At 73.0% G+C, this 57,671-nt stretch carries 43 protein-coding genes and 1 other RNA gene (2 of these 44 cut by a window edge); 14 read left to right on the forward strand and 30 right to left on the reverse strand.

What is annotated here, in order from left to right:
- A protein-coding gene (locus JW613_RS27955; RefSeq protein WP_209213658.1) for a LysR family transcriptional regulator crosses the window boundary here: on the reverse strand, positions 1–430 show its beginning. Its footprint begins 542 nt before the window's first position; the window shows 430 of its 972 coding nt (coding positions 1–430); it begins with the start codon at positions 428–430; its stop codon lies beyond the left edge, outside the window.
- Between the two features lie 118 nt (positions 431–548).
- Between JW613_RS27955 and JW613_RS27960 the strand changes: the two genes are divergently transcribed.
- Positions 549–1,910, forward strand: a complete 1,362-nt coding sequence (locus JW613_RS27960; RefSeq protein ID WP_209213659.1) for an MFS transporter — start codon at positions 549–551, stop codon at positions 1,908–1,910.
- Between the two features lie 129 nt (positions 1,911–2,039).
- Here JW613_RS27960 and JW613_RS27965 read toward each other — a convergent pair whose 3' ends face one another.
- The 7 genes from JW613_RS27965 to ftsE form a co-directional block, all read right to left on the reverse strand.
- Complete coding sequence (locus tag JW613_RS27965) at positions 2,040–2,981, reverse strand: oxygenase MpaB family protein (RefSeq protein ID WP_209213660.1); 942 nt, start codon at positions 2,979–2,981, stop codon at positions 2,040–2,042.
- 59 nt (positions 2,982–3,040) lie between these two features.
- On the reverse strand, positions 3,041–3,688 hold the full coding sequence (locus JW613_RS27970; RefSeq protein WP_209213661.1) for a GOLPH3/VPS74 family protein: 648 nt from the start codon (positions 3,686–3,688) through the stop codon (positions 3,041–3,043).
- A 185-nt stretch (positions 3,689–3,873) separates the two neighbouring features.
- Positions 3,874–4,245: a transfer-messenger RNA gene (gene ssrA, locus JW613_RS27975) on the reverse strand.
- Between the two features lie 131 nt (positions 4,246–4,376).
- Positions 4,377–4,904: an SsrA-binding protein SmpB gene (smpB, locus tag JW613_RS27980; protein ID WP_099881449.1), complete on the reverse strand. Its 528-nt coding sequence runs from the start codon at positions 4,902–4,904 to the stop codon at positions 4,377–4,379.
- A gap of 18 nt (positions 4,905–4,922) precedes the next feature.
- Positions 4,923–6,275, reverse strand: a complete 1,353-nt coding sequence (locus JW613_RS27985; RefSeq protein WP_209213662.1) for a S41 family peptidase — start codon at positions 6,273–6,275, stop codon at positions 4,923–4,925.
- A gap of 68 nt (positions 6,276–6,343) precedes the next feature.
- The gene (gene ftsX / locus JW613_RS27990; protein ID WP_209213663.1) at positions 6,344–7,249 is read right to left on the reverse strand and encodes a permease-like cell division protein FtsX; all 906 of its coding nucleotides are present in this window, start codon (positions 7,247–7,249) and stop codon (positions 6,344–6,346) included.
- A gap of 58 nt (positions 7,250–7,307) precedes the next feature.
- Complete coding sequence (ftsE, locus tag JW613_RS27995) at positions 7,308–7,997, reverse strand: cell division ATP-binding protein FtsE (protein WP_099881455.1); 690 nt, start codon at positions 7,995–7,997, stop codon at positions 7,308–7,310.
- Positions 7,998–8,320: 323 nt separating this feature from the next.
- On the opposite strand from ftsE, the gene JW613_RS28000 reads away from it, so the two are divergent.
- Positions 8,321–8,515, forward strand: coding sequence for a hypothetical protein (locus tag JW613_RS28000; RefSeq protein WP_099881457.1), 195 nt, complete (start codon positions 8,321–8,323; stop codon positions 8,513–8,515).
- A gap of 147 nt (positions 8,516–8,662) precedes the next feature.
- On the opposite strand, the gene JW613_RS28005 is transcribed toward JW613_RS28000, so the two are convergent.
- From JW613_RS28005 to JW613_RS28030, 6 genes are all read right to left on the reverse strand, one after another.
- The gene (locus JW613_RS28005) at positions 8,663–9,463 is read right to left on the reverse strand and encodes a collagen-like protein (RefSeq protein ID WP_209213664.1); all 801 of its coding nucleotides are present in this window, start codon (positions 9,461–9,463) and stop codon (positions 8,663–8,665) included.
- Positions 9,464–9,725: 262 nt separating this feature from the next.
- A complete protein-coding gene (prfB, locus tag JW613_RS28010) occupies positions 9,726–10,841 on the reverse strand; it encodes a peptide chain release factor 2 (RefSeq protein WP_099881461.1) in 1,116 nt (371 codons plus the stop codon).
- A gap of 35 nt (positions 10,842–10,876) precedes the next feature.
- Positions 10,877–11,650, reverse strand: a complete 774-nt coding sequence (locus JW613_RS28015; protein WP_209213665.1) for a 2OG-Fe dioxygenase family protein — start codon at positions 11,648–11,650, stop codon at positions 10,877–10,879.
- A gap of 63 nt (positions 11,651–11,713) precedes the next feature.
- Positions 11,714–12,871, reverse strand: coding sequence for an iron-containing redox enzyme family protein (locus JW613_RS28020; protein ID WP_209213666.1), 1,158 nt, complete (start codon positions 12,869–12,871; stop codon positions 11,714–11,716).
- Between the two features lie 72 nt (positions 12,872–12,943).
- A complete protein-coding gene (locus JW613_RS28025; protein ID WP_209213667.1) occupies positions 12,944–14,227 on the reverse strand; it encodes a serine/threonine-protein kinase in 1,284 nt (427 codons plus the stop codon).
- A 160-nt stretch (positions 14,228–14,387) separates the two neighbouring features.
- Positions 14,388–16,109 carry a serine/threonine-protein kinase gene (locus JW613_RS28030; RefSeq protein ID WP_209213668.1) on the reverse strand — a complete coding sequence of 574 codons (1,722 nt, stop codon included), beginning with the start codon at positions 16,107–16,109 and terminating at the stop codon, positions 14,388–14,390.
- Positions 16,110–16,485: 376 nt separating this feature from the next.
- Between JW613_RS28030 and JW613_RS28035 the strand changes: the two genes are divergently transcribed.
- The 4 genes from JW613_RS28035 to JW613_RS28050 all read left to right on the forward strand — a co-directional run bounded on the left by JW613_RS28035 (position 16,486) and on the right by JW613_RS28050 (position 25,203).
- On the forward strand, positions 16,486–20,610 hold the full coding sequence (locus JW613_RS28035; RefSeq protein ID WP_307866069.1) for an FHA domain-containing protein: 4,125 nt from the start codon (positions 16,486–16,488) through the stop codon (positions 20,608–20,610).
- Positions 20,611–21,249: 639 nt separating this feature from the next.
- Entirely contained in the window at positions 21,250–22,599 is a 1,350-nt protein-coding gene (locus JW613_RS28040) for an ABC transporter substrate-binding protein (protein ID WP_099881475.1), read from the forward strand.
- A gap of 124 nt (positions 22,600–22,723) precedes the next feature.
- Positions 22,724–24,259, forward strand: a complete 1,536-nt coding sequence (locus JW613_RS28045; RefSeq protein ID WP_245226405.1) for a carbohydrate ABC transporter permease — start codon at positions 22,724–22,726, stop codon at positions 24,257–24,259.
- Positions 24,256–25,203: a carbohydrate ABC transporter permease gene (locus tag JW613_RS28050; RefSeq protein ID WP_099881479.1), complete on the forward strand. Its 948-nt coding sequence runs from the start codon at positions 24,256–24,258 to the stop codon at positions 25,201–25,203. The genes JW613_RS28045 and JW613_RS28050 overlap by 4 nt, the downstream gene beginning before the upstream one ends.
- Here JW613_RS28050 and JW613_RS28055 read toward each other — a convergent pair.
- From JW613_RS28055 to JW613_RS28065, 3 genes are all read right to left on the reverse strand, one after another.
- Positions 25,196–25,678: a GtrA family protein gene (locus JW613_RS28055; RefSeq protein WP_209213669.1), complete on the reverse strand. Its 483-nt coding sequence runs from the start codon at positions 25,676–25,678 to the stop codon at positions 25,196–25,198. The genes JW613_RS28050 and JW613_RS28055 overlap by 8 nt on opposite strands.
- A gap of 182 nt (positions 25,679–25,860) precedes the next feature.
- Complete coding sequence (locus JW613_RS28060; protein WP_209213670.1) at positions 25,861–26,856, reverse strand: decaprenyl-phosphate phosphoribosyltransferase; 996 nt, start codon at positions 26,854–26,856, stop codon at positions 25,861–25,863.
- Positions 26,849–27,412 (reverse strand): phosphatase PAP2 family protein, encoded by a 564-nt coding sequence (locus tag JW613_RS28065; RefSeq protein ID WP_307866070.1) that lies wholly within the window; start codon positions 27,410–27,412, stop codon positions 26,849–26,851. Before JW613_RS28065 ends, JW613_RS28060 begins: the two co-directional genes overlap by 8 nt.
- Before the next feature lie 132 nt (positions 27,413–27,544).
- On the opposite strand from JW613_RS28065, the gene dprE1 reads away from it, so the two are divergent.
- From dprE1 to JW613_RS28085, 4 genes are all read left to right on the forward strand, one after another.
- The gene (dprE1, locus tag JW613_RS28070) at positions 27,545–28,951 is read left to right on the forward strand and encodes a decaprenylphosphoryl-beta-D-ribose oxidase (protein WP_209213672.1); all 1,407 of its coding nucleotides are present in this window, start codon (positions 27,545–27,547) and stop codon (positions 28,949–28,951) included.
- 28 nt (positions 28,952–28,979) lie between these two features.
- Positions 28,980–29,753: a decaprenylphospho-beta-D-erythro-pentofuranosid-2-ulose 2-reductase gene (dprE2, locus tag JW613_RS28075; protein WP_209213673.1), complete on the forward strand. Its 774-nt coding sequence runs from the start codon at positions 28,980–28,982 to the stop codon at positions 29,751–29,753.
- Positions 29,754–29,924: 171 nt separating this feature from the next.
- Entirely contained in the window at positions 29,925–32,318 is a 2,394-nt protein-coding gene (locus JW613_RS28080; protein WP_209213674.1) for a bifunctional glycosyltransferase/CDP-glycerol:glycerophosphate glycerophosphotransferase, read from the forward strand.
- The gene (locus JW613_RS28085) at positions 32,213–34,501 is read left to right on the forward strand and encodes a bifunctional glycosyltransferase/CDP-glycerol:glycerophosphate glycerophosphotransferase (protein WP_209213675.1); all 2,289 of its coding nucleotides are present in this window, start codon (positions 32,213–32,215) and stop codon (positions 34,499–34,501) included. The genes JW613_RS28080 and JW613_RS28085 overlap by 106 nt, the downstream gene beginning before the upstream one ends.
- Before the next feature lie 74 nt (positions 34,502–34,575).
- Here the strand turns inward: JW613_RS28085 and JW613_RS28090 are convergent, their stop codons facing one another.
- The 7 genes from JW613_RS28090 to JW613_RS28120 all read right to left on the reverse strand — a co-directional run bounded on the left by JW613_RS28090 (position 34,576) and on the right by JW613_RS28120 (position 44,801).
- The gene (locus tag JW613_RS28090) at positions 34,576–35,643 is read right to left on the reverse strand and encodes a glycosyltransferase family 2 protein (RefSeq protein ID WP_209213676.1); all 1,068 of its coding nucleotides are present in this window, start codon (positions 35,641–35,643) and stop codon (positions 34,576–34,578) included.
- The gene (locus JW613_RS28095; protein WP_307866074.1) at positions 35,640–36,920 is read right to left on the reverse strand and encodes a nucleotide sugar dehydrogenase; all 1,281 of its coding nucleotides are present in this window, start codon (positions 36,918–36,920) and stop codon (positions 35,640–35,642) included. Before JW613_RS28095 ends, JW613_RS28090 begins: the two co-directional genes overlap by 4 nt.
- Positions 36,805–38,661 (reverse strand): glycosyltransferase, encoded by a 1,857-nt coding sequence (locus JW613_RS28100; protein ID WP_372448010.1) that lies wholly within the window; start codon positions 38,659–38,661, stop codon positions 36,805–36,807. The genes JW613_RS28095 and JW613_RS28100 overlap by 116 nt, the downstream gene beginning before the upstream one ends.
- 60 nt (positions 38,662–38,721) lie before the next feature.
- The gene (locus tag JW613_RS28105; RefSeq protein ID WP_209213678.1) at positions 38,722–41,526 is read right to left on the reverse strand and encodes a glycosyltransferase family 4 protein; all 2,805 of its coding nucleotides are present in this window, start codon (positions 41,524–41,526) and stop codon (positions 38,722–38,724) included.
- Positions 41,523–42,692 (reverse strand): Gfo/Idh/MocA family oxidoreductase, encoded by a 1,170-nt coding sequence (locus JW613_RS28110; RefSeq protein ID WP_245226423.1) that lies wholly within the window; start codon positions 42,690–42,692, stop codon positions 41,523–41,525. Before JW613_RS28110 ends, JW613_RS28105 begins: the two co-directional genes overlap by 4 nt.
- Before the next feature lie 188 nt (positions 42,693–42,880).
- A complete protein-coding gene (locus JW613_RS28115) occupies positions 42,881–44,035 on the reverse strand; it encodes a DegT/DnrJ/EryC1/StrS family aminotransferase (RefSeq protein ID WP_209213679.1) in 1,155 nt (384 codons plus the stop codon).
- 142 nt (positions 44,036–44,177) lie between these two features.
- The gene (locus tag JW613_RS28120) at positions 44,178–44,801 is read right to left on the reverse strand and encodes an acyltransferase (RefSeq protein ID WP_245226424.1); all 624 of its coding nucleotides are present in this window, start codon (positions 44,799–44,801) and stop codon (positions 44,178–44,180) included.
- Positions 44,802–45,215: 414 nt separating this feature from the next.
- Between JW613_RS28120 and JW613_RS28125 the strand changes: the two genes are divergently transcribed.
- A complete protein-coding gene (locus tag JW613_RS28125) occupies positions 45,216–47,084 on the forward strand; it encodes an arabinofuranosyltransferase AftB family protein (protein WP_209213681.1) in 1,869 nt (622 codons plus the stop codon).
- 25 nt (positions 47,085–47,109) lie between these two features.
- On the opposite strand, the gene JW613_RS28130 is transcribed toward JW613_RS28125, so the two are convergent.
- Both JW613_RS28130 and JW613_RS28135 read right to left on the reverse strand, forming a co-directional pair.
- The gene (locus tag JW613_RS28130; protein ID WP_209213682.1) at positions 47,110–47,889 is read right to left on the reverse strand and encodes a GntR family transcriptional regulator; all 780 of its coding nucleotides are present in this window, start codon (positions 47,887–47,889) and stop codon (positions 47,110–47,112) included.
- Entirely contained in the window at positions 47,886–48,428 is a 543-nt protein-coding gene (locus JW613_RS28135) for a GntR family transcriptional regulator (protein ID WP_209213683.1), read from the reverse strand. Before JW613_RS28135 ends, JW613_RS28130 begins: the two co-directional genes overlap by 4 nt.
- Before the next feature lie 121 nt (positions 48,429–48,549).
- Between JW613_RS28135 and JW613_RS28140 the strand changes: the two genes are divergently transcribed.
- A complete protein-coding gene (locus JW613_RS28140) occupies positions 48,550–48,816 on the forward strand; it encodes an ATP-binding protein (RefSeq protein WP_307866071.1) in 267 nt (88 codons plus the stop codon).
- Positions 48,817–50,067 carry an NAD(P)-binding domain-containing protein gene (locus tag JW613_RS28145; protein WP_209213685.1) on the forward strand — a complete coding sequence of 417 codons (1,251 nt, stop codon included), beginning with the start codon at positions 48,817–48,819 and terminating at the stop codon, positions 50,065–50,067.
- Positions 50,068–50,222: 155 nt separating this feature from the next.
- Here JW613_RS28145 and JW613_RS28150 read toward each other — a convergent pair whose 3' ends face one another.
- The 3 genes from JW613_RS28150 to JW613_RS28160 all read right to left on the reverse strand — a co-directional run bounded on the left by JW613_RS28150 (position 50,223) and on the right by JW613_RS28160 (position 54,349).
- Positions 50,223–51,134 (reverse strand): class I SAM-dependent methyltransferase, encoded by a 912-nt coding sequence (locus JW613_RS28150; RefSeq protein ID WP_209213686.1) that lies wholly within the window; start codon positions 51,132–51,134, stop codon positions 50,223–50,225.
- A gap of 138 nt (positions 51,135–51,272) precedes the next feature.
- Positions 51,273–52,949: an acyltransferase family protein gene (locus JW613_RS28155; RefSeq protein WP_245226406.1), complete on the reverse strand. Its 1,677-nt coding sequence runs from the start codon at positions 52,947–52,949 to the stop codon at positions 51,273–51,275.
- A complete protein-coding gene (locus JW613_RS28160; RefSeq protein ID WP_209213687.1) occupies positions 52,949–54,349 on the reverse strand; it encodes an acyltransferase family protein in 1,401 nt (466 codons plus the stop codon). The genes JW613_RS28155 and JW613_RS28160 overlap by 1 nt, the downstream gene beginning before the upstream one ends.
- Positions 54,350–54,536: 187 nt before the next feature.
- Between JW613_RS28160 and JW613_RS28165 the strand changes: the two genes are divergently transcribed.
- A complete protein-coding gene (locus JW613_RS28165) occupies positions 54,537–57,020 on the forward strand; it encodes a glycosyltransferase (protein WP_209213688.1) in 2,484 nt (827 codons plus the stop codon).
- Here JW613_RS28165 and JW613_RS28170 read toward each other — a convergent pair.
- Positions 56,978–57,671, reverse strand: partial view of a hypothetical protein gene (locus JW613_RS28170; RefSeq protein ID WP_372448011.1) — the final stretch only. Its footprint extends 1,343 nt past the window's final position; the window shows 694 of its 2,037 coding nt (coding positions 1,344–2,037); its start codon lies off the right edge, out of view; its stop codon occupies positions 56,978–56,980. The genes JW613_RS28165 and JW613_RS28170 overlap by 43 nt on opposite strands.

Genomic DNA, 57,671 nt, shown 5'->3' on the forward strand with positions numbered 1-57,671 from the left:
TACGGCCGGCGAGGATATCGGCGGCAGCCGCTGTCAGACCGCTGTAGTAGCGGGCGACGAACTCCACACCCGGCGCGGCCTCCCGCGCCGCCTCCAGCACCCGCTGCCCGGTGGAGACGGGTGCCGCCACATCGACGGCCAGCGGTCGCGCCTCACCCGCCTCGCCCCGCCCGAAGGCGGCGGCCAACCCGTCGTGCGCCGCCAACACCCGTAGCGCGTACGGCAGCAGCCGCTCGCCCTCCGGGGTGAGCGCCACCCGCCGGGTGCTGCGGACGAACAGCACGGCACCCAACTCCCGCTCCAGCGAGCGGATGTCGCGGCTGAGCGCCTGCTGCGCCACGTACAGCCGGACGGCGGCGCGGGTGAAGTGCAACTCCTCCGCCACCGCCACGAACGCCCGCAGCAGGCGCGGGGAGAGATCACTGGGCACCCGAAGACGTTAGGCGGGCGCCCCGCGGTCCACAACAGGGAATTCACAACACAGCTGTGTGAAAGGGCCACCAACAGGTGTTGGACCCCGACTCCCACCTGCGACAACGCTGTACGGCATGCCTGCACACCACCGACCTTCCCACGCGGCGCGCCCGTTGTACGCCGTACACGGCAGCACCCTCGTCGTGGCGCGGCCCCCCGCCGACGCGCGGGACCCCGCCGTCGCACGGCACGCGCCACCGCCACCGCCACCACCGCCGTCGCCACCGCGCCGGAGCCGGGCACGCAGCCCGTACCTTCAGCTGTTCGCCCACCCCGGCACGGTCGGCTTCACGCTCGGCAGCCTGCTCGCCCGGCTGCCCATGGGCATGTTCACCGTCAGCGCCGTACTGATGATCGCGGGCGAGCGGGGCTCCTACGCGCTCGCCGGGAGCGTCACCGCGACCGGCCTGGCGGCGACCGCGCTGACCGGGCCGCTGGTGGCACGGCTCGTCGACCGGTACGGGCAGTCCCGTACCGCCCTGCCCGCCACCCTGCTCGCGCTGCTCGGCTCCCTCGCACTCGTGCTGTGCGTACTCACCCGCGCGCCCGACTGGACGCTCTTCGTCGCCTACGCCGCCACCGCGACCACCCCCAACATCGGCGGCATGGCACGCGCCCGCTGGGCCCATCTGCTGCGCGGCGATCCGGCCGCCCGGCACACCGCCAACTCCCTCGAACAGGCCGCGGACGAACTGTGCTTCATGCTCGGTCCGGTTCTCGCTGCCCTCCTGTGCACCTCACTCTTCCCCCAGGCCGGCACACTGGCCGGCTGCGCCCTGCTGCTGACCGGGACGCTGCTGTTCACCGCGCAGCGCTCGACGGAACCCCCGCCGGGCCGAAACCGCGCACAAGCCGGGCCCGCACCGCTGCGGCAACCCGGCATGCCCGCCCTGCTGCTGGTCTTCCTCGCCACCGGCGCGGTGTTCGGAGCGCTGGAAGTGGTCACCCTGGCCCACGCGGACGGGCAGGGGCACCGAGCCGCGGCCGGCGCCGTACTCGCCTGCCAGGCCGCCGGTTCGGCCCTCGCCGGGCTCGCGTTCGGCACCCTGCCGCCCGCCCGCTCGGACCGGCGCCGACTGGCCGGCTGCGTGGCCACCATGACCGCGCTGATGGCCCTGCCGCTGCTCACCTCGCTCACGGCCCCGCTGCCGCTGCTGGCCGGGGCGCTCCTGGTGGCCGGTATGGCGACGGCGCCGACGATGGTCACCGGCATGGCACTCGTCCAACGGCTCACCCCGGCCGGACGCCTCAACGAGGGCATGACGCTGGCCGTGACCGCGCTGCTCGGCGGTATCGCCGCCGGATCGGCGACCGGAGGTTGGGCCACCGAAGCGCTCGGTTCGGCCGGGTGGGCGTACACGGTCCCCCTCGCGGCGGCGGCATCGGCGGCCGTCCTCGCCACCCTCCTGGCGGCACGGCCCGCCGCACCCGGGTGACGCCCGCGCCACCACGGACGGCCCACCGCGCACGGCTCCCTCGACGAACGTCCCCTTCACGGGGTCCTTCGCGGACTTCTTCAGGGAGTGCTACGGGGCTCCTTCACGGAGTGCTTCGCGGAAGGCGCGTCACACCGGGGGCGAGTAGTGCTGCGGCCGGTCCCGCGCCTCGGGCGGCGGCAGATTGCGGGCGGGCGTCTCCACCACCGGCGCGTCCCGGCCCCCGGCCCCACGCGCCCGCTCCCAGCCCGCGCGCGCCCTCGGGTGGTAGCGGCGCGACGGCGGGACCAGCTTCCAGCCCCAGTGGATCAGCCGCCCGATCCTGCGCAGCCGACGCTCGTCGCGGACGGTCCACGTGTAGCCGAGGCGACGCCGTACCGCGGGCGGGAAGAAGCCGACCGTGAACCACACCGAGGCCCGCGCCTGCGGCCCGCGCACCAGCCGCCACACCGCGTCCGGCAGCAGCCGCAGCGCGGGCGGCTTCGCGATCAGCGTCAGATCGAGCACGTCGCGGGTCGGCCGGTTGTCCTCCAGTACGTTCTCGGCCATGTGCGCCCAGTACTCCTGGAACGCCTCCCAGTCGGCCGGTACGGGGCGCATGCTCATCCCGTACAGCCGCCACCACCGCACATGCTCGTCGAACAGCTGCCGCTTCTGCGCCTCCGTCAGCCCAGGCCCGAGCCGGTCGGCGACGAGCAGGGTGAGGACGAAGAAGGTGGCGTGCGCCCAGTAGAACGTGTCCGGATCGAGTGCGTGGTACGGGCGGCCCGCGGCGTCGACGCCCTTGACGGTGCGGTGGTACCCGCGCACCTGCCGCGCCGTCTCGGCCGCGCGGGGCCCATCGTAGACGACACCACCGATGGGGTACAGCGAACGGAACAGCCGCTGCCAGCGCTCCTCGAAGAACCGGGAGTGCTCGGCGACGCCCGCGCCGAGCTGCGGGTGCATGTTCTGCATCGCGCCCGCCCACGGCGCCAGCAGCACGCTGCGCCAGTCCCCGAAATACTGCCAGGTCAGCGACCCGGGCCCGAGGGGCTCCGGCGCCGGATCGGGCCGTGTGTTGCGGACCATGCGGCACTCCTCCGCTCCGGGGTCCTCCCTTCGCAGGGTAGATGCCCCGAGCGACGAAATCAGCCCCCGGCCGACCCGCTGCTGTTGGCGGCGGCCCGCATGTCCAGCGCCTTCTTCAACGCGGGACCGGCCACCCCCGCCCGCGCCGTCAGCTCCTTGAGACGACGACGGTGCTGGTGACGTACCCGCCAGTTCAGCTCCGGACACAGTCGGGCCAGCGCCGCGAAGGAGGCCAGCGCCGCCCGCGCGGGCTCGACCCGCCCCACCGGCTCCGTACCGGTCAGCGTGGCAACGGCCTCCGCCCGCAGCGCCCCCGGCAACCCCCGATCACGCACGGTGACTCTCTTACGGCGCAGCGTCCTGCGCTCCACCGAGACGACCCCCGCCCCGGCGAGCTGCTCCTCCACGGCGAGGCAGGTCTCACGGCGCTCCCGCTGCACCAGGCTGCGCCAGCGCCGCGCACGGGAGTGCTCGGCGATGGAGCGGAGCGCGCCGTCGAGCACGGGGTCCCCGGTGCGGTGGCCTCCGGCCGGCCGGGCCCTGCCCTTGTCGTCCTTGAGGCAGCCCCGCGCCTCCAGCTCCGCCAGGGTGGCAGCTCGGATCGCGTAGCCCAGCTCGTCACCCCACTTGAGCTGGTCCTTTTCCACGTCGCAGGCGAGCAGATAGAGCCGCGCCGGCAAGCTGTTGGTGCCTGTACCCCGTTCCATCCCCCCATGACAGCACGCTGCCGGAAGCAGCGGAAAGGGCAGGTCAGCCCCATAAGGAAAGACCGAAACCCCGGCCGGGGGGGCGGTGCGGGTGGCGGAGCCCCCGCCACGCGGGGCGAAGCCCCGCAAAAACAACGAAGGCGAGGCGGCCCACGCTTTCCGTGGGCACACCTCGCCTTTCGCCTTCGTGGAGATGGCGGGAATCGAACCCGCGTCCAACGAAGTGGAAACAGGGCTTCTCCGAGCGCAGTCCGCTGCGATTTTCTCGGCCCCGGAGATCACGCGGACAAGTCTCCGACGGGCCCAGTCACTGTGTGATGTCCCGGTAGGTCCCGTGACCGGACCTACGCGGTGAGTTCCCTTAGCTGATGCCAGGAACCGGGGCGGGAACTACCCCGGGCTGACACTTCACGCTCGCTGCTCAGGCAGCGAGGGCGAAGGAATCGCGCTTGGTGTTGGCGATTATTTTTTTGCGGCACATGGTTAACGAGATCATTGCCGCGTTCCTCGGCTCGCTTCCCCTGCTTCGACGTTCGCTGTCGAAACCGATCATCCCCGTGTTGAGTTGACAATCTGCACCCGCACCCAAGGAGCGGTGCTGTCATGCTGCGACCATGATACGTGACCGGGTCGCACCCATGCCAACCATTTGCGGCCCCGAGCTGTTCCCCCGGTCCTCCCGAAGGGCTCAGACGCGGGCGCGCTGGCGGCGCCGGACCGCCGAAATGGCGCGCTCCGCCTCACGGCGGTCCTGCTTCTCGCGGAGGGTCTGCCGCTTGTCGTACTCCTTCTTACCCCTGGCCAGGGCGATCTCGACCTTCGCCCGGCCCCGGTAGAAGTAGAGCTGCAGCGGGACCAGGGTGTAACCGGTCTCCTGGAGCTTGCCGGTCAGCTTGTCGATCTCGGCACGATGGAGCAGCAGCTTCCGCTTACGCCGGGCCGCATGGTTGGTCCAGGTGCCCTGCGCGTACTCGGGGATGTGCACGTTGTGCAGCCACACCTCGCCGCCGTCGATCTGGGCGAAGCCGTCGACCAGCGAGGCGCGGCCCTGGCGCAGCGACTTGACCTCGGTTCCCGTCAGCGCGATGCCGCACTCGTAGGTGTCCAGCACGAGGTAGTCGTGCCGCGCCTTCTTGTTCTGCGCGATGAGCTTACGGGCGTCCTTGTCGTCCTTGGCCTTGGACTTGGCCTTGCGTGTCGTCTTCATCTTCGCCATAGCCCGGCCATTCTCCCACTACGACCTGGCTTCCAGGCCACTCAATACTTTCCTGGCCCGCTCCATCGACTCTCCCCTGCTCTTCACCGAGAGGTCGGGAACGATGCCGCGCCCCTCCACGTCGCGACCCGACGGAGTCGTGTAATGACCCACCGTCAGCTCGGCGACGGAGCCGTCCGACTGGGGCCGGGGCATCTGCACCGAGCCCTTGCCGAAGGTGCGGGAGCCGACCACGACGGCGCGCCCCCGGTCCTGCAGCGCCCCGGTCAGCATCTCCGCGGCGCTCATCGTCCCGCCGTCCACGAGAACGACGAGCGGGCGCCGCTCCACGTCCCCGGGGCCGTCCTCGCCGGCATCGTCGGTGTCGGAGTCGGCGTACAGCGCGTGCTCGGTGCCGTTGTCGTCGTAGGTGGCGACCAGACCGCCGTCGAGGAAGGCACCGGCCGCCGTGACCGCCTCCTCGACCAGGCCGCCGGAGTTGCCCCGCAGGTCCAGCAGGACGGGTCCCTCCTCGGGTACCCGCTCGCGGACCGCCCGGCGCACCTGGTCGCCGGAGCCCCGGGTGAAGGAGGCGATCTTGACGCGGGTGACGCCGTCACCGATCCGGTCGACCCGCACCGACTCGGTCGTCAGCCGCTCCCGGCGCAGCGTGCGGTGGAGGTCGGTGCCCTCGCGGGTGAGGTGGAGCCGCACCCGGGAGCCGGGCTCGGCGGGGGCGTCCGGGGAATCGGGGTCGGAGCCGCGCAGCAGCGCCACGACGGCCGTCACCGGCTCGCCGGTGACCTCGTGACCGGCCACGGAGCGCAGCCGGTCCCCGGCGCGGATACCGGCGCGGTCGGCGGGGCTGGCGGGCTGCACCCGGTCCACCTCGACGACGGTGCGGCGCGCGGTCCGGCCGCCGGTGCCGGCCTTGCGGTCGGTGGCGCTCTCCCGGTCCGCTCCGGTGGCCGCGCCGCCGCCCGGGGACGCCCCCTCGGCGCGGGCCTGGCGCACGGAGATGCCGACGCCCACGTACGAGCCGTCCAGGGCCTGCCGCAGCCCCTCGTACTCGCGGGCCGAGTACGCGGCGGACCAGCGGTCGCCGCTGCGGCTGACGACGACATCGGCGTCCGCGCGGTCCCCGTGCTCGCGGGCCTCATCGGAGCCGGCTGCCGCGCCCTTGCCGTCGGCGGGGTGCTGCGGCGGGCCCTGCGGCCCGCCACGGCCGACACCGTGTGCGGCGCCGCCGGGTGCGGCCGAGCCGAACGCGGCCAGCTCCCCACCGAAGGCCCCGGTCGCCGCGCCGGTCGCCAGCACGCCGACGAAGACCAATGTCAGGGTCCCGCGCCGCGACCGGCGCGGGCGTGAGTCGAGGAACCACGAGCCTGGCATGGTCCGGAGTGTAGGCCAGTGCGGGGCGCCGTACGGGGCGTTGGGCCCACGGCACCCCGCGTCCTGTGTCACACCTTCAGGTACTTGCGCAACGTGAAGAAGGCTGCCACGGCCGGCATCAGCACTCCCACCGCCACGATCAACGGCAGCACCTTGATCACCGCGTCCCAGCCGACGAAGTTGATCAGGACGATCCGCTGCTGGAGCCAGTTGTTGATCAGGAAGTACTTGCCCAGCACCAGCAGCACACAGGCGAACCCGGCGCCGATCAGCCCCGCGATGGCGGCCTCCAGGATGAACGGCATCTGGATGTAGAAGCTGGAGGCACCGACCAGCCGCATGATCCCGGTCTCCCGGCGCCTGCTGAACGCCGACACCCGCACGGTGTTGACGATCAGCAGCAGGGCGACGACCAGCATCAGCGCCATCACACACAGGGCCGCGATGTTCATACCGTTGAGGAGGTTGAAGAGGGGCTCCAGCGTCTTGCGCTGGTCCTGTACCTCCTGCACGCCCTGCCTGCCGGAGAAGGCGGTCTGCAGGACCTGGTACTTGGTCGGGTCCTTGAGCTTGACCCGGTAGGACTCCTGCATCTGGTCCGGCGTCAGCGAGTCGGCCAGCGGCGAGTCCTTGAACTGCTCCTTGTAGTGCTTGTAGGCCTCGTCGGCGGACTCGTAGTAGACCTTCTCGACGACGTCGAGCTTGTTGAGGTCGGCCTTGATCGCGCTCTTCTGCTGCTCGGTCACCGCGCCCTTGGCGCAGCTGGCGCCGGCGTCGTTCTTGTTGCACAGATAGAGGGAGACCTGGACCTTGTCGTACCAATACCCCTTCATCGTGCTCACCTGCTCCTGGGCGAGCAGCGATCCGCCCGCGAGCGCGAGCGACAGGGCGACGGAGACGATCACCGCGAAGGTCATCGTGAGATTGCGACGGAGACCGACGCCGATCTCCGACAGGACGAACTGGGCGCGCATGGCGTCCCTTCTTCAGTGCTGATGCTGCCTCAGTGCTGGTGCCGGTGCCTCAGTTGCCTCAGTGCTGGTATCCGTAGACGCCGCGCGACTGGTCGCGCACGAGGCGGCCCATCTCGAGTTCGATGACGCGCTTGCGCATCTGGTCGACGATCTGCTGATCGTGGGTGGCCATCACCACGGTGGTGCCCGTGCGGTTGATGCGATCGAGCAACTTCATGATGCCGACGGAGGTCTGCGGGTCGAGGTTGCCGGTCGGCTCGTCGGCGATCAGCAGCATGGGCCGGTTGGCGAACGCCCGCGCGATGGCCACCCGCTGCTGCTCACCGCCGGACAGCTCGCCGGGCATCCGGTCCTCCTTGCCGCCGAGACCGACGAGGTCGAGGACTTCCGGCACCGTCTTGCGAATCTGGCCGCGGGACTTGCCGATGACCTCCAGCGCGAAGGCGACGTTCTCGCCGACGGTCTTGTTGCCCAGCAGCCGGAAGTCCTGGAAGACGGTTCCGAGCTGCCGCCGCATCTGCGGCACCTTCCAGTTCGACAACCTGGCCAGATCCTTGCCGAGCACATGCACCTGCCCGGAGCTGGCGCGCTCCTCGCGCAGGATCAGTCGCAGGAAGGTGGATTTACCGGAACCGGAGGAGCCCACCAGGAACACAAACTCGCCGCGCTCGATCTCCAGCGAGACATCGCGGAGCGCCGGGCGGTTCTGCTTGGGATAGGACTTGGAGACGCTGTCGAATCGGATCACGGATACACCACGTCGACCTGGGTAGGGACAACGGAAGCCACGGTGCGGCCCCCTGGGGCGCCTCCCAGCGTCAACTGGGGAGCGGTGTGGGCGACCATACGCGAAGCGTGCTGTGCCGCGCACGCGGCACCGGCGCACATCGCCCGGTCCCGCGACCTGCCCGCCCGTGTCCCGACCTGGTCGCTTGTCGGTGCGGCCCGCTCGCCCGTTTCCGCGACCTGCTGGTTTCTGCGGAAGGCCGCCTCACCTGGCAGAGTGGTACAGAGCACCCCTGGGGAACGAATCACTCACGGGTGGCGTTGGCACAAGGAGGAGGAGTTCGCATGACATGCGATCGACTGGTGTGTGCCAACTGCGCGGGTCCCGTCAACGAGGGCCGCTGCGCCGTGTGCCGTGCCCACAGGGAGCGGCTGCACCGGGAAGCCCCGTTGGCGCACCTGTCCCCCACGGCGCTGATCGCCCTGTTGGTGACGCTGATAGCAGTAGCACTGGTGGCACAGCGCGTAGCGACGGCCTAGGTCTTCCCTCCGGGGGCCCTGGTCCGGGCTGTTCCCGGTCTTCACCCGTAGAGGGAGCGCCCCTGAGGGGGCGCTCGGAAACCACAACGCGCCGGGTACGGCGGTCGTGAGACCACCGCGACCCGGCGCGCTGTTGTGACCTGGCGCTTACGCCGCCGTACGCCGCGTGGCGAGGCGCGGCATCAGGCGGAAGCCGATACCGCCGGCGATCATCGTCGCCGCGCCCACCAGCAGGAACGTCGTCTCGGAGGAACCGGTCTCGGCCAGTTCGTCCTGCTGCTTGCCCGGAGCAGCCGGCTTGCTGTCCTGGACCGGCTGGCTACCCGCGCTGTCGGGGTTGGTGCCGCCGCCCTCGCAGTTCACCTTGTCGCCGTCGAGCTCGCAGGTGTCGTCGCCACCGCCGGTACCACCAGTGGTCGCCGGCTCCTCGCCGCCGCCACCGTTACCGCCGTTGCCGCCGTTCCCACCGTTGCCGTTGCCACCGTTGCCGTTGCCGCCGTTGTTGGCCGCACCGCCATCGTTGCCACCGTTGCCGTTACCGCCGTTGTCGGCCGCACCGCCGTCGTTGCCACCGTTGCCGTTGCCACCGTTGTCGGCCGCACCGCCATCGTTGCCACCGTTGCCGTTACCGCCGTTGTCGGCCGCACCGCCATCGTTGCCACCGTTGCCGTCGCCGCCGCCGATGGTGACGGTGCCGCTGATGCCACCGTCGTCACCGCCGCCGACACCGCCGTCGTCACCGCCGCCGTCGTCGCCGCCGGAGCCACCGCCGATGATGCCGCCGATGAATCCGCCGTCGTCCTCGGCGGCTGCCTTGGTGGAGTTGCCGTCGGTGTCGCCCAGCCCCGCGGCCTGCGCGGCGCCCGCGGCAGTCAGCGAGGCGCCGGCGGCGAACACGGCCGCAGCGGCTATCCGCGCGACCCGCAGCCGCGTCTTCGATTTGCTCATGTTCCAACTACCCCCAGTAGCTGTACTCGTGGATGGGGCAGCTGCGCGTGGAGCGCGATCCGCACCGGGCTTCCCGTCGAGGCGAATGTCTACCCCCACCCCGGACTGCCGCCGTTTGCTCACCGGGGCTCTCTCCACCCCGTCCGTGCGCCCCTGACACAGGCATGCCGAGCGAACAGCTTTCCCCAGCTCTCACATGCCCGTCAAGCGAAGACCCGTTGAACAGGCCCCCGCACCACCGGATACGGCGGCTGACCGTACGTCAGTTCTGCGTCTGCTCCTGCTGCTTGCGCCAGCGAATGCCGGCTTCCAGGAAGCTGTCGATGTCGCCGTCGAGCACGCCCTGCGGGTTGCCCACCTCGTACTCGGTGCGCAGGTCCTTGACCATCTGGTACGGGTGCAGCACATACGAACGCATCTGGCTGCCCCAGGAGTTGCCGCCGTCGCCCTTGAGGGCGTCCATCTTGGCCTGCTCCTCCTGGCGGCGGTGGGCCAGCAGTCGCGCCTGCATGACGCGCATGGCGGCGGCACGGTTCTGGATCTGCGACTTCTCGTTCTGACAGGAGACGACGATGCCGGTCGGCAGGTGCGTCATCCGGACCGCGGAGTCGGTGGTGTTCACCGACTGGCCGCCGGGTCCCGAGGAACGGAAGACGTCGATCCGCAGTTCGTTCTCCGGGATGTCGATGTGGTCGACCTGTTCGACGACGGGCAGCACCTCGACCCCGGCGAACGAGGTCTGCCGGCGGCCCTGGTTGTCGAACGGCGAGATGCGCACCATCCGGTGCGTGCCCTGCTCCACGGAGAGCGTGCCGTAGGCGTACGGAGCCTTCACGGTGAAGGTCGCGGACTTGATGCCCGCCTCCTCCGCGTAGGAGATGTCGAACACCTCGGTGGGGTAGCCACGGCGCTCGGCCCAGCGCAGATACATCCGCATCAGCTGCTCGGCGAAGTCGGCGGCGTCCACGCCGCCCGCCTCGGCCCGGACGCTGACGACCGCCTCGCGCGGGTCGTACTCGCCCGACAGCAGCGTGCGGACCTCCAGCTCGTCCACCGTCTTGCGGACCGCCGCCAGCTCGTTCTCGGCCTCGGTGCGCGCGTCCGCGTCGTCCTCGCTCTCGGCCAGCTCGAAGAGCACCCCGACATCGTCGATCCGCCCGCGCAGCTCCTCGACCTTCCGCAGCTGCCCCTGGAGGTAGGAGAGCCGGCTGGTCACCTTCTGCGCATGCTCGACGTCGTCCCACAGATCCGGGGCCGCCGCCTGCTCCTCGAGCGCGGCGATGTCTGACCGCATCTTGCCCAGGTCAAGGACGGCCTCGATCGACTCCATGGTGGAGGAGAGGGACTTCAGCTCTTCGGATACATCGACGACTGCCACGCTCCCCACCCTAACCGCAAGCCGCCACCCCAGCCCTAGCCCACTTGGGCGTCACGCTCCGCGCTGTGGTGTGCGGTCAGCGTGGTCACCAGGACGTCGCGGCGGGCGGGCCTGGTGGTGTCGGACGGGCGGATCGGGGCGACCTCGTGCAGGGTGGCGCGGTCGTCGCCGAGCAGCAGGGTGCCCGGCTCGTGCAGTGTGGTGGTCAGCACGGGCGTGCCGTCGGGCTCGTAGACGGTGCTCTGGCCGCCGACGGCGTTCTCCCGGCCGATCATCAGGGAGGTCACCAGGGTGACCCCGTCGCGGTGCCGGCCCTCGGGGGTGGGCAGCCCGGCGCCGTCGGCCGAGGCCACGACCCGGAACGGGTGGACCTTCACGCTCCAGGTGTCGGCGTCCTGCAGACAGCTCGCGATCCGGCCCATCATCCGCACCAGCGACTTGAACAGCGGATCGGCGACGAAGACGTCGGTCAGCGGTTCGAAGTGGCGGTCCTCTCCGACGTAGAGCGGGTTGGTGTCCTCGGGCTGTGCGAAGGCCAGGTGCGGCATCGGGCGCAGCGACCCGGTGCGGTCCAGCGAGAAGTGCCCGTACCGGCGCAGGCGGTGCGTGCCCTCCCGCGCCGCGTAGCCGTCCGGTGCCAGGTCCTCCCAGTGGACGGCGAAGCGGCGCCAGTCCGCCGCCTGGACGCCGAGGCACCGGGAGACGGCGCCGGGCTCCATCACATGGGCGTGCCGGGAGAGCAGTGCCTGCCGGGCCTCGGCGATCTCGCCCGCGCTCCGCAACGTCGGGGCGCCCGCGATGTCCTCCATGCGGTGATCCTCCCTACCGCTTCGTCCGACTCCCATCCGGTCTCCTGGGCCCTCCCCAGGCTCCTACGCCCCGTCCGGGTCCGCATCCGGTGACTGCCCCCACGCCCTGGGGGCGGCTGCCGGCCGGGGGCCCTGCGGAGATTCGGGGGACGGGACCGGCTGGAGGGGGACGCGCAGCGCGGAAGCGCCGACCCGCCAGCACTCCAGCAGCGCGGCGCCCAGCCGATCCTCCAGGAAGACCGTGGCATCCGCGCCGAAGGCCACGTCGGACTCGAGTGCGGGCTCGTCCTCCAGCAGGCCGCCGATCACCTCGCGGCGCACCACCTGCTCGTGCACGGCGTCGGCCTCCACGTGCTCGTCGTAGAAGCGCTGGGCCGCCGCTCCCGCGCCCAGCCGGCGCAGCGCGGCGGCCAGCCGGCGGGAGCCTGGCGAGGAGGTGACCTCCACACAGCCGAAGTGGCCCACCAGGGCACCGCGCAGCGACCGGTGCAGCCCGAAGAGGGACATCAGGTTGACGGGCGGCAGCGCCGGGCCCGGTGCCGCGTCCAGGTAGTGCCCGTAGGCGGCGTTCAGGTCCAGGTCGCGCATCAGCTCGGCGAAGAGCCGGGCGTGAACGTGTTCGGCCCGCCCGGCGCCGAACTCGTCGTACTCGACGGCGACCATCGCGGCCTTGGCGCGGCCCGCGAGACGCGGGACCACCCAGGCGTGCGGATCGGCCTCCTTCAGGTGGTAGAGGGAGCGCAGCGCAGCGTACTCGCGGAACTGCCACAGCTCACCGCGGTGCTGCAGATGGTGCGCGACGCCGCCCGTGTCGCCCTCGGCCTCCTGCCCGCGGGCGTTCCGGCCGGCGGGTACGGGCTCGACCAGCAGCTCGCCGAAGGCGTCGGCGACCGTGCGTGAGGCGGGCACGTCCCGGCGCAGGGCCGTCAGGAAGCGGTCCTCGAGCACGCCACGCACCCGCAGCAGGTCCGGATCCCATTCGCAGCCCTCCGGCACGCCCGCGAAGCCCCGGTAGTGCAGTTCGTAGAGCACATAGAGGGCCAGCTGCAGGTCCTCGCCGTACGGATCGGCGACCGCCGCCTGGATCCCGGCCTCGCGGGCGAGCGCCGCGGCCTGAGGGCGCCCGCCGGTCAACGCGGTGAGCACGGCTGCCGAGAGGGGGCCGCGCGCGGTGGGCAGGGCGGGGCCGAGGGTGCGGGCGAGATCCGTCGTCGCCGTCATGGGGTGCGCTCCGGTCCGGTCGGCTCTCGGGCGGACACCGGTGCGGATGTCCGCCACCGCCGTTGGTGGCGGTCAGTCGACCGAGTACCCAGACGCGGGCGCGGGCAACGAACCGGTGTCCTCCTCGGATGTGGCCAGCCAGCCGCCGACCGCGAGCGCCGCGGCCACCAGCGCTGCCGCGACGCCTATTTTCAGCCGTCGACGGCGGACGGCGATCCGGTGCCGCGCGGACCCGGCCCGCGCCTCTCCCACGGCGCGCGGCGCCCGCGCCGTGCCGTGCGCTCCTCCGGCGAGCTCGTCCTCGCCCGGCACGCGCATGCTCGTATGGGTGTCCCGGTTCGCGTCCGGACCGACCCGGGAGTGGACCAGCGGCACGGCGCCACCGCCCGGGCCGGGCACCGCGCCGGTGCCGGGGTGGGAGTGCTCGTGCGCCGCGCCCTCGGCGCTCCCCGGCCCGGCACCGTCCCGCGCGGGGTCCTCGTAGTCGGCGTAGCCCTCCTCGCCCTGCTCGTCGATGTCGAGCGGCGGCAGCCCCTCCAGGGCGGGCAGCAGCTCGCGCAGCCGCGCCGCGAGCTCGGCGGCGCGCAGCCGGGAGGCGGGCGCCTTGGCGAGGCACTGGTGGATGAGCTGCCACAGCTCGTCCGGGATGCCGGGCAGCGGTGCGACGGCCTCGGTCACATGCCGGCGCAGCACCGCGCCGGGATGGCCGCCGCCGAACGGCGTGAACCCGGCCAGCAGCTCGTAGACGACGGTGGCCAGGGCGTAGATGTCGACGGCGGCGCGGGGCGGCAGCCCTTCGACGATCTCGGGCGCGAGGTAGTCCGGGGTGCCGATGATCGAGGTGGCGCGGGTGCGGCTGGGCGAGTCGATGAGCTTGGCGACTCCGAAGTCGGTCAGCAGCGCGGGCGGCGCCCCGCCCGGACCCTCCATCGCGAGGGCGTCCAGCAGCACGTTCTCCGGCTTCACATCGCGGTGCACCAGTCCGGCGGCGTGCGCGGCGGCCAGCGCGTCGGCGACGTCGGCGGCGATGGCGACGGCCGCCGCGGGCGCCAGCCGACGGTCCCGCTCCAGGCGGGTGCGCAGGTCGGTACCGCGCACCAGGTCCATGACGAGGGCCAGCTCGTTGCCGTCCACCACCAGGTCGCGGACGCCGACGACGCGCGGGTGGTCGAGGCAGAGCAGGGCGCTGCGCTCCTGCACGAACCGCTCGACCAGGTCCTGGTCGGAGGCGAGGTCCTCACGCAGCAGCTTGATGGCGACGGGACCCTCGGGTCCGTCGCCGAGCCACACCGTTCCGGCACTGCCGCGCCCGAGGATCCGGTGTGCCGTGTAGCGACTGCCGATCTTCCGTGCCATGGCGACAAAACTACGCGGCGGGACTCCGCTTGGGAGCCCCGGATGCCGGTAACTGTCACTTCTGTGGGGGAAATCCCCGCTCACAAGTCGACAAATCACCGTAGTCGCCGGTATCCGGGCGGGTCGTCAGCAGCGCTCCGCCGGTCGGCCCGACGGCCCGTCAGCTGTTGAACTGCCGGAAGAAGTCCCCTATCTGATCGAAGACATCCTTCGTCGACTGCCAGAAGCTCTTGCCCTCGGCCCACCACTGCGGCGCGTCCGTCAGATTCCAGACCAGCACCCCCGCCACCACGACGATGACGACGAGGAACAGACAGCCCTTGAGACAGCCCAGCCCCGGGATGCGCATGGGGTTGGCACTGCGCTGCCGCGGCTCCCGGCGCTGCCTGGGCTCGCGCGGCGGCCTCGGCTCGCGCTGCCTGGGCTCCGGCTGCGGCCTGGGCTCCCGGCCCCGGGGCGGCTGCGGCTCGTAGCGCTGCGGCGGCTGCTGCTGACCGTACTGCGGGCCGTACTGCTGCTGACCGTAGGGCTGCTGGCCGTACGGCTGCTGACCCTGGGGGGCCTGCTGCGGGGGCGGCGGTGGGGCCGCCCGCCGCTGGGGGCGCCGACGCAGCGGGTCCATGCTCGGGTCGAGCGGCTGGACCTGGGTCTGCTCGTTGCGGTCCCGCGCCGCGCGCAGCTGGCTCTCCCACGGATGGGGGCCGTCCTGCTGCGGGGGGCCGCCCTGCCCGTAACCGCCCTGCGGGCCCCCGGTCTGCGGCATGACATTGGTCTCGGCCGACGGGTCGTACTGCCCCTGGCCGCCCTGCGGGCCCCCGGTCTGCGGCAGGACGTTGGTCTCGGCGGACGGGTCGTACTGTCCGCCCGGGGCCGCACCGCTGTGCGGCAGGACCTGAGTCGGGTCGGAGTCGCCGGCGCCCGGACCCGGCGCGGTGGCTCCCTGGGCGCCGGAGTCGGGGACCGGCGCGGGTGCCGGGTCCGGCGCCAGCAGCGCGGCCACCCCGAGCGCCGCACCGGCGGCCTGCGGCGTGGCCTGGGCCCCGATGCCGTCGGCGACGGTACGCAGACCGCGCGCCAGGTTGACGGCGCTGGGCCGCTCGTCGGGGTTCTTGCGCAGACAGTGCTCGATGACCGTCCACAGCGGGTCGGGGACGTTCCTGGGGCGCTCGGGCTCCTGCGCCAGGTGCTGGTGCAGGACGGCAAGCGCACTGTCGCCGCTGAACGGCGGATACCCGCTGACCAGCTCGTACAGCAGGATGCCCGCGCCGTAGATGTCCACGGCCGAGGTCTGCGGGCGGCCCTCCGCCGACTCGGGGGCGACATAGGCCGGGGTGCCGACGAACTCCTGGGTGCGGGTCAGGCCCGGGGAGTCGGCCAGGCGCGCGATGCCGAAGTCGGTGAGCATCGGCCGCATGCCGTTCTCGTCCTCGGTGAGCAGGACGTTCGCGGGCTTCAGGTCCCGGTGCACGACGCCGTCGGCGTGGCTGGCCGCCAGCGCGTCGGCCACCTGTGCGGTGACCAGACTGGCGGCGATGGGCGAGAACGGGCCGTTCTCGCGCAAGTAGCGATGCAGGTCCGGGCCCTCGATGAGATCCATCACGAGCGCCAGCAGATCGCCTTCGACCACAAGGTCGCGCGTTCTGACAATGTTGTGGTGCGTCAGCCGCAGCAGCACGGAGCGCTCCCGCAGGAAGCGCATCACCACGTCGGGGTCGTTCGCCAGTTCCTCCTTGAGGACCTTGATCGCGACGGTCTCGCCGGGCTCCCCGGCCACCGCCGCCTCCGAGCCCGCCGTCTCTCGCTGGCGGGCCCGCCAGACGGTGCCCGTGGCGCCGCGCCCCAGCGGCTCTTCGAGCAGGTACTTGCTGCCTACCGGCCGCACGTCATGCGCTCCCTGGTCTCGTACTGCAATCCCGCCCACAATAGTGCCGCCGCGCAAGGCGGTGCCGGGTCCGCATGCGTGCTCTTGGGCACGCACGTGCTTTTGGGCACCGCGTGTGCACAGGGGCACACGCTCGGGCTCATCCGCACCCGTGCGTACTCATGGGCACTCCTCGTACTCATGAGCACGCCGGGGCCGGGCGGCTCCCCCGGAAGACGCACACCGGGTGGCGATGGTTGCGGTGGCGCCGTTGCCCGGACAAGATCATTCCGCGCGGCAAGATCGTGCGGATGGCCAGGACGGGCCCCGTTGTCAGTCGCGGGTGCGAGTATGCATGCAGTGGTACGGACGATGTGCCGACGCGCGAGCACGGTGGGTGGGCAGCCCGCCTGGCACACGGCGCGAACGGGACCTGGAGGCGCAGATGCAGATCCGGCTGACTGTCGCCCTGGCGCCGCGCGGCGCCCGCAGCGCGGCGGACGCGGGCGCGGGCGAGTCCGGGGGCGCGGGAGAGACAGCGCGCTCCGCCGCCCGGTCGCAGCCGGCGCAGCCCCGCCCGGCGCCCCCGGGCCAGCCGGTCGGACAGGCGAACGTACTGGTCACGGCCCCCGCCGGCACCGTGCTCTCGGCGGTGACGAACGCCCTGGCGACCTCGGCCGCAGCCGCGCTGGCGACAGCACCCGCCTCGTCCGCTTCCGGCGGCTCGGGCGGACCTGACGGCTCCGGAAACGCGGCGACCGGCCAGGAGGAAGCCCCGCAGGAGCCCGTGGTCGTCTACGCCGGGACGCGGCGGCTCGACCCGCACCGCCAGATCATCGGCGAACCCCCGCTGCTGGACGGCGCGCTGATCTCACTGCACGCCCCGGTCGCCCCCGCCGCGCTGCCCGCGCACGGCGCCGCCGTCACGGCCCTGACGGCGTACGGCTCGGCCAGGGCCAGGCTGCACGTCACCGGCGGTCCCGACGCGGGCGGCATCCACCTCCTCCAGGGCGGCAAGGTCCACCTCGGGCGCTCCGCCGACGCCGACGTACCGCTGGACGACCCGGACGTCTCCCGGCTGCACTGCGCCGTGACGGTCACCGACGGCGGCGCGGTCACCGTCACCGACCTCGGCTCCACCAACGGCACCACACTCGACGGCACCCCGGTCGGCCCCCGGCCCGTCCTCTTCCGCCCCGGCTCGACGCTGCGCATCGGCGAGACGACCATACGGCTGGAGGCCACCTTGGGCACGGGCCCGGAGGCCGAACCCGGAGCGGGTCACGGGCCCGCCCTCGCCCCCGCACCCGCGCTGGCCCTGCCCACGGCCCCGGACGGCGAAGGGCGCCTCCGCCTCGTCCGCGAGGGGCCGCACGGGGCCGGCCCGTCCGCCGACAGCCCGGCGGCGGGCGGCGGCCCCCACCAGGGCTCGGCGGCGACCACCCCCGCGGCCGGGGCGGACGCCCCGGCCGGCTCCGCCCCGACCGACCTTCCCCCGGACGGCCTCCCCCCGGGCGCGGAGCAGATGGCGCGGCCCGAGCACTGGGGCACCCCGGACACCCCGGCCGACGACGCCCACTCCTACGCACCGGCACCCGGCGGGCCCTTCCCGGGGACCGACACCACCCACAGCGCCGGTCTCGTGCCCCCGGCGGACAGCGGCGAAGCGGCACAGCGCAAGGGGCGCGGGCTCGGCGCCTGGGCGCGCCGATTGACGACCGGCCGCGCGGAGCAGACCGACAGCCCCGCCCCCGGCCCGCGCGGACCGACGCGCTACGGCTCCGGCACGGCGGAGAGCTATGCCGCACATCCGGCCGAGAGCTTCGGAAACCGGGTCGGCCACCTGCCCGCACCGCGCGGCGGGGAACTCGACGGCGCGCCCGGCGGGCCGCAGCGCTGGCCCGACCCCGCCGCCGTACTGCTCAGTGCCCTCGGACCCGGGCCCCGGCTGTGGGAGCGCGGCCCCGGCCATCCGGACGCGCTGACCGTACGGCTGGGGGTGGCCCACCGCAGCGGCGGGCACAGCGATCCGGTCACCGTCGATCTGCGCCGGGCCGGCTCACTCGGTCTGACGGGCCCGCGCGGGCGGCTGACCGGGCTGGCGCGGGCCGTACTCGCGCAGCTGACGGCGCTGCACGGGCCGAGCGCGCTGGAGGTCGTCCTGCTGTCGGCGGACCGGACCCGCAGCGTCCAGGCGCGGCAGCAGGAGTGGTCGTGGCTCGGCTGGCTGCCCCATCTGCGTCCGGCGCACGGCCAGGACTGCGCACTGCTGACGGCCTACGACCACGAGCAGGCCACCGCACGGACGGCGGAGCTCGTACGCAGGCTGGAGGCGCAGGGCACCGCTCCCCGGCGCGGAGGGCCGCCCGGCCCCGCCGTGGTCGTGGTGGTGGACGGCGACCCCGGCTCCGCCCAGCTGCGCACGAGCGTGGCCCGGCTGGCGCGGGAGGGGGCGGCAGCCGGTATCCATCTGCTCTGCCTCGCCGAGACCCCGCCCGCCAGCCCGTCCTCGCCCATCGCCGCGACCCTGGAGGCGGCCGACGCCGCGTGTGCCGCCTTCCCCGAGTGCGGGACGGTCGCCCTGCTGAGCGGGGATGTGGCCACCGCGGTCAGAGTCCTGCATCCCGCCTCCCGCCCCGCGCACGGCGCGCACCCTCCGCAGGGAGCCGGCCGGAGCCCGAGCGGCGGCGCGGGGCAGCACGTCGTACCGAGCCAGCGCGGCGGGCCCGGCTCGGCGGCTGCCGCCAGTGGCGCCCCCGGGGTGTCGAGCGGGCCCGTGGCGACCGTGGACGCGGTCTCGGCGGCATGGGCGGAGCGGTTCGCTCGGGCGCTGGCGCCGCTGCGTGAACCGGAGGGCACCGGGGCCGACACGTCGGCCGCCCCGACGGTGACACTGCCCGACCAGTGCCGGCTGCTGGACGAGTTGGGGCTGGCGCGTGCGACGCCTGCCGCGCTGCTCGCCCGCTGGTCGGAGCGGGCCGCTGCCACCTTCGGCCGGGTGCCGCTCGTCTTCGGCGCGGGCCCGCACGGGCCGCTGGAAGTCGATCTGACCGATCTGTCGGGGCCGGCGGCGCGGATGGCGCCGGCCGCCGGGGAGGGCGATCCTCAGGCGCCGGGCCGTGCCCTGCCCGGGCACGCCTTCGTCAGCGGCGGTCCCGGCTCCGGCAAGACCGAGCTGCTCCGCTCGCTGGCGGCCTCCCTCGCCGCGGGGGAGCGCCCGGACCGGCTGGCCCTGGTGCTGGTGGACGGCGCGGGTGCCGACGCCGGGGACGGGCTGCGGGTGTGCGCGGAGCTGCCGCATGTCACCGGGCGGCTGACGGCGGGCGATCCGGTGCGGATGCGGCAGTTCGCCCAGGCGCTCAGTGCCGAACTCAAGCGCCGGGCCGAGCTGATCGGCGACGACAGCAGCTATGAGGAGTACGTACGGCTGGCCGCGCGCCCCGGTGGGCGGGTGGTGGCGCCCCGGCAGGCCCCCGAACGCGCCGCGGTGCGGGAGCAGTCGGTGGACGCGCGGCCCGAGCAGGGTGTGCAGGTCCCGGCACCCGCCCCGGCGCCCGACGAGCGGGCGACCGTGGCCCTCCACCCGTCCGGGCGGCGCGGTGGTGGCGGCCCCGGCGAGGACCGCTCGGCGACCGGAGGCGGCGCCGGGGGCGGACGGGGCGGCGAGGGCGGCGGGCTGGACATGCTGCCGTCGCAGGCCGCCCCCCAAGCACCCGGCCGGCACGGCGGCGGCAGCGGTGGTGGTGGCGCCGCCGGTGGTGAGGCGCCGGCCGCCGATCCCGACCGCACCCGACGCACTCTCCGGCTGCGCAGGACCGACGAGCCGGACCGGACCGACGAGTCCCGGCGGGCGGACGACCAGCGGTCCGGCGACCGGCAGGCCGACGACCGGCGGCCGGACGCGTCGCGGCGTACCGGCGCGCAGGACGTACCGGCGCAGGATGCGCCCTCCGGGCTGTCGGCCTCCCCGCTCGGCCCTGGCGGTGTGCCGCCCCGGCTGGTGGTGCTGGTGGACGACTTCGACACGCTGGTGGACCCGGCGTTGGGCAACCCCGGTCGGCCTGCCGCCGGTTCGGTCGTCCGGGCGCTGGAGGCGGTCGCGCGGGCCGGGGCCCGGCTGGGCGTGCATGTGATCGCGGCGACGGGCCGTGCGGACCGTACGGTGCACACGGTGCCGGCCCGGACGGCGGCGCTGCACGTGGAGCTGACCGGCGGTGAGCGCGGCGCGGACGGTACGCCACGCGGCCGCGGCACCCTCACCCTGCGGCAGCGCCTGGGGCCGGAGGGTGCCGTCGTCGGCGGGGCGCCGGTCGCCTTCCAGGCGGGCCGGGTCACCGGCCGCATCCCGCGTACGGCGACGCTGCGTCCCACCGTGGTGCCGTTGGACTGGGCGCGGGCGGGCGACCCGCCCGCGCGGCGCCAGGTGCGGGAGTTGGGCAACGGGCCGACCGACCTGGCGCTGCTCGCCAGTGCGATGGAGCGCGCGGCGCAGCAGGTCACCCCGGCGGCCCCCGCCACCTGACGGCGCCTGACACCGCCTGCCCGTAGCCCCGCGGAGCCCTCCGCGGGGCCGAGCAGGGCTGCGTCCGTCCTCTTCATCGATTGTCCGACGGCTTCATGGGTTGTCCGACGCTTCATAGGTTGTCCGACGGGCGCGCCCGCCCGCGGGCATCCGGTCGGCTCCCGGCGGGCTCTTCCGCAGCCTCTCGTTCAGAAGTTGTAGGAGTCCTGCGCGGAAGGACACGCTCCACAAGGCGCGCGAACCCCCCGGTCGGCGCGCGGCGCGGGTGACGGTTTTGTGAAATGTGCGTGCAACTTCGTGTGCGCCTCGCGCGCTTCCCGAGGGGGCGCGCGGAAGTGGTCAGCGCCGTCCCACACGGCTCGCCCGCCGCCCTTCGAGAGCCCCACAACGAACGCCCCAACTTCCCCTCTTTGCCCATGAGTTCGCAGATGGGGGCAGGCAGGTTCACCGTGTCAGGTCACGGACTGATCAAGATGCCGACGGCGGGCCGAACAGTGTTGCCAGAGGGCATCGTCCGGGCGTACAAACTTCCGCACAAGAAGGTACGACGCGGTGCCGCCCCTGGGCAGGCCGCGTCTGCTCATCTCCCGTTCATGTGATGGACACGGGAGTACACGGGGAAAGGGACGGCACTCAACCATGCGTATCTCGCGTGCTCCACGCACGGCTCTCGCGCTTGCCTCCGCAGCCGCCCTGACGCTCACCGCCGCGGGGTGTGCCGCCGAGGACGAAGGGAGCGAGTGGGCGGCTTCGCACAAGCCGACCGTGGACCTCCCCCAGCTCAAAGGCCAGAAGCTCCAGGTCGCGGCGGTGTGGACGGGTGACGAGCAGAAGAACTTCCGCAAGGTGCTCGACGAGTTCGAGAAACGAACCGGCGCCAAGGTCGAGTTCGTGCCCACCGGCGACAACGTGGCCACCTACATAGGCTCCAAGGTCGAGGGCGGCTCGCCGCCGGATGTGGCGATGCTGCCGCAGGTCGGTGTGTTGCGGGAGTTCGCCAGAAAGGGCTGGCTCAAGCCGCTGGGCAAGGAGGCGCTCGCCCAGTCCAAGAAGAACTTCGCCAAGGGCTGGCGGGACCTGGGCAGCTACGAGGGCAAGCAGTACGGCATCTACTACAAGGCCGCCAACAAGTCCCTCATCTGGTACAACTCCCAGGCTTTCGAGGACGCGGGCGTCAAGGAGGCCAAGGACTGGAAGTCCTTCGTCAAGGACGCGGAAACGCTCTCCGACTCGGGCGTCGACCCGGTGTCGGTCGGCGGCGCCGACGGCTGGACGCTCACCGACTGGTTCGAGAACGTCTATCTGTCCCAGGCCGGTCCCGAGAAGTACGACCAGCTCGCCGAACACAAGATCAAGTGGACGGACCCGTCGGTCACCGAGGCGCTGAAGACCCTGCAGCAACTGTGGGGCAAGAGCCATCTGCTGGCCGGCGGCAACCAGGGCGCGCTGCAGACGGACTTCCCCAAGTCGGTGACCCAGACCTTCGGCAACCTCGCCTCGCCGCAGGCCGCGCTCGTCTTCGAGGCCGACTTCGTCGGCGTCAACATCGAGGGCGACACCAAGGCCCGTATCGGCAAGGACGCGCAGGTCTACCCGTTCCCCAAGGTCGGTGCCAAGCCCCCGGTGGTCACCGCGGGCGACGCGGCGGCCGTGCTGAAGAACAGCAAGGGCGCGCAGGCGCTCGCCACCTTCCTCGCCTCCAAGGACGCGGCGGGGATCTGGGCGGCCGAGGGCGGCTATGTCTCCCCCAACAAGGAACTGGACCTGTCCGCCTACCCGAACCAGCCGCAGCGCGAGATCGCCAAGGCGCTGGTCGAAGCCGGGAACGACTTCCGCTTCGACATGTCCGACCAGGCGCCCGCCGCGTTCGGCGGCACCAAGGGTGAGGGCGAGTGGAAGGCCCTCCAGGACTTCCTGAAGAACCCCGAGGACATCAAGGGCACTCAGCAGGCGCTGGAGAAGGCCGCCGCCAAGGCGTACGAGAAGTGAACCGCGCCACAGCCACATCAGCCGCGACCCGTACGACGCGGAAGTCCCCCGTGACCCGCACGTCCCGTACGGCTCTCGCGACCTCCACGCCTCACTGACGGACCAGACAGGGGAGACCACCGTCATGCCGACCCCGAGCCAGCCAGGAAGCGGCGCGACCGGAGACATACCGGACGACGCCGGCGCGCCCGACGCGCCGGTCACCGGAGCCGCCACCGGCACCAGTTCAAGCACGACAGACGGCGCGACCGCGACCGCGCCGAAGACAGCGAGCAGCACGGCGCAGGCCGCCGCCGACGCGGCGCCCGCCCGTACACCCGCCGAGCAGACGTCCGCCGAGCGCAGCGGCGCCGGGACCGCGGTCGGTAAGGGGGCCTCGGCGCTGCGCCGCCGCCCCTGGATCGCCGCGCTGTTCCTGCTGCCGGCCCTGGTCGTCCTGGGAGCGCTGGTCGTCTACCCGATCGCGTTCTCGGTCTTCCGCAGCTTCATGAACGCCGACGGCTCCAGCTTCGTGGGGCTGGACAACTTCACGGAGCTGTTCACCGACGACAGCACGCTGATCGCCTTCCGCAACAATCTCGTCTGGGTGATCGTCGCACCCGCGGTGTGTACGGCACTCGGCCTGATCTTCGCCGTACTGACCGAGAAGGTGCGCTGGGGAACAGCTTTCAAGCTGCTGGTCTTCATGCCGATGGCCATCTCCATGCTGGCCTCGGGCATCATCTTCCGGCTCGTCTACGAGCAGGACCCGGACCGGGGCGTGGCCAACGCGATGTGGACCACCGTCCACGACACGTTCGCCGAGACCTCGCCCTGGCCGGACGCGCGTCCGCGCACCGACGCGCCGCTGACCATCTCCAAGGGCGCCTACACCACCAAGGACACCGTCGACGCCGGCAGCCCGGCCCACCTTCCGCTGGTGGGCATTCCGCCCAAGGAGGCGGGCGACGCGGCAGTCGCCAAGAAACCCGCCAAGGCCGAGGGCGGCCAGATCACCGGCGCGGTGTGGCTGGACTTCGTCAAGGGCGGGCGCAGCGAGCACGGCGTCATCGACCAGCAGGAAAAAGCGCTGGCCGGCATCAAGGTGGAGGCGGTCAAGGACGGCCGCAAGGTCGCCGAGGCCACCACGGGCGAGGACGGCACCTTCACCCTCCCGGCCGCCGCCGACGGCGCCAAGCTGCGGCTGCCCGCCTCCAACTTCGCGGCGCCCTACAACGGTATCGACTGGCTCGGCCCCACCCTGGTGACGCCGGCCATCATCGGGTCCTACGTGTGGATGTGGGCGGGCTTCGCGATGGTGCTGATCGCGGCGGGCCTGGCCGGTGTGCCGCGTGAGCTGCTGGAGCAGGCACGGGTCGACGGCTGCAACGAGTGGAAGGTCTTCCGCAAGGTCACGGTGCCGCTGCTGGCGCCGGTGCTCGGCGTCGTCACCGTCACCCTGATGATCAACGTCCTCAAGATCTTCGACCTCGTCTACGTCATCGCGCCCGGCGCCACCCAACGGGAGGCCAACGTCCTGGCGCTCCAGCTGTATCTGAAGTCCTTCGGTGGCAGCCCGGACCAGGGCGCGGGCAGCGCGATCGCAGTGGTCCTGCTGCTGCTCGTCGTGCCGGTCATGATCCTCAACATCCGCCGTCTGCGCAGGGAGTCCCGCCGATGACCACGCTGACCGCCCCTGGCGCGTCCTCTCAGCCGACGGCTCCGGCACCGGAAGCCGCCGCTCCCAAGACCTCGGCCGCCGCGCGGGTGGCCGCCTTCACCGGCCACTGGGCAGTGCGCTTCGCACTGGTCGTCATCGGTCTGTTCTGGCTGATGCCGACGGCCGGGCTGCTCAGTTCGTCACTGCGCGACCCGGCGGATGTCTCCATATCCGGCTGGTGGAACATCTTCGACCTGAACGGCAGCTTCCCCTGGATCCTGAACAAGGATCAGCTGACCACCTCGAACTACGACGCGCTGTTCGCCAACGACCAGGTGATGAGCTCGCTGTGGACCACCGTGCTGATCACCGTTCCGGCCACCGTGCTGGTGGTGGTGATCGGCGCGCTGGCCGGGTACGCCTTCGCCTGGATGGACTTCCCCGGCCGCGACTGGTGGTTCCTGGTCGTCGTGGGGCTGCTGGTGGTGCCGGTGCAGGTGGCGCTGGTACCGGTCGCCAAGCTCTTCAACACCCTGGGCATCTTCGAGACGACGGCCGGTGTCGTCCTCTTCCACACGGCCTTCGGCCTGCCGTTCGCCATCTTCCTGCTGCGCAACTTCTTCGCGGAGATCCCCCGCGAACTGCTGGAGGCGGCACGGCTGGACGGCGCCGGTGAGATCCGGCTGTTCACCCGGGTCGTGCTGCCGCTGGGCGGCCCGGCCATCGCCTCGCTGGGCATCTTCCAGTTCCTGTGGGTGTGGAACGACATGCTGGTCGCGCTGATCTTCGCCGACTCGACGAACCCGCCGATCACGGTGGCGCTCCAGCAGCAGATGCGGCAGTTCGGCAACAACATCGATGTGCTGGCGCCGGGCGCCTTCATCTCGATGCTGGTACCGCTGGCGGTCTTCTTCGCCTTCCAGAAGCAGTTCGTCTCCGGTGTGATGGCGGGCTCCGTCAAGTAGCCTCGCCGTCCACCCGCGGCCGCCCCCGCCCCCGTACCCCTTCCGGGACGGGGGCGGTCGCATGTGAGAACACCAGCGTGCGCGTCCCCCAGAAGCGCACGGCGGTGCCCAGCACCATGCCGACGCCGACACCGGAGACGGTGTCGGCGAAGACGGAGGTGAGACCCAGCAGATGCCGGGAGACGCCGAGGCAGCCCAGCTGCACCGCGCCACCCGCCGCGTTGACCAGCACGAAGACGGCGAATCTGCGCCAGCCGCCGGCCACCTTGCGCTCACGCAGCCGGTAGGGACCCAGCGCGTTGCCCGCGTAGGCGACGGCCGCACCGGCGAGGAACGAGAGCGCCTTCGCGTACATCGGTTCCATTGCGGCGGGGCCGCGGAGGTAGAGGAACGTGCCGAGGTCGGCGGCGAAGGCGAACACGCCGACGGCGGCGAACCCCGCGAACTCTGTGCAGAGGGCTTGCGGCCGGCTCATCGCTGGGCCCGCAGATCTTGCGTACCCCGCATGGGGGCTGCGCTTGCCCACCCTGCGCCCCTGGCGCAGACTGCCCAAGCTTCGCGGATTCCTTCAAGGGGCGCGGGGAACTGCGCGACCGGCCACGACGCGCCCGCAGTCCGCGAACAACCGACAGGGGCACCCCCTTCCCGGAGCATGCCCTACAGCCCCGCAACCGACAGGCCGTACAACACTCCCCAGCACACAGCTGTGACGGCCAGCGGGCGGTCCCGCAGCAGAACGTCCTCCGGAGACCCCGCACTGCCGCGGTCCACAAAGACCCCGTACCGCAGGACCGCGCAGATCAGCGGCACCATCGACAGCTGGCGGCACAGGGAGACACCGGCGCCCGCATCGGTTCCCAGAGCCCAAAGGCAGTACGCGAGTACTGCCACCCCCGCCGCGAGCTGCCACACGAAGCGCAGATAGCCGACGGTGTACTCGCGCAGCAGCGCCCTGGTGCCGCCCTCGCCCTCCCCCATCAACAGCGCTTCCGAGTAGCGCTTGCCCGCCACCATGAACAGCGCGCCGAATCCGGCGGTGATCAGGAACCAACGGGAGAGCGGGATCCCCAGCGCCAGCCCGCCGGACATCGCCCGCATCACGAACCCGGCCGTCACCACGGCCAGGTCGACCACCAGAACGCGCTTGAGCCGCAGGCAGTAGGCGATCTGCATGACCACATAGGCCGCCAGCAGGGCCGCGGTCGCCGTGTTGCACAGCAGCGCGGCGGCGCCCGTCGCGGCCACGGCGAGCACGGAGCCCAGGGCGTAGGCGAGCGGCACCGGGACGGTCCCGGCGGCGACCGGGCGACGGCACTTGTCGGGGTGCGCCCGGTCGGCCTCCGCGTCGCGCGCGTCGTTGAGCAGATAGACAGCTGCCGCCGCCGCGGTGAACAGGATGAAGACGAGGGCCAGTTCGAGCACCGTGCGCATGGAGGCCAGCTCGCCCGCGGCGGCGGGTGCCGCGACGACCAGCAGGTTCTTCACCCACTGCCGGGGCCGTGCGGTCAGCAGCAGCCCGCCGGGGAGGGTGCCGGCGAACCCGGCGGGGCGGGTGGGCGCGGCGGCGAGGGGGTGCGGTTCGGCGCCGCCGCCCTCTGCCGGGCCGGCCAGTTCCTGCCCGGGCGAGCCGGTCAGTGTGGAGCGTTCAGCCATGCGGGCGCCCCCTCCCCCGCGGGCGGCGGCTGCCCAGCCGTACGGTCAGCGCGCCCAGCACCGCGCCCGCCAGCACATCGGAGGGGTAGTGGACGCCCGCGACCATCCGGGAGACACACATCAGCGCGGCCAGCGCCGTCAGTGGTGTGCCGTGCCGCCGTCCGCCGAGCGACCCGTGCCGCAGCCCGCCCAGGGCCAGTGCGGCGGCGCTGGCGGAGGCTGCGTGCGAGCTGGGGAAGGAGTGCGCTCCCGCCGTCCGTACCAGCGGGGCGCGGCCGGCCGGTCCGGGGCGCGGGCGGCGCACGACCCGCTTGATCCCCATGCTGGCCAGGTGCGCGGCGCCCACGAGCGCGGTGCCCTTGAGCCAGCGCTCCCGCTGGGTACGGTCGGTGGCGGCGCCGGCGAGTCCGACCAGGAGCCAGACGGCGGCGTGCTCCCCGCTCCAGGACAGGGCGCGGGCCGTGCCGGCCACCCGGGCGTCGTCCGCGCAGTCGCCCAGGGCGCACAACAGCCGCCGTTCCCACTGCCCCCATCGTCGGGCCGTTCTCGCTGCCACGCTGAAGACTCTGCCGCGCCCCGCGCCGCCACAGGCCCAGCCGCGGTCCGACACTCGGCCTTTCACCCTTTCAGCGACACCAGCGGCACGGCTTCCCCTCCCTCGCATTTCCCGGCGCTTACCGTCACGTTCATGCCCGTTCAGCACATCCGGCGCGCCGCGCCCGCGCCGCCCGACCGCACGGCCCGGCTGCTGACCGGCTGGGGCAGAACGGCTCCCACCGGCGCCCGGGTGCTGCGCCCGCGCACCCGGCAGGAGGCGGTGGAGGCCGTCCTGGAGTGCGGGGCCCGCGGCAGCATCGCGCGCGGGCTGGGCCGCGCCTACGGGGACGCGGCGCAGAACGCGGGCGGCACCGTGCTGGACACCACCGGCCTGGACCGGGTGCTGGCCATCGACGCGGCAGGCGGCACGGTGACCTGCGAGGCGGGGGTCAGCCTGCACCGGCTGATGACGGTGCTGCTGCCGCTGGGCTGGTTCGTCCCCGTCACCCCGGGGACCCGCTATGTGACCGTCGGCGGGGCGATCGGCGCGGACATCCACGGCAAGAACCATCACGTCTGCGGCTCCTTCACCCGCCATGTGCGCTCCTTGGAGCTGCTGACCGCCGACGGGCAGGTGCGCGAGGTCACGCCGGGCAGCGAGCTGTTCGAGGCGACAGCGGGCGGTATGGGTCTGACGGGGCTGGTGCTGAGCGCGACGGTGACGCTGCTGCCGGTGGAGACGTCGCTGATGACGGTGGACACCGAGCGGCTGCCCGACCTGGACTCGCTGCTGGCCACGCTGACCGCCACCGACCACCGCTACCGCTACTCGGTGGCCTGGATCGATCTGCTGGCGCGCGGCACCGCGGCCGGGCGCGCCGTGCTCACCCGCGGCGACCACGCACCGCTGGAGGCGCTGGAGGGCCCGGGGCGACTGGCGCGCGCGGCGTGCCGGGACCCGCTGGCCTTCCGGCCCGGGCGGCTGCCGCCCGCACCCCGCGCCGTACCCAACGGGCTGCTGCGCGGCAGCACCGTCTCGGCCTTCAACAAGCTCTGGTACCACAAGGCGCCGCGCCGCCGTAGGGGTGAGCTGCAGCGCCTCGCCTCGTTCTTCCACCCGCTGGACGGGCTGCCGCACTGGAACAGGGTCTACGGCAGCGCGGGCTTCGTGCAGTGGCAGTGCGTGGTCGGGCACGAGCACGACGACGCGCTGCGCCGCATCGTGCGGCTCATCTCGCGCCGCTCGTGCCCCTCCTTCCTCGCCGTGCTCAAACGGTTCGGTACCGGGGACCCGGGCTGGCTCTCCTTCCCCACCGAGGGCTGGACGCTGGCGCTGGACGTCCCGGCCGGGCTGCCCGGCCTGGCGGACTTCCTCGACCTGCTGGACGAGGAGGTCGCCGTCGCCGGGGGACGGCTGTATCTGGCCAAGGACGCACGGATGCGGCCCGAGCTGCTGCCCGCGATGTACCCGCGGCTGGACGACTTCCGCGCGCTGCGTGCCCGGCTGGACCCGCGCGGCCACTTCACCTCGGACCTGGCACGGCGGCTGTCGCTGTGAGCGGGACCCCAATGTGCAAGGAGCACCCATGAAGGACGCCTTCGGTTCCCCGCAGTCGCTGCTCGTGCTGGGCGGCACGTCCGAGATCGCGCTGGCGACCGTGCGCCGCCTGATGGCCCGCCGGGCCCGCACGGTCTGGCTCGCCGGGCGGCCGGGAGCGGGGCTGGACTCGGCGGCGGCCGGGCTGCGGGAGGAGGCCGCCGCGCACGGCGCGGAGGTCGCCGTCCGTACGGTCCCGTTCGACGCGCTCGCTCCCGAGACCCACGAGGAGGTGCTGGAGAAGGTCTTCGCGGAGGGCGACATCGATCTCGTCCTGCTCGCCTTCGGCGTCCTGGGCGACCAGCAGGGCGACGAGCAGGACCCGATGGCGGCGGTGCGCGTCACCCGGACGAACTACACCGGCGCCGTCTCTTCCGGGCTGGTGTGCGCCAAGGCGCTGCGTGCCCAGGGCCACGGCTCGCTGGTGGTGCTCTCCTCGGTCGCGGGCGAGCGGGCCCGCCGCGCCAACTTCATCTACGGGTCCAGCAAGGCGGGCCTGGACGCCTTCGCCCAGGGGCTCGGGGACGCGCTGCACGGCAGCGGGGTGCATGTGCTGGTCGTACGGCCCGGGTTCGTGCACACCCGGATGACGGCGGGGCGGGCGCCGGCTCCGCTGGCCACCACGCCGAGCGCTGTCGCCGAGGCGATCGAGCACGGGGTACGGCGGAGGGCGCCGGTTGTGTGGGTGCCCTCCGCACTTGGACCCGTGATGAGTGTGCTGCGCCATCTGCCGCGCCCCCTCTTCCGGCGGCTGCCCGGTTGAGGGGCTGCCGCTTCCGAGGTTTGCGGGATGCGGGTTGTGTGTGGCTGGTGGGGGCAGTTCCCCGCGCCCCTTCGGGGAGCCGCGCCGGGATGTGGGCCCTCGCAACATATGGGATAAATCAGATTAATCGGCCCGTAAGGCGGAGCCGGCCGTCGACCCCGCGGATTGGCCATGCCTCGTTTCAGCGTGATCGTGCCCGTCCACCAGGTGCAGGCATATCTGCACGAGTGCCTCGACTCCGTGCTCGGGCAGTGCTTCGGCGACTTCGAACTGATCGCGGTCGACGACCACTCCCCGGACTCCAGCGGCGAGATCCTGGACGCCTACGCCGCCGCCGACTCCCGGGTGACCGTCATCCATCTGGCGCAGAACGGCGGACTGGGCCCGGCACGCAACACCGGCACCGCACGCGCCCGCGGCGACTATGTGCTCTACCTCGACAGCGACGACACCATGGCGCCCGGCACCCTGCGGGCGCTGGCCGAGCGGCTGTCGGCGACCAGCGACCCGGACGTGCTGGTGTTCGACTACGCCCCCGCCTACTGGGACGGCTCCCTCGGGCCCGCCGCCCACCCCCCTGTCCTGGGGCCCGACGCGGGGCCGGCCGTGTGCACCCTGGCCGAGCGGCCCGAACTGCTGCGACTGCCCGCCTTCCCCTGGTCCAAGGTCTACCGCCGCGACTTCCTGCTCCGCGAGAACCTGACCTTCCCGCCCGGTACCTACGAGGACACTCCCTGGAACTTCCCCGTCCTGCTCACCGCGCGCACCATCGCGACGCTGGGCAGGGTCTGCGTGCACTACCGGCAGCGGCGCGGCGGCAGCATCCTGACCACCACCGGACGCCGCCACTTCGACGTCTTCGACCAGTACGACCGGCTGTTCGCCTTCCTCGGAACGCGGCCCGAACTGGAGCGCTGGCGGCCCCATCTGCACCAGCGGATGACCGACCACTTCGCCACCATCCACAGCAGCCCCGGCAGACTGCCCCGCACGGCCCGCGCCGAGTTCCTGCGCCGCGCTCGCTCGCACTGCCGCCGCCACCGGCCCGCACCCGGCGCGGTCGGCCCGCCCGACACCACGGCCCGGCGGCTGCGGCGGCTGCTGGTGCGGTGCGGCGCGCACCGCACCTTCCGGCTGCTCTCACACGCCGGCCGGGCACGCCGCCTGCTGGGCGCCCGGCTGCGCACGGCGCGCTCCCGGCTGCGCACGGCGAGACTCCGCTGCCACTACCTCCTCCAGCGACGCCGCCCGCTCGATCCGAGGCTGGCCGTCTTCGACGCGTACGGGGGCCGCGGCTACTCCTGCAACCCGGCGGCGATCGAGGCGAAGGCCCGCGAGTTGGTCCCGGACATCCGCACGGCCTGGATATGCACCCCCGACCACGCGCACACCCTCCCGCCCGGCGTAGGGCACATCCGGCCGGGCTCGGCGGCGTACTGGACGGCGCTCGCCCGCGCCCGGTTCCTCGTCAGCAACGTCGACCTCCCGCACGGCTACCGCAAACGGCCCGGCCAGATCCTTGTGCAGACCCACCGCGGCACTCCGCTCAAGCACATGGGCCTGGACCTGATGGCCTACCCGGCCGCCACGGACGGCACAGGCGACGCAGGCGCTACGGGCGGCACGGATTTCGCGCGGCTGCTGGAGCACACCGACCGCTGGGACTACAGCCTGTCCGCCAACCCGCACTCCACACTGGTGTGGGAGCGCGCCTACCCCTCGCCGTACACCACGCTGGAGTTCGGCCAGCCGCGCAACGACATCTTCCGGACCGCGACCGCCGCCGACGTGGCCCGTATCCGTGCCGAACTGGGCATCCCCGACCGGGTGACGGCCGTGCTGTACGCGCCCACCCACCGCGACTACCAGCGCGGCCGGCAGCCCTGGCCCGATCTGGCCCGGCTGGTGGCCGCGCTGGGCCCCTCCTACGTCGTCCTGTTCCGCTCGCACCCCCTCCACGCCGGCGAGGGCCTGCCGTGCGAGCCGCCCGGAGGGCTGATCGATGTGACGGCCCACCCCTCGGTCGAGGAGCTGTGCCTGGCCTCGGACGTACTGGTCACCGACTACTCGTCCCTGATGTTCGACTACGCCAACCTCGACCGGCCGCTGGTGATCCACGCCCCCGACCAGGAGGCCTACCGGGCGGCGCGCGGCACCTACTTCGACATCACGGCCATGGCTCCGGGTCCCGTCGCGCGCCACGAGGACGAACTGATCGACCTCCTGGCGACCGGCGCCCACGCCACCGAGCACGCCCGCGCCCGGCGCGCCGCCTTCCGTCGTCGGTTCTGCCCCTGGGACGACGGGCACGCGGCCGAACGCGTGGTGCGGCACGTCTTCCTCGGCGCGGGCCCGCCCGCCGTGCGCGGCCGAGTCCTCTCGGCATCGGACGCTCCCGGTCCCGCCTCCCCCGCACAACCGACGCCTCTTGCCCCTCTCGCAGCGAAGGACTGGTGGTCATGCCCCGCTTCAGCGTCGTCGTACCGGTGTTCAAGGTCCAGGGCTACCTGCGCGAGTGTCTCGACTCGGTACTCGGCCAGTCCTTCACCGACCTCGAACTCATAGCCGTCGACGACCACTCGCCCGACCACAGCGGCGCGATACTCGACGAGTACGCGGCGCGCGATCCACGGATGCGGGTGCTGCACCTGCCCGAGAACGGCGGACTGGGGCCGGCCCGCAACATCGGCGTCGAGCACGCGTGCGGCGACTATCTGCTCTTCCTCGACAGCGACGACAGCTACCTGCCGGGCGCGCTCGCAGCGATCGACCGACAGCTGGCCGCCTGTGGCGACCCGGACGTGCTGATCTTCGACCACCAGCGCTCCTACTGGGACGGACACACCGAGGCCAGCTCGTACGGCGAACAACTGGCGGCGGTCGGCACCCAGACCTTCACCGTGGCGGAGAACCCCGAACTGCTCACGCTCTTCCACGTCGCCTGGAACAAGGCCTACCGGCGCACGTTCTATCTGCGCGAGGGTTTCCGCTTCGAGCCCGGACTGTACGAGGACGCTCCGCTGTCGAACGAGGCGCTGGTGTGCGCCGGGTCCATCGGCTGCCTGCCGCGCGTCTGCGTCGACTACCGGCAGCGGCACCAGGGCGCCATCACCCGCTCCCCGGGACGCCGGCACTTCGACATCTTCCCGCAGTACGCCTCCCTGTTCGCCTTCCTGGAGCGCCGGCCGGAATTGGCGGCACACCGCCCGCTGCTGTTCGAACGGGCCGTCTCGCACCTGATCTTCTGCATACGGCACCGCGAACGGGTACGGCCCGCCGACCGGCGCGCCTTCTTCCGGGAGGCCGCCCGCCTCTACCGCACCCACGTGCCGCGCGGTTTCACACCGCCGCGCCACCGGGCCCGCGACTGCCGGCTGCTCGCCCACAACGCCTACGCCCTGTTCGCCGCACGGGAGTCGCTGCGCCGCACGGCCGGGCTCGCCCGGCGCTGCGCCCGCGCGGCCCGCCCCCCGCTCGCCCGCGCCCACCACGGCCTCTACTACGCCCTCCAGCGGCTGCTGCCCCTCTATCCGGACGTGGCCGTCTACTCCGCGTACTGGAACCGCGGGCCGGCCTGCAATCCGCAGGCGATCGAGGCCAAGGCCCGCGAGTTGGCGCCGCACCTGCGCAGCGTGTGGGTCGTCCGCCAGGACGCCGTCCCCTCCCTGCCGCCCGGCACCGACCATGTGGTGCCCGGCTCGCGGCGCTACTGGCGGATGCTGGCGCGCGCCCGGTACTTCGTCAACAACGTCAACTTCCCCGACCACCTGGTGAAGCGGCCGGGCCAGGTGCATGTGATGACCCACCACGGCACCCCGCTCAAGACGATGGGCCTGGACCAGCAGCCGTACCCGGCCGCGGCCCAGATGGACTTCGGCAGGCTGCTGCGCCGGGCGGGCCGCTGGGATGTGAGCGTCACCTCCAACCCGCACTCGGCCGAGGTGTGGGACCGCGTCTTCCCCTGCGGCTACGAGGATCTGCCGGCGGGCTATCCGCGCAACGACCGCTACGCCTCCGCCACCGCCGAGGAGGTCGCCGCCGTCCGCGCCCGGCTGGGCATCCCGCGCGGCCGGATCGCCCTGCTGTACGCGCCCACGGCCCGCGACTACCGCAAGGGGTTCGTCCCCCACCTGGACCTGGAGCGGCTGAGCGCGGGGCTGGGCGAAGAGTACGTGTTGCTGGTGCGTACGCACTACTACTACGGGCGGGACAGCGTGCTGCGCGACCTGCACACCCGCGGACTGGTGCGGGACGTCTCCCGGCACCCGTCGGTCGAGGACCTGTGCCTGGCGGCGGACGCGCTGGTCACGGACTACTCGTCGCTGATGTTCGACTACGCCAACCTCGACCGGCCGCTGGTGATCCACGCCCCCGACTGGGAGAGCTACCGCGACACCCGCGGCGTCTACTTCGATCTGCTCTCCGGCCGCCCCGGCGAGACCCCCGGCCCCGTCACCCGCACCGAGGACGAGCTGACAGCGGTCTTCCGCAGCGGCACCTGGTGCGGCCCGGAGGCCCGCGCCCTGCGGCGCGCCTTCCGCGCCCGCTTCTGCCCCTGGGACGACGGCCGCGCCGCCGAACGCGTCGTACGCCGCGTGCTGCTGGGGGAGCCCTCTTCGAGCCTGCCGCCGTTGCTTCCGCCGGACGAGCGGCGCCGGGCGCCCACCCCGCAGGAGGCGGAGGCCGACGTGGCGGCGACCCCGCAGGCCGCCCACGACCTGGGCGTCGCCCCGGAGCCCTTCAGCTGACCCTTTCAGTCGGCCCCTTCAGCTGATCGCGTCCGCACGGCGCGCGGTCAGCTGAAGGGGCCGGCCGCGGGCCGTCAGTCCAGCATCGCCGCCATCAGGCGCCGTACGGCGGGGAAGCGCCCGACCGTCGGCGGGCGGGGAGTGCGCGCCGGGTCGGCGGCGATCTCCGCGCACAGCGCGGCCACATCCCCGCGCCAGGCCAGCTCCAGGGTCCGGCGGCGGCGGGGGTCGATCCGCTCCAGCACCCCGTCGCCGTAGGCGCCGATCAGCCGGGCCGCGCCCGTGCAGACCGCCTCCCGCTCCTGGGGCGGGAGCGCGGCGAAGTCCGCGCCGAACAGCTGGAAGAGTTCGACGTGGAAGTGGCGTTTGTGGAAGGCGTCACGCAGCGGCCCGGGGGCCAGGAAGCGGCAGGTGGCCTCGAAAAGCCGCTCCGTGCAGCTGAGCCGGGTCGCGGGGCCGGCGCGGAAGGTGATGTTGCTGGAGTCGGTGCGGCGGACGGCGAAGTAGTACGGCTCGTCGGCCAGTACGGAGATCCGGGCGGCGCGTACACACGCCTCCAGCACGAACGGCTGGTCGCTGAAGGCGGGCATGGACTCGTCGTAGCGGATGCCGTGCTCCTCGATCAGGGAGCGGCGGAACAGCTTGGTGTTGGACAGCGCCCACGGCAGCCCGTCGCCGACCAGCCGGATGACCGGTGCCGTGCGGCTGAAGACACCAGTGGGGACGGTGCGTTCGCCGATCGGCACCATCTTGCACAGCAGCACGTCCGAGCGGCAGTTGTCGGCCATGGTGACCATGCGCTCCAGCGCCACGGGCGCCAGATGGTCGTCGGCGCCGAGGAAGAAGACGTAGCGCCCGGCGGCCAGCCCCAGGCCCCGGTTGCAGGGAGCTGCCGGGCCGCCCGAGTTGGGCTGCCGCACGGTGGTGAACAGGCCGGGGTGCTGGGCGGCGAAGCGTTCGATCTCCTCGGTACTGCCGTCGGTGGAACCGTCGTCGACGACGATCACCTGGGTCCGCCGCCGCCCGAGCGTCTGCTCGACGAGGGAGGACAGGCAGCGGGTGAGGTACGGCATCGTGTTGTGGACGGGGACGACGACGCTGACGTCCGGGCGGTCCGGGCGGGGCCCGGGCCCGGTGGTCATGCGCGCACCACCCCTCGCCCGGCGCCGTCCCCGATGACCACCCGGCGTACACCCGCCCACAGCGCCGGGTCGGTGACGCGGCGGCCGTCGACCAGCACCCGGACGCCCGGCAGCTGGTCGGCGGACAGCTCGCGGTAGGCGGGGTGGTCGGTCTGGACGACGGCGGCGGTCACCCGCTGGCCGGTGTGCGGGCGCAGCCCCATGTCGGCCAGCTCGTGCGGCTCGTACAGCGGGTCGGAGACGTAGGGGCGCGCTCCCCGCGCGCGCAGCGCCGACACCGTGGGGAAGACGCCGGAGAACGCGGTCTCCTTCACCCCGCCCCGGTAGGCGGCGCCCAGTACCAGCACCTCGGCCCCGCTCAGATCGCCGTAGGCGTCGGCGAGCAGGTCGACGGCGTGCTCGGGCATGGCCTCGTTGGTCTCGCGCCCGGCGCGTACGACGGCCGCCGCCGGGTCGTTCCACAGGTACATGCGCGGGTAGACGGGGATGCAGTGGCCGCCCACGGCGATGCCGGGGCGGTGGATGTGGCTGTAGGGCTGGGTGTTGCAGGCGTCGATGACGGCCTCGATGTCCACACCGGACCGGTCGGCGAACCGGGCGAACTGGTTGGCCAGCGCGATGTTGACGTCCCGGTAGGTCGTCTCGGCCAGCTTCGCCAGCTCGGCGGCCTCCGCCGAGCCCAGGTCCCACACCCCGTTGGGCCGGGGCAGCTCCTCGCGGACGTCGAAGTCCAGCACGGACTCGTAGAAGCGCACACCGTCCTTGGCCGAGTGCGGGCCGATGCCGCCGACCAGCTTGGGGTAGCGGCGCAGATCGGCGAAGACCCGCCCGGTGAAGACCCGTTCGGGCGAGAAGACCAGCGAGAAGTCCCGCTCCGGCAGCAGCCCCGAGCCCTCGCCGAGCATCGGCGCGAAGCGGTCGCGGGTGGTGCCGACCGGCAGCGTCGTCTCGTAGCTGACCAGGGCGCCGGGGCGCAGCCCGGCGGCGACGGCCCGGGTCGCGGCGTCCATCGCACGGAAGTCGGGCGTGCCCCGCTCGTCGACGAACAGCGGTACGACCACGACCACGGCCTCCGCGTCGGCGACGGCCTCCGTGGTGTCCGTCGTCGCCGACAGCCGCCCGGCCTCGACCGCTTCGGCCAGCCGTTCGTCCAGGCCCGCCTCACCGGGGAACGGCACCACCTTGTCGTTGACGCTCGCCACCACCCGCGCGTCGGTGTCCGCGCCCGTCACGCGGTGTCCCTTGGCCGCGAACTGGACGGCCAGCGGCAGTCCGATCTTCCCGAGCGCCACCACACAGATCCGCATTCCGGTCTCCTTCTGGCTGTTCCTGATGGTCCCGCCGCTCCTGGGCCGCCGACTGGAGCAGCTGGGTGTAGATCCGGTCGAGGGTGCGGGCCTGCGCCTCCCAGGTCCACCGCTCCAGCAGCCCGGGGCGCTCGTAGGCCGCGCGGTAGCGCTCCGGGTCGTCGAGCACCGCCCGCACGGCGCGTACGTAGTCGGCGGTGTCCTCGGCGCGGAAGACCTCGCCCTGCCCGGTCTCCAAGGTGGTGGCCGCCATCGTCTTGACGTCACTGACCACCAGCGGCAGCCGGGCGTGCGCGTACTCGAAGAACTTGGTGATCAGCGCGATCTCGTGGTTCGTCCAGTGGTGCAGCGGAATCGCGCCCACGTCCGCCTCGGTGAGGAAGGGAACCACCTGCCAGTAGGGCACGTACGGCAGCACATGCAGCCGGTCGGCCACCCCGAGCGCCGCCGCCCGCGCCCGCAGCTCACGCGGATACCCGGCGGCGGGCTTGGGGACGACCAGCGCCGTGTGCACCCCGGGCAGCGCGGGCAGCGCCTCCACCATCGTGTCCAGACCGCGCTGCGGCGCGGCGGCACCGCTGTAGACGACCAGCGGTGTGTCGGTGCCGATGCCGCACAGGGCGCGCAGACTCGGCACGGCGCTGTCGGCGGCGCCCTCCTGCGCCTCGTAACGCGCCTCGCACGAGCTGCGGCGGGTGGTGTGCTGCTCCGGGGCGTTGAGGACGACGGCGGGCTCCTCGGCCAGCCGGTGGGAGCTGCGCAGCAGCGCCGCGAGGGTGCCCGACACCGTGACGGCGGCGTCCGCGCAGGGCACGTACTCGCGCTCGTGCGCCAGATGGGCCGGCAGCCACCGCACATCGTTCTGCCAGGGCCGGACGCCGGGCAGATACTCGTGCGCGTCCCACACCAGCTTCACCGGCCGCCCCTCGGCCGCCGCACGGACCTTGGCGCGCGCTCCCACGCCCAGCATCCGGAAGTCGTGGGCGTGGATGATGTCCGGCCGCAACTCGTCCACCACCCGGCCGTAGGCCAGCTCGAAGTCGTAGAGGCTCGGCCACAGCCTGCGCCAGCAGCGCTCCTTGAGGGTGCGCTGCCACCAGGCCACTGCCGCGCGGTCCAGCAGTGTGCCGGTGCCGCGCAGCGCGGTCCTGCGGTCGAGCTGCCGGGTACGGAAGCCGACCCAGCGCTGGACGAGCCGGGCCGCGGCGCGCGGCAGCGCGAGCCGGGCGGCTGCGTACGGCCGGACGAGCCGGGCGGCGGCACGGGGGAGCGCCACGGGGGACGGGCGACGGCTGCGGGCGAGGGCTCCGGTGGCGGCGGCTCCCGCGGTCAGCGCGGCGCGCCGGGTGCGCAGTTCGTCGCGCCACGCCTTGACCCGCTGCACCCGGTAGGGCGCGGTGCCCGGCCGGTAGGCCAGCGGCCGGGTCAGCAGCGGGCGGCGCGCCGTGCGGGGCGGGTGCGCCAGCGGGGTGGGTACCGGCAGCAGCCGTACCTGGGCCGGGCCGATGCGCCAGGAGGCGGGCCGCCCGTCGGGGGACCGGCCCAGCAGCGTCACCTCCCACCCGGCCTCGGCGGCCGAGCGGGCGGTCTTCTGCACCCGGGAGTCACCGACCACCCCGTTGCACACCAGCATCACGATCCGGCCCCGCCGCCCGGCGGGCCGCTCCGGTGCCGGGGTGTCGCTCGTCCCGGGGCCGCTGTCGGACTCCACGGCTTCCCCTCTCTGTTGTCGGCTGCCGCTCTCTGTCGTCGGCTGCCGGCCGCTGCGGCCTCAGCGCAGGAAGCCGTCCAGTACATCGGCCGTGTAGGTGCCGTCGTGGTAGGTGCGCACGTACTCGGCGGACTCCTGCGCCGTCCGCATCGCCAGCTCCCGGTCGTCGAGCAGGGATTCGACCGCGCCACGCAGCGTGGCCGGGGTGGCGTTGACGATGGGCGGCCGGATACCGACCGACCGGTGCAGCCGCTCGTCCAGGAAGGCGATGACCGGCCTGCCCGCGGCCATCCCCTCGCAGGCGAACGTGCCGTAGGTGCCCACCGCGAACTGGTCGACGACGATGTCCGCCTCCTTGACCAGCTCCTGCACCTCGACCCAGGGCACCCCGGTCGCCATCCGGAACTCGATCAGGCCCCGCCGGTCCATCTCCTCCAGCACCGGCACCACCTGCTCGGTGCCCTTGGTCCAGCGTTTGGAGGGCGCGTGCACCACCACGGGGCGGGCCCGCTCCATGGCGGGGCGCTCGCTCGTCCAGCCGTCGACGTCGACCACCAGCGGGGCCCAGCGCGCGCCGGGCAGCTCCTCCAGCAGATCGGGGGTGGTCACGAACTGCGGCAGCCCGCTCTGCGCCGCCATCCGCCGGTTGCGGGCGCTCTTCTTCGCCAGCGCCCGCAGGATCGCCTCGTCCGCCGCGTGGAAGAGCGAGTTCTCGTAGCGGCTCATATGCCGTTGCGGGTCGCGGACGTCGCTGCCGTGCGCCAGCAGCGCCACCTTGATTCCGGCCGCGGACAGGGAGGGCAGGTCGTCCTGGATGTGGCCGCCGTTGAGTCTGCCCAGCGCCGGGGTGAAGGAGTCGGCCAGGTAGTGGGTGTAGGAGCCCAGCACGCGGCGCGCCCGGTCGAGCTGGAAGCCCAGGTCACCGGTGCGCTCGCCGACCGCGTAGATGTCGGCGGGGTAGATGACGCTCTGGTCGTGGGTGTGCATCACCACCTCGGCCGACAGGTCCTGGCGCCGCTCGCACAGCGCCCGCGCGAACCCGGCCAGCTGGCCGGCCGAGTTGGCGCAGCCCATGCCGAGCCGCACCGGAGTGCTGTCCAGCGACCGCCAACCGGCGGGGACACCACCGGGGGTGGCCGGCTCCGGCGGCGGCGCCGCCCGCCCCGGGGCGCCCAGACCGGGCTGCTCGGAGGCCGACCACGGCACGCTGCGGGGCGCGAGCCTGGCGGCGGCCGCCTGGCCCGCGAGCCGCTCGTAGAGGTCCAGCAGCCCGGCGGACTGCTGCTCCCAGGACAGTTCCCGCAGCAGCGGCTCGGTGATCCGCGCGGCCAGGGTGCTGCGCTGGGCGAGGCCGCGCTGCACGGCGGCGACGAAGGAGGGCACGTCCTCGGTGACGTACACCTCGCCGACGCCGGTGCGTTCGACGAAGTTGCGCAGCGTCCGCACCCCGCTGGTGATCAGCGGCAGTCCGGCGTGCAGATACTCGGCCGCCTTGGTGGGCAGCGAGATCTCGCAGTTGGGCACGTGCCGGAAGCAGATCACACCGAGGTCGGCCGAGGAGAGGTAGTCGGGCACCTGCTCCTGCGGCACATACGGCACCACATGCACCCGCTGCCGGACGCCGAGTTCGTCGGCGCGGGCCAGCAGCCCCTGGAGGGTCGCGTTCTGTTTGCCCGCGACCAGCGCCAGATGCGCGTGCGGCAGCTGGGCCAGGCCCTCCACAGCGGTGTCCAGGCCGCGCTCGGGGCCGATCCACCCGGCGTAGACGAGCAGCGGCACATCCGGGCCCAGCCCGCAGGCGTCCCGCACCGAGACGCGCTCCCCGGCGTAGGCGCTGACGGTCTCGCGTACCGGCGCGTTGGCGACGACCAGCGGCTCGGCGGGCAGCGCGTAGGCCTCCCGCAGAATGCCCGCCAGCTCCCCGGAGACGGTGACCACGGCGTCCGCCCTGCGGATGAACTCCTCCTCCACTCCGGGGAAGGCGCCGGCCCGCACCGCGTCCGGCCACTCCACACCGCGGACGTACTCGTGCGCGTCGTACAGCCAGCGGGTGGGCACCCCGCGGGCGCGCAGCCGGGCGGCGCTGCGCGCGCCCACGGCGATCATCAGATGGTCGTTGGCGTGGATGACGTCCGGCTCGATCTCCTCGATGACCGGGCCGAACGCCAGGTCGATGTCGAGGAGTTCGGGCCAGTCGACACGCCAGTCACCGGTCGGCTTCGGCGGCCCGGCGGCCCGGCGGCGCTCCCACTGGTAGGCGCGCCCGCGGCCCTTGTGCGCGTACCGGCGGACCCGCACCCACCCCTTGAGGGCCTCCCGGGCCAGTTGCCGGGCGAGCGCGGACGGCAGCGCCTCCGGCGTACGCAGCCCCTGCGGCGCGGGCCGTCCGCCCGAGGGCGCGCCGAGCCAGCCCACGCGCGCCGTCTGCTCGCGCACCCACGCGGCGTGCGCGGCGCGCGCCCGTACCCAGGCGGAGTCGTCGGGCAGTCCGAACTGGGTGAGGCGGCTGCGCAGCTGGGGGCGGCGGCGCTCGGCCGCCACCACGGCCCGCATGTGCGCCGAGACCGGCACCTTGATGACGCGGACGGGACCGAGCACCGACTCCTCGCGCCGCTTGGAGGGGCTGCGGCCGATCAGCGTCACGTCCCAGCCCGCCCTGGCCGCGGCGATCGCGGTCTTCTGCACCCGGGAGTCGCCCGTGATGGTGTTGCCGACGACGACCGCCAGCCGCGGCCGCCCCCGGGGGCGCTCGTCCCCGGTACGCGCCGCGCTCTCGCCCATCCGCCCCTCGGCCGCGTCGGGCGCTTCCGGGGCGTTGCTGCCGCGCGCCGTCCGGCGCCGGATGATGCGGTGCGTTGGCTTCATGCTGTGTGCTCCGCGGCGGTGGGGGCGGTGCGCTCGGTGCGGGTGGGGGCCACCTCGACGGGCTCGCGGGGGACCTCGACGGCCTCGGCGGCTGCCACACGGTCGACAGGCTCCATGTGCTCAGCGGGCGCCAGTGGCTCGACGGGCGCCATGCGCTCGACCGGTTCCAGGGGTTCGACCAGTGGGGCCGCATCCCGTGCGCCGTCCGCCGGCGGGGCCGCCTCGTTCGCCGACTCCAGCACGGCGGCCGACACCTGCACCGTCCGCAGCCCCTCGCGGGCCGTGACGATGCCGCTGCCCTGCCCCGTACCGTTGCGTACCGCGTCGCGGAACCGCTCGTGCTCGACGAGCAACGGCTCCCGCTTGGCGAAGGCGTACCGCACGGTGTCCCCCTCGGCCACGCCGCGGAAGGCCCGCAGCGCCTCCCACTCGGTGGCCACGGCGCCGTTGGCGTGGAAGGTCAGATCGGCGGTGAGGGTGTCGGCGACGAAGCAGCCCCGCTCCCCGGTGACGGCGGTGAAGCGCTCCTTGAGCGGGCTGAGCCAGTTCACCAGGTGGCTGACCATCGTGCCGTCGGTCAGGGAGCCGACGACCGCGACCATGTCCTCGTGCTCCCGGCCGCTCTTGGAGAGGGTGCGTGCCGCCAGCGAGGCGTAGGCCTGCCCAGTGACCCAGCTCGTCAGGTCGATGTCGTGGGTGGCCAGATCCTTGACCACTCCCACGTCGGCGATGCGGTGCGGGAAGGGGCCCTGCCGGCGGGTGACGACCTGGAAGACCTCCCCCAGCTCCCCGGCCTCCAGCCGCGCCCGCAGCTGCTGGAGTGCCGGATTGAACCGCTCCACATGACCGACCCCGGCCACCAGCCCGCGCTCCTCGAAGGCGTCCACCAGCCGCCGCGCCGCCTGCGGCGTGTGCGCCAGCGGCTTCTCGATGAGCGCGCACACGTCGTGCGCGGCGAGCTGGAGACCGACCGCCTCGTGCAGCGCCGTCGGGCAGGCGACCACCGCGTAGTCGACGCCCAGCGCCAGCAGGTCGGCCACCTCGGACAGCACCGGTACGCCGCACACGGCCGGCACGCTGCCGTGCGGGTCGCCCGCCGGGTCGACGGCGCCGACGAACTCCACGCCCTCCAGCGAAGAGAGGATCCGCGCGTGGTTTCGGCCCATCGCGCCCAGCCCGATCAGCCCGGCACGCAGCCGCGCGCCGTCGGGCCGGTGCCCGACGGGCTGCTCGGCCGGTACGGGCGCCGCGGTGCCGGTCCCGGGGCCGTACGCCACCGGGGGCACGGTGGTCTTGGGGGCGTTGGCCGTGGGCGCCACGGGGGCCTTCGCCGCCGCCGTCGCTCTTATCGCCGTCATCGGATCACTCCCGCCATGCTCGCCGCGCTGTTGGCGGCCGCAACGATCTGGTCCAGGTCGCCCGGGGTGAGCGAGGGGTGTACGGGAAGGGAGAGCACCTCGGCGGCGGCCTGGTCGGTGACCGGGAGATCGGCGCCCAGGTGCGCGTACGGTTTCAACCGGTGGATGGGTGTCGGGTAGTAGACGGCGCACCCCACACCGGCGGCCTGCAACTCGCGCTGCACCGCGTCCCGTACGGCGGCGCCGCCGGGCACCCGGACCGTGTACTGGTGGTAGACGTGCCGGGCGCCGTCGGCCACCAGCGGGGTGACCAGTCCCCCGGTCAGCCCCGCGTCGAGCGCCTTGGCGTTGGTGCGGCGCTGTTCGGTCCACTCCGGCAGCCGCTCCAGCTGCACCCGTCCGATGGCCGCCGCCACATCGGTCATCCGCATGTTGGCGCCGACGATCTCGTTCTCGTACCGCTGCTCCATGCCCTGGTTGCGCAGCAGCCGCAGGGTGCGGGCCCGCTCCGCGTCGGGGACGACGACCAGCCCGCCCTCCAGGGTGTGCATGTTCTTGGTGGGGTAGAAGCTGAAGCACGCCGCGTCGCCGAAGGCACCCACCGGGCGGCCGTGCAGCGCGGCCGCGTGCGCCTGGCAGGCGTCCTCGACGACCGCCAGCCCGTGCCGCTGCGCGAGCTGGGTCAGCCGGCCCATCGGCGCCGGATGGCCGTACAGATGCACCGGCATCAGCGCGGCCGTCCGCGGACCGACGGCCTCGGCGGCGGCGTCCGGGTCGAGGCAGAAGGTGTCCGGGTCGATCTCCGCGAAGACGGGATCGGCCCCGGCCAGCCGCACCGCGTTGGCCGTCGCGGCGAACGAGAAGGAGGGGACCACCACCTCGTCGCCCGGCCCGATGCCGAGCGCGAGCAGCGCCAGGTGCAGCGCGGAGGTGCCCGAGTTCACGGCGACGCACGGGCGGCCCTCGACCAGCGCCGCGAACTCCTCCTCGAACGCCGCCACTTCCGGGCCCTGCACCACGCGGCCGTCGCGCAGCACCCGCACGGCGGCGGCCACCTCGTCGTCCCCGATCACGGGTTTGGCGGCCGGTACGGTCGGCCTGGCGAGCGTGGGCTCGGCAGCCGGAATGATGTCTTTTCGCAGCCCTTGCATGGCGGATGTGCCCTCCGGTACCCCCGGCAGATTCATCCCTATGTGGACCCTGATTCGACCGCTCTCTTGCATGATTTGCGTACGCATCACCCGGATCGCCTACACAAGCACCCCTGCCGAGGGCTGCGACCTCCACACCGCGTCACCTCATGGGCGTTTCCTCGCGGAGCGTGACGGTGGCCGCTGACGCCTCGTCCCCGCGCGCGGCCTCCTCCACATACCGCGCACCCGTCCGCGGGCACTCCCACTCCCCCGGCCGCCCCGGCAGCGGACGCAGCCGCAGCCCCGCCCGGCCCACCCAGCCGATACGGCGGGCCGGCACCCCCGCGACGAGGGCGAAGTCGGGCACGTCGGCCGTCACCACGGCGCCCGCGGCCACCATCGCCCAGCTGCCGATCCGTACCGGGGCCACACACACCGACCGGGCGCCCAGCGAGGCCCCCTCGGCGACGGTGACGCCCACCGCCTCCCAGTCGCTCGCCTGCTTGAGCGCACCGTGCGGGTCCACCGCCCGCGGGGCCCGGTCGTTGGTGAGCACCACGGCGGGCCCCACGAAGACGCCGTCGCCCAGCACGGCGGGCTCGTAGACGAGGGCGTGGTTCTGCAGTTTGCACCGCGCCCCGATGCGGACGCCCGCACCGACGTAGGCGCCGCGGCCGACCACGCACTCCGCGCCGAGCTGAGCGTTCTCGCGCACCTGTGCGAGCTCCCACACGGTGCTGCCGTCTCCGACGACGGCCTGCTCGGAGACCTGCGCACCGGGCATGGCCCGAAACCCGCCGAGGCGGGTGTGGTGCGGGGGACGGAAGGAAGAGGCGGAAGCCGGGGAGGGAGTGGCCGGAGTGGGGGTGGCGTCGGCGGTGGACATGAGGGCTCGCTTTCTGTCCCGGTGCGGGACGGGCAGGCGGTCACGGGATCCGGGGCGGGCGGACGTACGGGTCCGGGCCGGGCGGCTGTTCGGGGTCCGGAACCGGCGGACGTACGGGTCCGGGACGGGAGAATCGTTCGGGGTCCGAGGCCGAGGATGGCGACGCCCCCGGCGTGTGACGCGACCGGCGCGCCGCGCGCGGCGTGGACTCCGCCCGCTGCCCCGCAGCCCACGTCCGCCAGCCGGGTGAGCGGCACCCGGGCGGCGCGCCGCACCCGAGGGGCCCGGCGGAGCCGGAGGGAAGGTGGCGGTATGTCCAGCTCCGATGAGATCCCCGTCCCCCAACCGGCCGAGGGGCCGCGGGCATTCGGCCTGCCCGGCACGCTGGCCCAGCGCTGGAACGCGCTCGCCGTCGCCGCCTGCGGCGCGGCAGTCCTCGTTCTGGGGTACCGGCACCGCTGGACCAACGACGACGCGCTGATCTACACCCGCACCGTGCGCCAGATCCTCGCCGGCAACGGCCCCGTCTACAACGTCGGCGAGCGGGTCGAGACCTCCACCGGGACCCTGTGGCAATGGCTGCTCGCGGCCGGCAGCACCGTACCCGGAGTGGACGACCCGCTCCGGCTCGCCGTGGCCCTCGGACTGCTGCTCACCGTGGCGGGGTTCCTGCTCGCCCTGGACGGCACCCGCCGTATGATCCGCCTCCGCCACCCCGCCGGCGCCCTGCTGCCCGCGGGCGTACTGGTACTGCTCCCGCTGTGCGCGACCTGGGACTACGCGACCTCCGGACTGGAGACCGGGCTCACCTTCGCCTATCTCGGCGGCTGCTGGTGGCTGCTGGTCCGGGCGCGGGCCGGACTCGACCGGACCGCAACCGCCCGAGCCGCAACCGACCAGGCAACAGGCGACCGGACCACAACCGACCAGGCCGCACCCGACCGGACCGCGCCCGGTGGCCGGGCGCTGCCCGCCATCGCGTTCGCACTCGGTCTGGGCCCGCTCGTGCGGCCGGACCTCACCCTGGTCAGCGCGGTCTTCCTGGCCGCGCTGTGGCTGATGTGGCGCCCCACGCCGCGCACCACCCTCGGCTGGGCCGGCGCGGCCCTGGCGCTGCCCCTCGCGTACGAGCTCTTCCGCGCCGGGTACTACGGCGTACTCGTCCCGCTCCCGGCCATCGCCAAGGAGGCCTCCGGCACCCAGTGGGAGTACGGCTGGGGCTATCTGGTCAACACCCTCCATCCGTACGCCCTGTGGGTACCGCTCGGCCTCCTCGCCGCCTTCGGCCTGCGAGAGCTGGCCCGCCGAGCCCGCGGATGGTCGGCGCAACCGGTACGCACCGCGGACGCCGCCCTGGTCGCGGCCCCCGTGGTGACCGGAGCGCTGTCGGTGCTCTTCGTCGTGAAGGTCGGCGGTGACTTCATGCACGGCCGGATGATCCTGCCCGGACTCTTCCTGATGCTGCTGCCGGCCTTTCTGCTGCCGTACGGACGCGCGGCGGCGGCGCTGGCCTCAGCAGTGGGCGTCTGGGGCCTCGTCTGCCTCCTCGCGTTCCGCCCACCGCTGGAGAGCCCCGACGACGGTCGGATCATCTTCGACTCGCACAGCATCTACCAGCAGGCCCTCGGCGCGCGGCACCCCGTCAGCCAGCACGACCACGTCGCGGCGCCCCGCACCTTCACGAAGGTGGCCCAGCGCGCCGTCCGCGAGGGCGAGCACACCTTGGTGCTGCGGCTGCCCCACGACGCCGGATACCCACTGGTGCGGATGGCGCCGCACGTACGGGCACCGGTGGGCGGCGCGGAGGCACGGCTGGGCCTGGCCGGAGCCGTCCTCCCGCTGGACGGGGTCGTCGTCGACCTGCTCGGCCTCGGCAACCCGCTCGGCGCCCACACCGAACCGACCGCCCACGCCAAGGCCGGACACGAGAAGCCGCTCGACCGCGCATGGGTCGTCGCCGATCTGACGGCACCGGGCACGCCGGTTCCGTCAGGCGTCGACCCGCGCCGGGTGGCGGCCGCCCGCCACGCCCTCACCTGCGGCCCCCTCCCCGACCTCCTCGCCTCCACCCGCGCCCCGCTGACCGCCGACCGCTTCTGGTCCAACCTCACCGGCTCCTGGTCCCGCACCCACCTGCGCATCCCCGCCGACCCCCTGGCCGCCGAACGCCACCTGTGCTGAGACCCGACTCCCCCTGGGCGACCTGTCACTCCGGCGGGAACTCGTACTGCAGTTCGTAGAGATGGCCGGCTTTGGCCATGACGGTCGCCTCGATGGGACGCTCATGATCGCTGTACACGACGCGCAGCGTGCGCAGTACGGGCAGATCACTGGGAAGCCGGAGAGCCCGGTACTGCTCCTGCGTGGGGACTCGCGCGGAGACCCGGTCCACGCTCAGCCGGGCCGGAAATCCGAGCTCGGCGAGGACGGTGGGTGTGCCGCCCTTGATCTTGCGGCGCTCCATCAGCGCCGTCCCGCGGGCGATCTCCAGCGGGTAGTAGGACTTGACCAGTTCGACCGGCTCGTCGTCGATGGTGAGCACTTGGCGGCGGAGCAGGGCAGTACCTTCCTCGGGGAGTTCGAGGGCCGCGACCACATCCGCCGACGGAACGACTTCGGCCACTTCCAGCAACTTGCTGCGCGCTCGCTTGCCGAGCTTCGCCGCCTCGGTGAGCCAGCGGTAGGGCTCTCCGGTCCCCGTCGGCGCCGAGTATGCGGCCGGCCGTATGGTGCGTTGCCGATGTTCGCGTACGGTGACGGCAGCTCCTGGCCGCCCGACGACCAGACGCTCGTCCTTGAGGAGCTGCAGCGCCTTCTGCACGGTCGCGTTCGAGGCTGTGAACCTGGATTTGAGCTGCGCTGTGGACGGCAGCGCGGAGCCCGGGGCCAAGTCCCCGCTCATGATTTCGTCACGCAGGTCTGCGGCAATCCGCTCATGCAGCGAACGACGGTCGTTTGCGTCCGAGTCGACTTTGGGCACGATCATCCGATCCTGAGCTCGTAGCGCAGCCGCTGACGCTGTGACGGCATCGCCATCACGTCGACCTGGATCGGCCGATCCTCCTCGTCCAGCGTCAGCCTTGTCAGCTGCAGGATCGGCTCACCGGTTCCGATCTGCAGCGGTTCCCGTTCTTCCGGACTCGGCATCCGAGCAACCACGTCCTCGCGGACTCGAACACCTTGGTGCCCGAGATCGGCGAGCAGAGCGACCGCCCCACCGGGGATCTTCGCCGTCTCCGCCAGCCGGGTCCCCCGGGCGATATCAGCGGGATAATAGGTATCGGTCAACTCGCACGGCTCGTCATCGAGATACATGATCCTCCGCCGCACGACGACCTCTTGCCCTTCAGGCACACCGAACAGCTCCGCCACGTCGGCCGGCGCCACCACCACTCCGGCGTGGACGATGCGCTGACTGCCCCGACGCCCTTGGGCCGCGGTTTCGGTGGCCCACGCGTCGCGTGCCCCCTCCTTGCCCCGCGCCAGGTACGAGGCCGAGGCACTGACCCAAACGCTGTCGCTCACGGCATCCTCCGCACAGCCGACGTCTCCGAACCTTGCTGCTTTACACAGTAAGCCACTCGGTCACCTCGCCGCATTTCGCGAATAGCAGTAGTGTCGCCGAATGTGGGCCTTGGAAAGGACGGTGGGCAATGCACTGCTTCATGGGGTGCCGCTAGGAAGGGAGTTCTGCGTACGGCTCGACATGGATGGCTCATTGGTTCGGTTGGAGGTCCGGGACAGTGGCGAAGGGCGCCCTGAGGTCCGAACTTCCGGTGCCGACGAGGAGACCGGTCGCGGGCTGCTCCTGGTGGAGGCACTGGCAGATGACTGCGGCGTGACCGAACACGTCGTCGGCAAGTCTGTATGGCTGCATTTCAAGCTCAAGCCCGAACTGGAAGGAGCCGGGTGAATGGAAACCTTCGAACGCGCCCGCCTGGACGCCTACTTCGGTCGGATCGCTGCGCGCTTCAAACCCGCTGAGCGCCCGGCAGCGTTCCTGATCACACATCTGCTCCCGGAGCGCCCTGCGTTCGTACGCAGCGTGGCGAGCGTGACGGATCTGCGAGCTGTGTTGCCCAAGCCGAAGTCCGTACGGGCCGAGGCGCGGCACCAGGTCGAGGCGGAGGGACACTCATGCGACACGCTCTCGCGTGAGCTGTTCTCGGACACCGACCGCGCCGTGCGGTATATCGAGGCGCGCGCCGCAGGTCGCCCCGTCGTGCTGTTCGATGTCGGCGGTTACTTCACCTCGGCCCTCGCCGGGCTGTGTGACCACTTCTCCGGTCGCATCCTGGGCGTGGTCGAGGACACCGAGAACGGACACAAGCGGTACGCAGAACTCGACAAGCTGCCGTGCCCGGTCGTATCAGTGGCGCGCTCGCCCCTCAAGGACCCGGAAGACTTCCTCGTCGGGCAGTCGGTCGTCTTCTCCACCGAGGCCCTGCTGCGCAGCCGCGCCGACATCCTGCACGGTCGCCCGGCCTTGGTGATCGGCTTCGGCAAGTTGGGCAGCTCGATCGCCCGCCTCCTGCACGCCAAGGGCATTCGGGTAACCGTCTACGACATCGACCCCGTGCGCCGTACTCAGGCTCTGTCGCAGGGCTTCGCCGTGGCCCGCGACCGCGCAAGCGGCCTGGAGGACGCTGGGCTCGTACTGTGCGCGACCGGGTCGCTGTCACTGCGCGGCGAGGACTTCCCGCGGCTACGCAACGGCACCTATGTGGCGACCGTGACAAGCAGCGAGGACGAGCTCGAACTCGACGGGTTACCGGAGGTCTACGAGCGCACCCGGACCGGCGAGCACGTCACCCGATACATGACGACCGGCCACTATTTTTACCTGCTCAACGGCGGCAACGCGGTCAACTTCCTGCATGGAGCCAGCGTGGGGCCGTTCATCTTCCTCGTGCAGGCGGAGATCCTGGCTGCTTGCGCCGTGCTCGCCCGCGGCGAGCTGCCCCCTGGCATGCACGAGATCAGCCCTGCCGACCGCGCCGCCATCGCGCCCGAGCATCAGCACGCCGACTTCCGATTCCTCTTCCGCACCTCGGCCGGTGTCGGCGAGCTCCAGACCGAGGAGGTCACCGCAGCAGCCTGGCGCGACGCCGAGACCATCGCGGACGAGACGCTGCGTACCCGGGTCAGGCAGGCTCTGCGCTGACCAGCCGCTTTGCCCGGCACTCCGTCCTTCGACCGCCGGCGGCCTCGTTCCCCGCGCGACTGCGGCCCACGCCCGCCCGCGCCGACCGGGCGGTGTGCACGGCGGGCGGCGCAGCGGGGGGGGACCAGGGCAGGCGGTGACGGCGAAGGGGGCTGTCAGCGGCGGGCGCGGCGGAGGGCGCGGGTCATCACGGGGGGCAGCAGATCGACCGCGAGGCGGCGGGCGGCAGCCGCGCGGGGCGGAGGCTTCCGGACGGCGGCACTCGCGGGAGAGGCGTGGCGCGAGACGGGCAGGGTGGGCGGGTCGGCCTTGCGCGCCCCCACCAGCAGCAGCCGTTGCCCGGCGACCTGCTGCCACTGCAACCAGCATTTGCCGCGTGCCCGCAGCTCCGAGTGGAGCGCGTCCTGCCAGGGGCGCGGGTCGCCCCAGGTGCCGTAGAACTTGTGGCTGGAGACGCACACCGGCCGCAGTCCGCTCTCCAGTACGGCCTGCCAGGTGGCGCAGGCGACACCTGGTGTGTGGTCGGAGCGGTAGTCGTCGAGGACGACGATCCCCTCGGGGCCGAGGGTGTCCCGCGCTGCGGCGATGTCCCCGTGCACATGTTCGTACAGATGTGAGGCGTCGACGTGGACGAAGCGGCAGCTGCCGTCCGCCACCTCGCCGGGCACCGCTGTGGTCGGCGCCTGCAGGATCCGCGGCAGTTCGTCGTGGAACGACAGATAGTTGGCCTCGAAGGCGCGCCGGGTGAGTGTCGAGTAGGAGTGCCGCATCTCGCGCCCGTTGGCCTCGTCGGGTGCGGCGTCGGAGTCGAACAGGTCGCAGACGGTGAACCGTTCTTCCGGAGCGTCCAGGTAAGCGCCCATGAGCACGGCGCTCTTGCCCAGGTAGGCGCCCATCTCCAGCAGGTCGCCGCGGTGCCGGAGGTCCCGCTGCCGGGTCAGGAACCAGTCGAAGAGGACGAGGTCCGTCCGGTAGAACCAGCCGGGCACCTCGTCGAAGGTCCGGGGCTGGGGCAGACCCTGGGTCTCGGCCGGGGGAGCCTGACCGGACGTGGCTGTGGTCGTCATGGGGAGGGGGTCTCCTTGGGACGGGTGCGTGCGTGGGGTCCACGGCCCTGTATAGGGCGCCGGGGCGATCCGGCGCACGCCCCGGCGCCCCCGATCGGCAGAGCTTCGGCGCACCGCCGTCCGGCAGCCATACGGAGTTCAGCCGCCGTTCCGGGCCCCACCCGGCCCGCCGGCCCCGGCCGCCCGGGCCGCCGCCGACCAGCCGCCGACCGCGGGCCGGCCGACCGCCGGAGGCCGGCCACCGGACGCGGACCGGCCGCCCGTCCCGTGCGGCGCCGCCGCCCTGGGCACCCGCTCCCCGGCTGCCGCCGTGTCGTCCGGTGCTTCCTCGTCCGCCCGGCCCGGGCGTCCGCGCAGCCAGCCGGGGAAGGGCGGTTCGACCAGCGGCCACAGCACCTTGCGCACCTGCGGCAGCCCGAGCAGCACGGCGAGCCCGCCCGCCAGCACCGTGGTGCCCACCACGGCCAGCAGGCCCCCGGTGAGCACCGCCTCGTACCCGCCGGCCTTCTCGACGGCCTGGACGACGAGCCCGTGCAGCAGGAACGGGTACAGCGCACAGGCGCCCAGCACGGTGTATCCGGTGCGATGGGCGGGGACGAGCGCGAGGAAGGCGGCGACGAGCACCGCCCCGACGGCGAACAGCGCCAGCCGTACGCCCACGTACAGCAGTGGCCGCAGGCCCAGCTCGTGGGCGCCCGCCTCCATCAGCAGCCACTCGCGGTCCACCCGGGGCGCCGCCCACCAGGCGCCGACCGCGGCGGCGGCCATCACGGGCAGCGCCCATCTGCGCGCGGCGCGGTGCCGCAGCGGGCGCAGCTGATCGCCGCGCAGCCGCAGCCCCAGGACGAACCACGGCCAGTACATCAGCAGCTGGGGCAGCGCGAGCTCCTCCCCCAGATCGGTGAAGCCGGCCGCGACGGACAGCGCCGCGGCGAAGGCCACCGGCCAGCGGACGGCACGCCACAGGGGTGCGGTCAGCCGCCAGACGAACAGTGCCGCCAGGAACCAGCACACGAAGGCGGGCCGGGTGGGGGAGACGGTGAAGGGCCGGTCCCAGAAGAGGGTGTGCATCCCCGCGTAGGCCGCCTCGAAGACGAGATAGGGCACCAGTACATGGGTCAGCAGTCTGCGGACCTGGTCGGGCCGTCCGGTGAAGCTTCGCGACAGGTGGCCGCACAGCAGGACGAGCGCCGGCAGGTGGAAGGAGTACAGCAGCAGGGAGGCGGCCTCGACACCGCGCATCGCGTCGGCGACGGGGGCCCAGTTGTGCCCGAGGACGACGAGCACGACGAGCAGGAACCGCGCGTTGTCCAGGAACGGGTCGCGCATGCCCGCCCGGCCCACCGCCGAGGCTCCGTGCGGTCGGCGCAATCGCGTCCGTCCGCCCGGGAGCGCCCCCGCCGGGAGCTGCGCGCCAGTACGGGCGTCCCCGCGCGTGTCACGCGGGCCTTCCGCCGCCCACGCGTCCCCCGCCGCACCCCGGCGGGCCCGCGGGCGGCGCCGGGTGCCCGAGGAGGGCGGTGCGGAAGCGGGCGCGGGGAGCCCGGAGCCGGGCGGGGGCGTTCCCGCGGGTGCCGCGCCGGGGGCGTCGTCCGCCGTGCCCGCCCCGGCTTCGGGCCCCGCTTCGGTGAGGAACGGCGCAGGCTGCGCGAAGGGCCCCACGGTCGACACCGTCGGGGCCGACCGGGCCGCGGCGAAGTGCTCCGGCGGCGCCCCGCGCGGCGCCGCCGCGGTGGGCGAGGAGGGCCAGGTCGCGGCGCCGTGCGCCGCGCGACCTGGCGTCGCGAAAGGGTCGGTGAAAGGGTCCCAGGCCATCACGCCGTCCTTGGCTCACTCGTTCCGGGCGAGCCCCGCCGGCGCCGCGGCCAGGTGAGGCCCGGCACCGGTGGCTCGATGAGGGGCCGCGCGAGCCGCCGTACGGGCGCGGTCGACAGCAGTACCGCGACGGCGGCTCCACAGGCCGTCAGCAGGGCGGCGCCGAGCGGGCCCAGCGGGCGCAGCGGCGCATCCCAGCCGTAGGCGTGTGCGGCAGTGGTCAGCAGTCCGTGCAGCAGGTACGGGTAGAGCGTCACGGCCCCGAGCGCCGTCAGCCATCGGGCGCGCCGGGGCACCAGGGCGAGGAAGGCGCCGGTCATCAGCGCCGTCACCGCGAACAGGCCGATCCGTACCAGCAGATAGGTCGAGGTCCCCACGCCCAGCTCGGCCTGCCCGTGGCTCATCCACAGCCAGTGCACATCGGTGCCCGGCGCCAGCGCGTACGCCGCGACGCCGCCCGCGACGAGCACCGGCGGCGCGCACCAGCGCAACAGCCCGCTCGTACGCAGCAGCGCGAAGTGGGCCGGCCGCAGGGTCAGTCCGAGCACGAACCACGGCAGGAACATCAGTACGCGGGGCAGGGCCAGATCGTGTCCCACGGTGGAGGTGCCCGCCGCGAGCGAGACGAGTGCGGCCACCGGCAGCGGCCAGGGGATCACCCGCCAGAGCGGCACGGTCAGCCGCCAGACGAAGAGCGCGGCCAGGAACCAGCACACGAACGTGGGTTCGGTCAGGGTGAGCCGGAACGGCTTCCCCCAGGCGGCGGCCTCCACCGCCGCGTAGAGGAGCTCGAAGACGAGGTAGGGCACCAGGACCCCGGCCAGCAGCTTGCGCAGCTGCGCGGGACGCCCGGTGAACCCGCGCGAGAAGTAGCCGCTCAGCAGGATGAAGGCGGGCATGTGGAACGAGGAGATCCACAGGTAGGCGGCCTTGACGGTCCGGGACCCCTCGACGAGCCCCATCGGCCAGGTGTGGCCGACGACCACCAGCACGATCAACAGGAACTTCGCGTTGTCGAGAAACGGATCCCGCGCCGTGCGGTCGGCTCCTTCGGCCTCCCGCCCGGCCACGTCGGAGCCCACGGCGCCCGGCACACCGGGCGCCGCCACGGCCGTCTCGACGTCGCCCCCGGCCCCGGCTCCGGTCCAGGCCCCGGTCCCGGTCCCGGTCCCCGTTCCGCCGTCGGCGCGGAGGCCGGCGGCGTCCGCGGGCAGGTCGCGGTCGGTGTGCTGTTCGGCCTCCGCGGGGTGTCCGGCGGCGGGGGGCGCGGCCGTGCCGTCCGTGGGCGCGTCGGGGCCGCCCGGCGGCAGGTCGGAGCCCTCCGCGGGCACGCCCGTGCCCGCGGGCCGGCTGCTCCCGGTGCCGCCCGGTCCAGCTGGGTCGATGATCTTCGAGGCCATTGATCGGACAGTAAGCGCGGTTTGGCCTCATCTGTTCGCGGCATGCCGCTGCGGGGGCCGAATGAGGGACATACGAGTGTTAAGAACGCATCCTCTCCCCTTTCACACCTCAAATAGTCGGTGGAAAACGGCTGATTTCGGGCAGCACAGTGCAGAAGCGAGCACCAGAGAGAAGGGGAGGCCGCAGATGAAGATCGTATTCCTGCTGGACAATGCCTATGGGATCGGCGGGACGATCAGGTCGACGGTGAACCTTTCCGGAGCGCTTGCCGAACGGCACCAGGTGGAAGTGGTCAGCCTCCGACGGTCACGCCAGGAGCCCGCACTCACTTTCGATCCGCGCGTCACCCTGACCTCCCTCATCGACCTGCGCCGCTCCTCCCCCCACTACGACGGGGACCACCCCGACCACCACCGACGCAGCGAACGCTTCACCGAGGGCCGCGACCACTTCGAACGCGGGATCTCCACCCGGCTGGGCGACCTGCGGATGAAAGAGTTGCTGGAGACTCTGGAGGCGGACGTCGTCATCGGCACCCGGCCGAAGATCAACGACTATCTCGCCGCGTACGGCACCGACCGTTATGTGCGCATCGGGCAGGAACACCTCACCCACACGATGCACAGCGACCACATCCGCACCCACCAGGACGCCGCCCTCGCACACCTGGACGCGTTCGTCACCGTCTCCTACGCGGACGCCGCCGACTACCGCGCCGCACTCCCCGACGTGCGGACCGAGATCGTCTGCGTACCCAACGCGGTACCCGAGCCGCAGGTCGAGCCCTCCGACGGACGGACGAAGCTCATCGTGGCCGCGGGCCGGCTCATCAAGGTCAAGCGGTACGACCGGCTGCTGCGCGCATTCGCGCTCGTCGCGGACAAACACCCCGACTGGTCCCTGCGGCTGTACGGGCGGGGCCCGCAGCAGGACGCGCTGCGGGCCACCCTGGACGGACTCGGCCTCTACGACCGCGCGTTCCTGATGGGCGCCCACTCCCCCATCGAGACGGAGTGGGCGAAGGGCTCCATCGCGGCCGTCTCCTCCGACGCGGAGTCCTTCGGTATGACGCTGGTGGAGGCGATGCACTGCGGCGTCCCGGTCGTCAGCACCGACTGCCCCTACGGACCGGGCGAGATCGTCTCCAACGGCAAGGACGGGCTGCTCGCCCCGCTCGGCGAGCGTGAGGAGACGACCGTACGCGGCTACGCCGACGCCCTTCTGCACCTCATCGAGGACCCGGCCCTCCGCGCCGACATGGGCGCGGCAGCCCTGCGGAAGGCGGCCCGCTACAGCCCCACTCGTATCGCGGGTGAGTACGAGGACCTGATGTCCCGCCTGCTGGCGGGCCGACCGGGTACGGGAGCCACCGCAACCGCCGCCCCGCCCGGGCCCGGACGGACCGGCGCTCCGGACCGTGAGCCCGCTCGGCAGCGTGGGCCGAGTGCGCCGAGTATGCCGAGTACGCCGACTACGCAGTCGCTGTCACGGGGCGGCGGCGCTCCCGTCGCGCGCCGTGGCCCGCGCGCGCGCCTCGTACGGACGGCGCGCCGCCTCGTACCGCGCGCACTCCTACCCGTCCTGCGTCCCCTCGTACGCACCCTGCGGGGCAACCGGTCCGGGGGGCGGCCGGGTGCCGCGACCGGGATGCCGCGCCCGCTCGCCCACGTCCGGGTCGAGCAGGACGGCACGGTGCTGGTGCGACTGCGCGCCGACTCCCTCCCCAGGGGCGCCGCGGTGCTGTCACTGCGCCCCCGGCACCGGGACGGTGCGGAACCGGTCCGCGTCCCGCTGCCCTCCCGCGACCAGGCGGACGCGGACGGCTGGGTCGAACTCCGGCTGGCCCGCACCGAGGTGGAACTGTTCGAGGCGCGGTGGGACGCCTACGTGGAGCGCACCTCGAACGGCGGGAGCAAGCGGGTCAGGGCCCTCATGGTGGAGACGGCACGGTTGCTGTCCATGCCCGCGCCGCTGACCTCGAACGGCACGCTCCAGCCGTGGATCCCGTACGCCACCAGCGACGGCTTCCTCGCCCTTCGCGCCTGGTCCCGTGCCCGGCATGCGGAGGTCACCTCGATCGAACTGGGCGAGCACGGCTACGCACTCACGGCGAGGCTGTACGGGAAGGGACCGGACCTCGCCCTGTCGCGGCGCACCATGGAGCTGTCCGGCGGGCCCGTGCTGATGGCGGTGCCGCGCGACAACCCGCGCCAGGCCTTCGAGTTCCCCGGCCGCCGGGGTGCCGAGGGGGAGAGCCCCACCGTCCACCTTGAGCTGCCCTTCGAACTGCCCGTCGCGTTCGCCGACGGTTCCCCGGAGGGGGTGTGGGACCTTTGGCTGCGCCCCGGCCCGGGGCCCGAGCGGGTGCGGCTGGGGCGGCTGCTGGGGGATCTGGCCGACCGCAAGAAGACGGACGTCACCCCGCAGACGCGGCTGGGCGGCACCGACCGGGCCGTCCAGCTGTACTTCTCCCTCAACAACAACCTCGTCCTCAGCCTGCGGACGCCTACCGCACACCCGACGGAACCCGCCGAACAGCCGGGGCGGGCGGCCACGCCGGACAGCGCCGCCGCACCGGACAGCGCCGCCGCGCCGGACAGTGCCGCTTCCGCCGAGGCGCGGAGCCGTCAGAGCCGCTCGTCCTCCACCAGCGCCTCCGCCGGCGCCTGAGCCTGCCCGGACTCCGCCCCAGGGTCCTGCACGCACTCCGCGGGGGCGGGGCCCGCGCACTCACCCTCCTGCTGTGCGCGGGCGGTACGCATACGGCGTTCGCGGGCCTCGGCCTCCCGCTCCAGGTCCCGCACCGCGCGGTTGAAGCGGACGAGCGAGGGCGGCTCGGCCGGACCGAGCAGCCGCACCTTCAGCGCGGCGCGCGCCGGGGCCAGCGTGTCCTCTTCCGGATGGCGTACGGAACGCAGCAGTTGCGGGATTCCCGAGCCGTCCGGGCCGAGGATGGTCGCCGCGCGGACGGTGGGGCAGGCGGAGCGGAAGCCCGCGTCGTCCATACCGCTGGTGTTCGCCACCGCGTACGGCTTCTCGCTGGTGAGGTAGTCGGAGACGACGGACGAGACGTCCGAGACCAGCACGTCGGCCTCGTTGAAACAGCTGAACAGTCCGGGCCGCGTACCGGTGATGACGCGGTGCTGCCAGGCCGGCTGTGCCGCCCAGTACGTCTCCTCCCACACCCGGAGGGCCTCGGCCGCCGCCTGGGCGCGACCCGGCTCCGGCGCCGGCTGGCGCAGCATCCGCTCCACCTCGTCGGTGTGCCGGCCGAAGTCCACCCGGGTCAGCGCCGCCAGTTCGCGGTCCGCCTGCGCCAGC

Source organism: Streptomyces smyrnaeus, from assembly GCF_017676345.1.
Lineage (GTDB): Bacteria > Actinomycetota > Actinomycetes > Streptomycetales > Streptomycetaceae > Streptomyces > Streptomyces smyrnaeus.

Bases quoted from the DNA above. Each gene is read 5' to 3' on its own strand.
- JW613_RS27970 (WP_209213661.1), bottom strand. From the start codon at position 3,688: ATGGAACGGGGTACAGGCACCAACAGCTTGCCGGCGCGGCTCTATCTG.
- JW613_RS28165 (WP_209213688.1), top strand. From the start codon at position 54,537: ATGAAGATCGTATTCCTGCTGGACAATGCCTATGGGATCGGCGGGACG.
- JW613_RS27985 (WP_209213662.1), bottom strand. From the start codon at position 6,275: ATGCCAGGCTCGTGGTTCCTCGACTCACGCCCGCGCCGGTCGCGGCGC.
- JW613_RS28040 (WP_099881475.1), top strand. From the start codon at position 21,250: ATGCGTATCTCGCGTGCTCCACGCACGGCTCTCGCGCTTGCCTCCGCA.
- JW613_RS28125 (WP_209213681.1), top strand. From the start codon at position 45,216: ATGTCCAGCTCCGATGAGATCCCCGTCCCCCAACCGGCCGAGGGGCCG.
- JW613_RS28005 (WP_209213664.1), bottom strand. From the start codon at position 9,463: ATGAGCAAATCGAAGACGCGGCTGCGGGTCGCGCGGATAGCCGCTGCG.
- JW613_RS28120 (WP_245226424.1), bottom strand. From the start codon at position 44,801: ATGCCCGGTGCGCAGGTCTCCGAGCAGGCCGTCGTCGGAGACGGCAGC.
- JW613_RS28090 (WP_209213676.1), bottom strand. From the start codon at position 35,643: ATGACCACCGGGCCCGGGCCCCGCCCGGACCGCCCGGACGTCAGCGTC.
- JW613_RS28015 (WP_209213665.1), bottom strand. From the start codon at position 11,650: ATGGAGGACATCGCGGGCGCCCCGACGTTGCGGAGCGCGGGCGAGATC.
- JW613_RS28085 (WP_209213675.1), top strand. From the start codon at position 32,213: ATGCCCCGCTTCAGCGTCGTCGTACCGGTGTTCAAGGTCCAGGGCTAC.
- dprE2 (WP_209213673.1), top strand. From the start codon at position 28,980: ATGAAGGACGCCTTCGGTTCCCCGCAGTCGCTGCTCGTGCTGGGCGGC.
- JW613_RS28000 (WP_099881457.1), top strand. From the start codon at position 8,321: ATGACATGCGATCGACTGGTGTGTGCCAACTGCGCGGGTCCCGTCAAC.
- JW613_RS27965 (WP_209213660.1), bottom strand. From the start codon at position 2,981: ATGGTCCGCAACACACGGCCCGATCCGGCGCCGGAGCCCCTCGGGCCC.
- JW613_RS28055 (WP_209213669.1), bottom strand. From the start codon at position 25,678: ATGAGCCGGCCGCAAGCCCTCTGCACAGAGTTCGCGGGGTTCGCCGCC.
- JW613_RS28020 (WP_209213666.1), bottom strand. From the start codon at position 12,871: ATGACGGCGACGACGGATCTCGCCCGCACCCTCGGCCCCGCCCTGCCC.
- JW613_RS28060 (WP_209213670.1), bottom strand. From the start codon at position 26,856: ATGGCTGAACGCTCCACACTGACCGGCTCGCCCGGGCAGGAACTGGCC.
- smpB (WP_099881449.1), bottom strand. From the start codon at position 4,904: ATGGCGAAGATGAAGACGACACGCAAGGCCAAGTCCAAGGCCAAGGAC.
- JW613_RS28115 (WP_209213679.1), bottom strand. From the start codon at position 44,035: ATGCAAGGGCTGCGAAAAGACATCATTCCGGCTGCCGAGCCCACGCTC.
- JW613_RS27960 (WP_209213659.1), top strand. From the start codon at position 549: ATGCCTGCACACCACCGACCTTCCCACGCGGCGCGCCCGTTGTACGCC.
- JW613_RS28080 (WP_209213674.1), top strand. From the start codon at position 29,925: ATGCCTCGTTTCAGCGTGATCGTGCCCGTCCACCAGGTGCAGGCATAT.
- JW613_RS28045 (WP_245226405.1), top strand. From the start codon at position 22,724: ATGCCGACCCCGAGCCAGCCAGGAAGCGGCGCGACCGGAGACATACCG.
- JW613_RS28150 (WP_209213686.1), bottom strand. From the start codon at position 51,134: ATGACGACCACAGCCACGTCCGGTCAGGCTCCCCCGGCCGAGACCCAG.
- ftsX (WP_209213663.1), bottom strand. From the start codon at position 7,249: ATGCGCGCCCAGTTCGTCCTGTCGGAGATCGGCGTCGGTCTCCGTCGC.
- JW613_RS28145 (WP_209213685.1), top strand. From the start codon at position 48,817: ATGGAAACCTTCGAACGCGCCCGCCTGGACGCCTACTTCGGTCGGATC.
- dprE1 (WP_209213672.1), top strand. From the start codon at position 27,545: ATGCCCGTTCAGCACATCCGGCGCGCCGCGCCCGCGCCGCCCGACCGC.
- JW613_RS28025 (WP_209213667.1), bottom strand. From the start codon at position 14,227: ATGGCACGGAAGATCGGCAGTCGCTACACGGCACACCGGATCCTCGGG.
- JW613_RS28050 (WP_099881479.1), top strand. From the start codon at position 24,256: ATGACCACGCTGACCGCCCCTGGCGCGTCCTCTCAGCCGACGGCTCCG.
- JW613_RS28160 (WP_209213687.1), bottom strand. From the start codon at position 54,349: ATGGCCTCGAAGATCATCGACCCAGCTGGACCGGGCGGCACCGGGAGC.
- JW613_RS28105 (WP_209213678.1), bottom strand. From the start codon at position 41,526: ATGAAGCCAACGCACCGCATCATCCGGCGCCGGACGGCGCGCGGCAGC.
- JW613_RS28130 (WP_209213682.1), bottom strand. From the start codon at position 47,889: ATGATCGTGCCCAAAGTCGACTCGGACGCAAACGACCGTCGTTCGCTG.
- JW613_RS28110 (WP_245226423.1), bottom strand. From the start codon at position 42,692: ATGGGCCGAAACCACGCGCGGATCCTCTCTTCGCTGGAGGGCGTGGAG.
- JW613_RS28155 (WP_245226406.1), bottom strand. From the start codon at position 52,949: ATGGCCTGGGACCCTTTCACCGACCCTTTCGCGACGCCAGGTCGCGCG.